The organism is Desulfovibrio oxyclinae DSM 11498 (genome assembly GCF_000375485.1).
In the GTDB taxonomy this organism is placed as follows: Bacteria; Desulfobacterota; Desulfovibrionia; order Desulfovibrionales; family Desulfovibrionaceae; genus Pseudodesulfovibrio; species Pseudodesulfovibrio oxyclinae.
On sequence record NZ_AQXE01000007.1, the window covers coordinates 114,633 to 171,965 of the forward strand.

Sequence of the window (57,333 nt, forward strand, 5' to 3'; positions counted from 1 at the left end):
CGGCGTAGGGGCGGCGCTGGCCATCGGCATCACGGCGCAGAACCTCTTTCAGGCTTTGGAGAAGTTCATTCCGGGCGAAACCAAGCGCATCGAGCCGCTTGCCAGAAATTTCAACTCGTCCGCTCTGGAGCACGTGCTGTTCTTCGTGCTTGAACACCACTTCATGTACATCCTGCGCGACAGGGCCTCGGGCGAAGGCGGCAAGGTCACGGTCCGCAGCGCGCGGGCAAAGCGCGTCGCCCAGAAAGACGTGGACGCGCTCGCGGAGCTGGGGCTGGGCAAGTTGCGTCGTTCCAAACTTTTCGGGCGCGACACCACCCGTGAGGGGATGCTGCTGTTCAAGCCACGCACGGCCTCACAGCTGATGGAGATAGTGAAACAGTTGCAGATTTCCGGCGAATTGCTGGAGAAAATCCGTGAGCTCTGGACCGGCGGCGGCCTGCGTATCGACATCATGGTGCTGGTCAACCTGCCGCAGGTTGCACGTACCACCACCAATCTCAAGAACCGCCTCGGCGAGATTCTCGCGCTCTACGGCGTGGGCGGCAGCGAAGAAAACGGCGCCGAGGCTGCCCCGGCGCCGTCCGAATAGTCGTTCGACTCTTTTCCGTTACCGTTTGAAGACGATTGTTTTGTTGCCGTGCACGATGACGCGGTCTTCAAGGTGCCAGCGCACGGCCCTTGCGAGGACGTGGCGTTCGATGTCCGCGCCGTGCCGCTTGAGGTCTTCCACGGTGTGGTTGTGGTTCACGCGGATTACGTCCTGTTCGATGATCGGGCCCTGATCCAGTTCTTCCGTAACATAGTGCGCGGTTGCGCCCACGAGCTTCACGCCGCGCTCAAAGGCCCTGCGGTAAGGGTCGGCCCCCACGAACGCGGGCAGGAACGAGTGATGGATGTTGATGATCCGGCCCGGATAGTGGCTGACGAATTCTGGCGTGAGAATCTGCATATAGCGCGCAAGCACCACCAGGTCGGCCTGTCCCTTCATGTGGTCGAGAATGATGTCCTCGGCCGCCACCTTGGCGCGCAGGCGCTTGCCCACCGGCACGTGGTGGAAGGGCACCCCGAAGCTCTCCACCGACTGGCGCAGGTCTTCGTGGTTGCTCACCACCATGGTTATGTCGGTCTCCAGTTCCCCGCGGCGGAAGCGCCAGAGCAGTTCCATGAGGGCATGGTCCAGCTTGGAAACAAGAATCGCCGTCTTGCGGCGCTTCCATGCCGGATGCATGTTCCAGGACATGCCGAACGGGTCCGCAACTTCGGCCTGAAACTCTTCCTTGACCCTTTCGAAAAGGCTTTCGTCCCGCGACGGGAGCAGGAATTCGTTGCGCATGAAAAATGCGCCGCCTTCGGGGTCGGTGGAGTGCTGGTCCGAATGGACGATGTTGAAGCCGCGCTGCTGGAGGAAGCCGCTCACGGCGGCCACGATGCCCGGGCGGTCGGCGCAGGATATGGTCAGTCTTACGGTTGCCGTACTGTTTTCGCTCATGATTGACTCCTGAAAATTTGCGTCCGGGTCACATACCGGAAATCCTTGCGCTTCGGAAGTCCTTTTCAGGAAGGTTGCCCGACCGGTATTGCGTGGCAGTGTTTTTTGCATTATCTCTTGGAACTCTTGAAAACCGAAGCCGACCCTTACGAGGTATAGATATGTCCGAATCCGCGCTAAAAAAGGTCATGGATCACGCCAAGTTGGGCCTTGAGGTCCGGGAGCAGTTCTTCCAGACCAAGGCCGAGCAGATGGTGGACGTGGCCCGCGCAATCGCAGTGAGCCTTGCCCGCGGGGGCAAGGTCATGTTCTGCGGTAATGGCGGCAGCGCCGCAGACAGCCAGCATCTGGCCGCAGAGTTCGTCAACCGTTTCAAGATGGAGCGGCCACCGCTTCCCGGATTGGCCCTGACTACCGACACATCCATCCTCACTGCCGTGGGGAACGATTATTCCTTTGACCTGGTCTTTGAAAAGCAGGTGCAGGCTCTTGCCCGTCCGGGCGACGTGCTGGTGGGGATGTCCACCTCCGGCACCAGCGCCAATGTTCTGCGCGCGCTGAGGGAAGCCAGAAACCGCGATGTCACCACCATCGGCATGACCGGCCAGAACGGGGGCGACATGATGGCGGCGAGCGACTATCTCATTCAGGTCCCCTGCGGAGATACCCCCGTCATTCAGGAAATCCACATTGCCGCGGGGCATGTGATCTGTCACCTGGTGGATCATTTCCTTTTCGAATCCGTGGCCGAACTGCAACCGTTTCTGCAAGGAGGCTGATCTCGACATGAGCAATACACTTCGAACACTGGTGGTGGAAGACACCATGGTCACACGTGAATTCCTGCGTATGGTCATGCAGCAGTGGGGCGAATGCGCCTGCGTGGAAACCGGAGAGGAAGCGGTTACCCTTTTCGAGCAGGCCCATAATGACGGAAAGCCGTTCGATCTGGTGGTGCTGGACATCATGCTCCCGGGCATGAACGGTCAGCAGACGCTGGAAACGCTGCGAGAAGTTGAGCGCAAGGCCGAGATTTCCGAAGAGGATCAGGTGCATGTCATCATTACCACCGCACTGGATGACGACGAGACGGCATCGCGGGCCTTCATTCACGGAAAGGCCGTTTCCTTCATCACCAAGCCGGTGCGTATGGAACGTCTGGAAGAAGAGGTTCAGTCGCTGGGACTGACCGGTTAGGAAAGGATCAGAAGTCCTCGCGGCGCACCCGGATTTCGAGCCCTTTTTTGCGAAGGTGTTCGGCAACCCGCTGTGCGCGCTCCTCGCTGGGCAGCGAGGTGATGACCAGTTGAGCCCTGGGCTGTTCGTCCCAGACCCAGATATATTCGGGCAGAACCACGCCCTTGGCCTGCAGCTCGTCGAGCAGACGCTCCCGAGCGGCTTCACGCTGTTCGAAGTCGTCGGGATCGAACGCTTCGCCGCAGGCCAGCACCCACCAGCCTAGTCTGTCGGCCTTGGGATCCTCTCCGAGGCTGCGCAGGGCTTCATGAGCTTCGTCGCGCCGGACAATGGCGGACATGCGGCCGATGGTTCGTTCTATGAGATGTATGGTATTGGGCATTGGCTTCTCCGGGGCGCCAATCTTACGCACAAGCAGTCGGAAGGCAAGCCGTTTGATGCATATCCTGCTTGCAAGTCCGCCACGACCTCGGGTAGATAACATCCATGTTCAAGCAAATGCTCGACCCTTCGCTTTCGTTCAGTATCCGGCTCAAGAAAGGCATCCAGCTTTTTCTGGCAGTGGGGCTGACGCTTTTGTTCCTGTGGCTGCTTTACAAGGTCCCGTACCAGATGATCCGCGAAGAGCGGGTCAGGCTGCTTGGCGAGACCAAGACCACAGGCGAGGTGCTGCTCAAGGAAAAAAGCAGCACCAGCACCTCCTTCGAAACGCCGTGGCACACGATTACCTTCAAGTACGTGGATAACGACGGCTACACCCGCACCGAAAAGGTGATCATGAAAGAGGCCTACTGGCAGCAGCTCAGGCCCGGCAGCGTGGTCACCGTCTGGTTCGCGCGGGCCAAGCCCGACCTTGTCCGCGTGGAGGGAATGGTCGAATCCGAAATGCAGACCAGGCTCAGGAACTGGCTGGAGGAGTGACACTCCTCTTTTCGGGCAGTGCCAGCGACAGGAAAAACGCGGTGGCCGCAACGGCAATGATCGCCGCGCCCGAGGTCAGGTCGAACCAGTAGGCGAGCGCCAGACCCGTCAGACAGAATACGGCCCCCAGCAGGGTGGCCGTGATCATCATGCTGCCAAGCGAGCGCGCCCGCCGTTCCGCGATGAAGGGCGGGATGGTCAGCATGGCGATGACCAGAATAAGCCCCACCACGCGAATCAGCGTCACCACGCACAGCGCCACCATGCCGATGAGCAGGTAGTACAGGAAGTCCACGGGCAGCCCTCTGGCCCGGGCGAAATCCTCGTCGAAGCTCATGGTGGCGAAGCCCCGGAACCACGTGAAGACCACCACCGGAACCAAGGCGGCCAGCAGGCCCATGAGCCAGATATCCGCGTGTGCCACGGCCATGATGCTGCCGAAAAGGTAGCTCATCAGATCCACGTTGTAGCCCGGCGCCACATCCAGAAGGATTACCCCAAAGGCCATTCCGGCCGCCCAGATGACGCCGATGACCGTGTCCGAGCGTTCCTTCACCTTGAGTGTGACCATGGCCATGATCATGGCCGCCAGCACCGCGAAGCAGGATGTGACAGGCAGTACGGGCAGCCCCAGCAGCACCGCGAGTCCCACGCCGCCGTATGCGGCATGGGCTACGCCTCCCGCCAGAAATACCAGTCTGTTCACCACCACCAGTGAGCCGATCACGCCGCACAGGACGCTTGCGAGCAAGCCCGCCGTCAGGGCGTTGCGGAAAAATTCGAATTGCAGGGCGTCGAGGAGTTCCATGTTCAATCCTGATCGTGCTTGAGAAGGACGCGGTGGGGGATGTCGCCGTGCGTCACCAGTTCCACGGGGCAACAGCTGTCTTCGCCGCCGTAGGACAGGTTCACCATGTCGCTGGTGATGGCCGGGGCGGGGTGGAAGTGCAGGGTCCGGTTGACGCAGGCGATGGATTTGACGCTGGTAGCCACGGCCGAGATGTCATGGCTGACCATCACCACGGTCATCTCTTTGTTCAGTTCGGCCAGCAGGTCGAAAAGATGCACGCGGTTTCGGGAATCCACGCTGGAGGTGGGTTCGTCCAGCAGCAGTATCTCGGGATCGGAGACGAGAGCCCGCGCAATGAACGTGCGTTGCTTCTGTCCACCGGAAAGATCGCTGACCCGTTTGCCCGCGTGCTGCTCCATGCCCACGCGCTCAAGGGCCTGCATGGCGCGCTTGGCCTCGTCGCCGTTTCTGTTCAGGCCGAACATGCCGCGTCCGGGGGAGACCAGTCCCATGCGGACGGCTTCAAGCACCGTGATGGGAAATGACGGGGAAACGTGTGTGTATTGCGGCAGATAGCCGATGCGCCCGCCAGCTTCGCCGGGGGGCAGATCCAGAATGCGCACCGTGCCGGAATCCGGCTCGATGAGTCCGAGCATGACCTTGAGCAGAGTGGATTTACCGCCTCCGTTGGGGCCGAGGACCGCAATATAGTCCCCGTGCTCCACTTCGAGACTCACGTTCTCCAGAATGGTAGAGCCGCCGAGGACCACGTTTACGTTTTTCAGTTCTATGTCGGACATGGCTGCTTCCCGAGTTGCGGTAATATATGGTTCGGGAAAGATAGCATTATTTTGGGATTATGCAACGCCGCGCTTTCTCAGCCTGCGGTGAAGGCCAGATACCAACAGAGCGCCGGAAGCGCGAAGGCCACCGTGCCGGGCAGCAGGTCATGCCCTTCGAAGCGTATGCCGCGCCTTCTGAGCCATCCGGCCAGAATGCCAAGAGGCAGCCCGCAGGCGAAGCCGAACAGGTGCGCGCCCAGATCGGTGCGCCCGTCAGCATTGCCCGAGCCGAGCATGGCCAGCAGTCCCAGTCCGGCCGCGAGGGGAACGAAGGCTTCGCGCAGTAGCCTACCGAAGCGCTCGGGAAACGGACTGTCCGGGTCGGCGCGTTCCGCGAAGGGGCGCGCGCCGGAGAGCATCCCGGCGGCGGCGAATACCGCGGTGGAGAACCCCACCGCGTCGTGCGGCGCGCCGAGCACATAAGCGTTGACGAAGTTGCCCGCCGTGCCGCCTAGCACCACGCCCAGCCACGCCGCGCCGGTGCCGATGCGGCGGCAGCAGAGCCAGCACAGGGTGCCGCCGATGAGCGCATTGGCAGTGACGTGCGCCCAGTCACCGTGCAGGGTCAGCGCGGTGACAGCCCGCCACCACTGGCCGCCCAGAATCCGGGCCGCGTCGGCGCTGCCCAGTCGCGTCCAGTCGCCCGCGTAGAGGTCGAAATCCGGAAACGCGCGCAGGGTGAGCGCATGGAACATCAGCAGGCAGAACATGACCGCCACTGTGGCCTGTGCGCCGGTCTTCGGCGGCAGGTCCGGGTCCACCAGCGAGCGGAACAGTCTCGGGCGATTCTCTTCGATGTAGCTTTCGATTTCGTCCACCGCCGTCTCCAGCAGGCCGGGACGGACCATGATGGTCCAGCCGCCGCCTTCATCAGGACGGAGTCGCTTGATGCGATGCGGCACCTCCCGTGAAAGCAGGACCAGTTCGAACCGGCGCGCCTCGGCTCGTGACAGGCTTCGGCGGCCCTGCGGCAGATGTGGCGGGACCTCCAGCCACTCGCCGTGCGGACCGGGCTTGAGGGGTTTGGAGTGGGATTCTTCTTCCATGCGCCCGACACTACGCGCAAAATACCGGCAAGAAAAGACCGTGAGCCTTGCGCTGGATGCGGTTTAATCCTATCACCTGATCATGCGATCACTTATTCTCATTCTTCTTATGCTTGTCCCTGTCCCGGCCTTTGGCGCATCTCTGGAAGTGATGGTCGGGCAGATGCTCATGACCGGATTCCGGGGCACGTCCGTTGACGCCGAAAGTCCGATCGTTCGCGACATCGAGAATCGGCACCTCGGTGGCGTGGTGCTGTTCGACTACGATGTCGAGCGAAAGGTCTTTGACCGCAACATCGAAAGTCCGGAACAGGTCAAGCGGCTCACGCATTCACTACAGTCCCGGGCCGATATTCCGCTCTTCATCGCGGTGGATCAGGAGGGCGGCAAGGTACAGCGTCTCAAGGAACGCTGGGGATTTCCGGAGACTCCCTCGGCGCAGAAGCTCGGCCTGAAGGGGCCCGCTGCCAGCGACACGGCCGGTCGCATCGTGGGACGGATGCTCTCGCAAAACGGCATCAACATGGATTTCGCTCCAGTGGTCGATGTGAACGTGAACCCGAAAAGCCCCGCCATCGGCGCGCTGGGACGCAGCTTTTCGGCCGATCCGCAGGCCGTCGCCGACAACGCCGCGGCCTTTGCCAAAGGCTTGCGCGGGCACGGCGTCATCCCTTGCCTCAAGCATTTTCCCGGTCACGGCAGCGCCATGGCCGACAGCCACAAGGGCCTGACGGACGTAACCGATACATGGTCCAGGCAGGAACTGGTTCCCTATCAAACCCTGATTGATGAAGGATACGTCGGCATGATCATGACCGCCCATGTCTTCAATGCCACGCTTGATCCGAAGTATCCGGCCACCCTGTCCGACAAGGTCATCGGCTCCATCCTGCGCCAGCGGCTTAGCTGGGACGGGGTGGTGATAACGGATGACATGGACATGCGCGCCATTCGCGACAGCTACGGTATGCGCACCGCGCTCAAGCTCGCCATCCGCGCCGGTGCGGATATCATGCTCTACGGCAACAACCTGCGGCACGATCCGCAGATCATGAAAAAAGCTTATGACACGATTCTGGATCTGGTACGCTCCGGAGAGATTCCGGAAGCACGCATCAGACAATCCTTTGAGCGTATAATGAAACTGAAAGAACGCATGAAGGAGGCATTATGACCATCCCGTGGCAGGAACTGGAGCAGGCGGCGCAACAGGTCGTGCTCAACGCCTATGTCCCGGCAAGCGGATTTTCCGTGGGGGCCGCGCTGCTTGACGAGAGCGGAACCGTTCACCGGGGCTGCAATGTGGAGAATGCTTCCTTCAGTTTGACTAGCTGTGCCGAGCGCAACGCGGTCTTTGCAGCGGTGGCTTCGGGGGTGCGGCCGGGGGGCGTTCGGGCGCTGGTGCTGTACACCCCGACTGAGAAAGCCGTCAGCCCTTGTGGTGCGTGCCGTCAGGTGCTTGCGGAGTTCATGCCCGCACAGGCTCCGGTCAGGGCACTTTGCAAGGGACCGGATCAGAAGGAGTGGACCGTGGAGCAGCTGCTGCCGGATGCGTTTGCAATGAAGGAAGGCGGCTGATGCTGCCGCAGGAGATCATCCGCAGAAAACGCGACGGGCTGCTCGTGGCCGAGAGCGACATCAGGGACTTCGTTCGCGGCATGGTGGATGGCGTGGTCAGCGAAGGGCAGGTGGCCGCGTTCGGCATGGCGGTTTTCTTCAGGGGGATGACCATGGACGAGTCCGTGGCCCTCACACGGGCCATGACGGAATCCGGCACGACGCTCGCGTGGGATGTGGACGGCCCCGTGCTGGACAAGCATTCCACGGGTGGCGTGGGTGATCTCGTGAGTCTCGCACTCGGCCCGCTGGTTGCGGCCTGCGGCGGGTATGTTCCCATGATATCGGGACGCGGCCTCGGGCATACGGGAGGCACGCTGGACAAGCTCGAATCCATCCCCGGCTACGTCGCGACCCCGGACGAAGCTCTGTTCCGCAAAGCCGTGGCCGAGGCGGGGTGCGCCATCATCGGTCAGACCAGTGATCTTGCCCCGGCGGACCGTATGTTCTACGCCGTGCGCGACGTGACGGCCACGGTGGAGTCCGTTCCTCTCATAACTGCTTCCATTCTTTCCAAAAAACTCGCGACCGGACTTGGCGGCCTGGTGATGGACGTCAAGACCGGATCGGGCGCCTTCATGCCGACGCGTGAGAAGTCGCGGGAGCTTGCGAAAAGCATTCGCGCGGTCGCTCATGGCGCGGGCTTGCCGTGCGAGGCGCTGATCACGGACATGAACCAGCCGCTCGCTCCGTGCGCAGGCAATGGTGTGGAGGTGACCGAGACGGTCCGCTTCCTGACCGGAAACCGTGACCCGAGGCTGGAAGCGGTGGTACTTGCGCTTGGGGTGCGGATGCTTCGGCTAGGCGGGTTGGCCGATTCGGATGACGGCGCTGAGGTCATGCTTGGGCAGGCACTGGACACCGGGCGCGCAGCGGAACGCTTCGGGCGTATGGTGGCTCTGCTGGGCGGACCGACCGATTTGATGGAAAACCCCGAAAGGTATTTGCCGCAGGCTCCTGTTCGGATGCCTGTTACCGCTGAACGTGCCGGAGTGGTGACCGAGATGGATGCACGGGCGCTCGGGCTGGCGGTCGTGGAGCTTGGCGGCGGGCGCACGCGTCCCAGCGACAAGGTGGACCATGCCGTGGGGCTGTCTGCCGTGGTTCGTATCGGGGACAGGGTTGAGGCGGGAGAACCGCTGTGCCTGATTCATGCGGCGGACAAAGCGCAGGCAGAATCAGCGAAAGCGGCGGTGCAGGGTGCGGTTCGGGTTGCCGAGGAGTGTGATGTTCCGCAGAGCGGTCCGGTCTTGGAACGGGTCTGAGTAATGATTGCGGGAAGGGATCACACCTTGCTGTTCAGCGTCCCGCCGCTGCCGAGGACCGCGTAGGCACCGAGTGCTTCCCCGTCGCCCATGGCTGCGGCCTGCCGGTTGTAAGCGGTGGAGGCCATCTCCTGCATGAAGTTCATGATGCCTTTGCCGGACGAGGTGTTCCCGGCATCCGGACGGCTTTTGCGTGCAAGGGATTGGTCCAGCATGAAGCCGGTACGGTCCGGCAGTCCGGCGGCCTGATCGCCTAATTCTTCATCCTCGTCGCTGGTGTCGCGGTCGAGGGCGTTCAGTCCCGAAGAAAGTTTGGTGTGAATCTCGACGCCGGTTATCTCCGACATCTCCTTTTCGATCTCGCGGATCCGCCGCTTCTGCGCTCCGGTTGGTTCGTCACCCATCTCCAGCAGGATGCCGTCAAGCATGTCCCGCAGCTGCTCAAGCCTGCGCTCTTCCTCGGGCGTGAGCGAGCGGACGTTGAACCCTGAAGAGCTTTTTTTCGCGTCGGCGGATTTGTCCTCCACCTCCACGCCTTCGGTGGAGAGAAAGGTTTTGGTCAGCGAAAACTCTTCCCGCTCCTTGCGCTTGTTGCGAAGGAGGTCCAAGGCATCCGCGGATCCCGCGCCGTATGAACTGCTGATCGTGCTCATTGCTTTCTCCCGGCAAGGTTTGCCTGCCGGTATGAAAAGCAAAAGTCATGCCCACGGAAAAAGCGTCCCTCGGGTCAGGAAATATAGCCTTTTTCTCGCTGCGAGTCGGGATCGGCAAAGTTCGCCATGGCGGTTTTCATGGGGCGGAATCCGTAGCGGAGGTAGAAAGGTTCCTTGCCCGGCACCGCCCACAGCACCACGTTGGGCGCGTCGCACCGCGAGAGCATCCGTTTGAGGATGCTTCCGCCGATGCCGCTGCCCTGAAGGTCTGGGTGCACGCACAGGTCGTACAGTACGGCCTGACAGGTGTGGTCCGAAAGCATCCGGGCCATGCCGACGAGCTTTCCATCCTGCATGGCGAAGCAGACGAGGTCGCTGTTTTCGAAGCAGCGGCGGATCATGTCCGGTTCGCGGTCTGCAAGGGGAGCCCGGCGCATGAGCTCTGCCGCGTCATGCCAGTCCACTCCGTGGCAGGAGTCGAGCAGCAGCAGGCTCATCGCGGTTCCCACCATGTCTTCATGCGGGCCGTTTCGCGCTGGTCCGATTGCCTGATGAGGGTGTGCAGCATGGTGCCATCCTCCTGCGGGGAGGCGAGGGAGCGCAACTCGTCCCCGGCAAAGCATTCCGCGCGGAACTGCACGTCGCCGCCCACGCAGATCCGCTCGCGCCGCCACGATTCCGGAACCGCCTCAAGGCAGTATTCCACGGAGCGCATACTGTTGACGTGGCCGTTGATGTCATGGTCGCCGTATCGGGCGCGCACCGTGGTGGCGTGCTCCCCGTCGCGAATCCGTTTGACCGCCCTTGATTCGAATTCTAGGGCGCGCGGTACCTGAGGGATGTCGCGGTCCGCGATGAGCGACTCGGGGGAGACCGCCTTGCGGTCTTCAATATCGATCACGGCCCATGCGCTGGTGCCGCGGCCGATGACGTCACCGTTCTTGAGCAGGAAATCGCGTGTGGCGACGGTCTTCTGGTTGCCGGAGGGCCAGGTTTCCACCTCGACGTCGGTACCGAAGCCCGGCAGCGCGTCCATGTGGATGAAGGCGCGGGAGAGGACCCATGCGCGTCCGAGGCGGTGAAGATCGCCGTAGCCGAATCCCAGTTCTGCCGCGTGCATGGATGCGGCGTCCTGAAGCATATTGCAGAGCGCTGTCAGAAAGGCTCTGTCTTCGAAGTCCACTTCGTAGGAGCGGAGACGGTAGGTGCTGGTGTGTATGAGATTCATACGGGTATCCTTGATTCTGGTTGCATCAGCAACTTGGTCTAAGATGGGAAAGGATGTCAATAGGGGGAAGTCCCATATCAGTCGTTGTCGTGAAGGAGCTTGTCGGCCATGGCTTCGCCCTGCGCGCCGCCGCCGGCCATGCGGATCAGTTCGCGACGAATGTCCTCGCCCCTGAGTTCGTCACAGCGGGTGAAGGTCTCGCCGTCCACCACTTCCTTGAGGATGGAGAAGTGCCGTTCGGCCCGGCCCGCAAGCTGGGGCCAGTGGGTGATGAGGATCATCTGCTGCCGGTCGGCCAGTTCGGCCAGCTTGCGCCCCACGCTGCCGAGCGTCAGGCCGCCGATCCCGGCGTCCACTTCGTCGAAGATGAGGGTGGGCAGATGGTCGCCTCCGGGGTTTCGCTTGAGGCTGGTCAGCGCCAGCAGCAGGCGGGAGAGCTCACCGCCCGAGGCGATTTTGTCCAGCGGCTGCGGCGGCTGGCCCGGGTTGGGCGTCCACATGAGCCGCGCTTTCTGGTCGGTGACGCCGTCGTGCAGCGGCACGTCACTGAATTCGAAGTCAATCTTGACGTGCTCGGAAAAGCCGAGGTCGGAAAGTTCGCCTTCAATGCGCAGCGCGAGTTCCTTGGCGGCCTTGCGTCGGGCCTTGCCGAGTCTGCCGAGCGTGTCGGAAAGCTTTTCCACAATCTCGGCCTCGCGGCGTTCCAGCGTCTTGCGATCCAGTGAGCAGGCATCATGGAAGGAGAGCTTCTCTTCCACTTCGGCGGCAAGGTTCACCAGATCGGCAATGTTGCGGCCCATCTTGCGCCGCAGCTGGGAAAGTTTGAAAAGACGCTTTTCGATGTCGTCGAGCGTCATGTCGTCGTCATCGTCGTGCACGTGTTCCGGGCCGCGGCGCAAACGGGAGTCGATTTCGTGCAGCCTGAGCCGGAACTCTTCAACCGCGTCGTGGTCCTGCTCCATGTCCGGGAAAAGGCGGGAAATGATGCCCATTTCCCGCGAGAGCAGAGTCAGGCCGTCGAGCAGGTTGCTGTCGCCGTGAATGGCGTCAAGGGCGTGTCGGAAACATTCGCCAGCCTGTTCGCGTTCCTTGAGGACCGTCTTGCGTTCTTCAAGCGCGTCCTCTTCGCCCGGCTGCGGATTGACCTCGGCGATCTCGCGTTTCTGGAACTCCAGAAAGTCCCGCTGACCGGCGATCTCCTCGCATTTGCGGTCAAGTTCCTCCATCTCCGCCAGAACGGATTTGAGCTCGGTCCAGAGGCTGTTACGCTCTTTTAGAATGCTCGGGTCGGGCAGGAAGGAGTCGAGCAGCTCCGACTGGAAGGCGGGGGAGAGCAGTTTCTGCTGTCCGTGCTGGCTGGTGTGGATGACCAGTTGCGGCTTGAGTTCGCGGACCGCGTCCTGCGAGCTGAGACGGTCGTTGATGAAAATGCGGCTGCGGCCGGTCTCCGCGCTGAGTTCGCGCCGGATGACGGTTTCGCCCTGAGGCAGTATGAACAGCGCCTCCACCTCGGCCTTGTCCGCTCCGGGACGCACGAGCTTGCGGTCCATCTTTTCGCCGGTGATGAAGTCCACGGCGCGCAGAATGAAGGATTTGCCAGCCCCGGTCTCACCAGTGAGGGTGTTCATTCCGGGACCGAATTCCAGTTCCGCGTCTTCGATGAGCGCGAGGTTTCGGATACGCAGCAGTTCGAGCATGTGATCTCGTCAGTAAGCGAGGTTTGAGCGGTCCCGCGCGAGTCTCTCGCGGGGGAGCCGGTGAAGGATTTCTTCGTAACCCGGATTCTTATACACGACGGAAGCCTTTCGTAAAACCCCCGCATAGGGCCATGGAGAAAAATCCCGGGAGTGTATGTGTTGGCATTGTTTCGGCTCGGCCATACAGGGCGCCACCCTGTCCAGCATCTTGCGAAGCGATTTTCCCTCAAACGATTCATGGTGCCAGAGCGAGCAGCAGGTTCCTTCCACGGCGGATGCGAGCGTGAAAAGTGCCTTGAGGTTGAAGAAGGAGTATTTGAGTGGCCTGGTCCGCTTGAGCTCCAGCGGTTGAGACCCGTCCGATTTGCTCTGGATGCTGATGAGTTCGTGTCCCCTTCGCGCCATGTTTCTCGCAATGTCCGGATGTCCGGCATACAGGGAGTAGACCGCCACCTGAGCCGCATGCCACGAGGCCCGGTTGTTCTGGCGCGCCATCTCGCGGTGGCCCTCGGGGCTGTATAGCAGCCATTGACCAAGGCGGCTGAACCAGTCCCGCAGGTTCATGTCGTGCGATCCCGGCCAGTGTGGAGAACCATTGAGCAGAAGCGCCGCGTCCACCACGCGTACGAGCACGTTGCCCACGATGATGCCGCCGCCGGAGTCCTTGTGCCCCGGCCGGAATTGTGCGTGGTGAAGATTCGGATTCATGGCGGTTTCGGGATTGAGAAACCACACCCTGAGGACCTCGGCGCATTTCTCGGCAAACCGCTCGTCCTGCGTGAACCAGTAGGCCAGCGCAAGGGTCTCCGCCATAAAGGCCATGCGCTGCATTCGCAGGGAGTCAAAGCGGGTGCCGTCGGCTTCGGGATTCCTTTTGCCGTCGCGTCGAACGTAGGGCAGTCCGTCCGGCGTGTCGGGGTTCGGCCACCAGTACGGGGAGAGGCTTAGATAGTCGTGCAGCGATATTCCGGCTGGCGTGTGTCCCTTGTCCGTGACGCTGGGACTGTCCTCGTGCAGAAGTTCCCGCGCTTCACGCAGCAGTTTGTCGTAGGCCTGCATGAGCCGCATGTCGCCCTGATGAATGCGCTCCCGTTTTTCATGCAGCACCTGAGGGTCAAAGACGATGGTGTGCGAACGTGCCGCAGCCGGTGCGAGAGTGCAGACAAGGAGAAGGAAGGCCAGCAGCTTATGCATTCGGGCCGACCCTTTTCGATTTTTCCAGGACAGTGCTGCCCGGAACGTCTTTGGAGAGAAATGCGTTGGAGACGGTCCAGCCGTGCTTGCGGTAGAATTCGCGGGCCGTGACGTTGATGTCGTAGACGAAAAGTGTGGCCGACTGGTAGCCGCGGGTCGCCACAAGCCATTCGGCGTGTTGCAACAGGCGGGAGCCGACGCCCTGTCTCATGTGTTCCGGGGCTACCCAGAGTTCGGCCAGGTGAGCCTCCTGAACCTGTACCACCCCGCCGGGGCGCCCTCCGATCTCCGCCACGGCAAATTCCGGCCATGCGCGGCGGGCGAGATCGCCCGCGAGGTCCTTTCGTTCCCAGTTCTCAATGAATTCAGGCGGCATGAACATGGCGTAGCTGGCCTCGAAGGATTCCTTGAGAATGCGTTCAATGTCCGGAATATCTCCGGACGAGGCGGGGCGGATAATGTATTCTTCCATCATTGTCGCAGCCTCGGGTCTAGAATGTCGCGCAGGGATTCTCCGAGCAGGTTGTATCCCAGCACGGTGAAAAGAATGGCCAGACCGGGGAAGACCGAAAGCCACCATGCAACGCCCAGTACCTCTTTGCCTTCGGTGAGCATGTTGCCCCAGCTGGGTTCCGGCGCCTGAACTCCCAGCCCGAGGAAGGACAGGGAGGATTCGACGAGAATCGCCCCCGCGACTCCCAATGTGGCGGAGACGAGGACGGGGGAAAGCGCGTTGGGCAGGATGTGCCGGAGAATGATCCGACCGGGACCGGCTCCAGCGGCGCGTGCAGCCCGGATGAAGTCGCGCTGCTTGAGACCCAGCGTTTCGGCCCGCACCAGCCGGGCCACACCCATCCATGAGGTCACGCCAATAACCGCCATGATGTTGAACAGGCTCGGTTCCAGAAAGGCAATGACCGCAAGGATAAGGAAAAATGACGGGAAGCAGAGCATCACGTCCACGCCGCGCATGATGATTTCGTCAACGAGCTTGCCGAAGTAGCCCGAGATGAGTCCCAGCGCCACGCCGATGGCCGTAGAAATGCCCACGGCCACGAATCCCACCCAAAGCGATACGCGCCCGCCGAACAGGATGCGCGAAAGCACGTCGCGTCCAAGTGCATCGGTGCCGAGGGGGTGTGCGGCGCTCGGCGGCAGCAGCATGGCGTTCACGTTGATGGCGTTGGGGTCGTAGGGTGCGATCCACGGAGCCAGAACCGCCCCGAGGGACATGACAGCCACCAGCGAGGCACCGATCATCAGCAGGGCGTTTCTTGAAAGAAAGGAAGGGCGGCGCAATGGTCCCTTGATCATGCGTCCCTCCCCGAAACACGAATGCGCGGATCAGCCAGTCCGTAGCCGATGTCCGCCAGCAGGTTGCCCGCCAGTGTCAGCACGGCGCCGAGGACCAGACTGCCCATGATGAGCGGGTAGTCGCGCGCCATGACGCCTTCATAGAAAAGCTGCCCAAGCCCAGGCAGGGCGAAGATGGATTCGATGATGACCGAACCGCCGATGAGCGTCGGCACCGAAAGGCCGAGGATGGTGATGACGGGCAGCAGGGCGTTTCTCAGGGCGTGGCGGTACAGCACCGAACGGCTGGAGAGCCCTTTGGCCCGGGCGGTCATGATGTAGTCCTGCCGCAGTACTTCGAGCATCCCCGAGCGCATGTAGCGGGACAGCCCGGCCCAGCTGCCGAAAGTATAAATGAATATGGGCATGGCCAGATGCCGAGCCAGATCCACGAGCTGTTCATGCCACGCCATCTGATCGAATCCCATGCTGGTGAGTCCCGAGATGGGCAGCACCGGCCAGTATATGCCCAGCCAGAGCATGAGCAGCAGCGCGAGCCAGAATCCGGGCATGGCAAAGCCCACGAACACAAGCACCGTCGATATCCTGTCGAACCAGCCGCCGCGTCGCCACGCCGCCGCAACCCCGATTGGAACTGCGATGATCAGCGTCAGCACGAGGCTCGCCACGTTCATGCCGAACGTCAGCGGCAGCCGCTCCTTGATCTTGTCCCAGACGGGCCGATGGTCGCCCGAGAGCGACTTGCCGAAGTCGAGCCGAACGAGCCTGCCGAGCCAGTCCGCGTATTGTACGTGTATGGGTTTGTCGAGTCCGTAGAGTTCCTCAAGCCGCTGACGGGCTTCAGTGTCGGCCTGCGGATTGAGCGTCGTCTGAAGGTCGGTGGGGGAGCCCGGAGCCAGATGGATCACCCAGAAACTGATCACCGTAATGCCCAGAAAGACCACGGCGGTCCATCCCAGCTTGACGAGTATGCGTTTGAGTACGGCGTTCATCGGTGTCTCCGTTGCGACCATTTCTGAACCTGCCGATTTACTTACGTCATTCCCGCCCTCGTTGCAATTGCGGTCGCACGCATCATGTCCCGGAAGGTATCGCAGCGTTGCCAAAAGGATATTTGCCGTTTCACCCGCCCCGGAATACGAAATGATTTACAGGAGGTAGAGACAATGCGGATACGATATTCCACGGAAAACGAATTTACGGCTGAGGAATTGGCGGCCCTGTTTGCGTCTGTGGGGTGGGCATCGGCCAAACGCCCCGGTGAACTGGTTCGCGCCATGCGCAATTCGCATCGGGTGGTGAGTGCACGGATCGACGGGAAGACCGTCGGACTGGCCAACAGCATCTCGGACGGCTGCATGGCGGCCTACGTGCCGTACGTGCTCGTGCATCGCGACTGGCAGGGGTGCGGCATAGGGCGTGAGCTGGTGAACCGGCTGCTGGCCGAATATGTGGATTTTCCGCGCGTAGCGCTCATTTCCTATGCCGATGCCGCCGGATTCTACGAGCGATGCGGGCTGCACCGGGGTGACGGCAAGCTGCCGATGTTCGCGGGGGAACTCCCGTCCTGATCAGGTCAGGAAGTTGCGAACGCCCGTGAAGACGATCTGGGCGGCCAGCGCGGAGAGCACGAGCCCGGTGATCTTGGTGAGCATGGCAAGCCCGGTGCGGCCGATGATCTTCTTGATGGCCGAGGCCGAGAAGAGCAGTGCGCCCACACAGCAGCAAGCCGCCACCAGTGCCACCGCGCCCACGAGCTTGTCCGTGGTGTTCTCCAGTTCCGCGCCGAGGATGAGCAGCGTCCCGATGGTGGCGGGGCCGACGGTAATAGGCATGGCCAGCGGCACCACGGCGATGTCGCCGTCGTCTTCGGGTTCGGGGCGCGCCCGCTTGCCGGACACGAGCGAAACCGCAGAAAGAAAGAGCAGACTTCCCGTGCCGATCCTGAATCCGTCGAGGGTGATGCCGAGTGTGGAGAAGATGGTGTTTCCACCGAAATAGAGCACGAGGCTGATGACCATGACGGAAAGAACGACCCGAAGCGCGAGCTTTCGCTGCGCAGGCACATCCATTTCCTCGGTCATGGAGAGAAAGACGCTGAGCACGAAGAAGGGCGTCAGCAGGAAGAAAAGCTTTATGGTCAGACTGATGAACAACTCTATCATGGGGCACCTCCCGTGGCTTGCGCGGGGACTATGGACGAGGCCGCAGTGAAAAGCAACGGCCATTTTGCATCGCTTTCCATCGATGAGAACCCAAAATTTGCTGTTGACAGCCCATCCCGATTTGGATAAATCCATTTCTCCCAACGCAGTGGGGCTGTAGCTCAGTTGGGAGAGCGCTTGAATGGCATTCAAGAGGTCGTGGGTTCAATTCCCTCCAGCTCCACCACAAGAAAGTTAAGGGTTTCAAGTAAATACTTGGAACCCTTTTTTCGTGCTTTGTGGCGGATTTCAGGAATATGTCCGCTATGTGTCCGCCGCTTCCGACGGGGTGCCGTCCGTGCCGGTCATGCCGTAGCGGGTGGCCAGACGGTCCTGGGGGCCGTCTTCCAGCACACCTTCAAGGTGGCTGTAGCGGTCCGTCATGCGCAGGGTCTTGTGGCCGATCATGACGTTGGTCTCCTTGAGCGTGCAGCCTGCCTTGAGCATGTTCGTGCAGTAGGTGTGGCGGTGGTCGTGGAAGTGCAGGTCGTTGAAGTCGTGGTCCTTGCACAGCCCTTTCCACGCTGTCTTGATGGATTTGAACGGGGTGCCGTCCATGTTGCCGACAACGTAATCCCCCTTGACCTTCACACCGCGTTTTTCCCGGTGCCGGGTTACATGCTCCAACCGGGCTACGAGAGCCTCACGGGTGCGGGGCATGATCCGATGGGTTCGGGTAATACCATTTTTGGTACGGTGGAACGTGATGTGGTTTTCCGAAAGGTCCATATCGGGCCACCGAAGGCTGAGGACTTCCTGGGTGCTGCACCCGTGCTCGACCGCCAGCAGGATCGCCAGGGGCAGGTAGTGCTTTGCCCTGCGCTGTCGGGCCGCCGCAAGCAGCTTCTCGATTTCGAGAGGCTGCTGGGCCTTCTTCCTTTCACTGGCCTTTTCCGACAGGTAGGGGATGTCCCGCGCAATGTCTTTTTCGATCAAGCCGTGCTTCACGGCCTGCGCGAAGACCTGCTTGATGACAAACAATCGGCGGTTCACAAGGACGTTGCAGTTCTTGCCGTCTTCGCACCTGGCCAACAGCTTCGCCTTGGTCTGTTCGGCGACACGGATGCGGTAATCCCGAATGGTGTCCTCGTCGAGATCATGGAGCAGGGTGTGCTTCCATTTTTTCAGGACCGGGGTCATAAGGTAGCCGTACCCGGCATGACTTGCTTCGCCGATCTTGCCTTCCCCCAGCTTTCGATCCCATTCGGCCTGACACAGCAGGGCAGCCTGCCCGAAAGTGGGCAGGGCCTGCTGCTTGGGCTGCCGGGTTTCCTTGGTCGGCAGCCTGCCGCTGTCAAGCAGGGTGCGAAGCCGATTGGCCTCTTCCTGAGCCAGGTCTTTCCGTCTGTACGTCTTGTGGTATTCCTTCCTGCCCGTATCCGGGTTGGTGAAGTTGATAACGTACGCTTTTCCTTTTTTGAGCGAACGGGTCGCGATAGTGACTGTAGCCATAAGCTATGCCCCCTTCGGACTGTTCGCCGCCAAGCTTCTTCGATTTTCAAGGAACGACAGCAGGTCTGTTTCCAGAACAAGCTTTCGTGATCCTATCGCGAGATGGGGCAAGGCGCCAGTCCCGATCAGGCGCGACACAGTCGCACGGTGGACCCGCAAAAGGCAGGCGACTTCCTTGATGGTCAAAAGCTTCGGTGCATCGGTCATTTTGTGATTCTCATAGGAACGGAACGTAAAGCCTCCTACCGCTTGCGCGTACCCGTTTCCAACTTCCCCTTCGGTTGAGGTTGCTATCAATACTCGGCCAACAGGCCAGTTTGACACCGCCAGAGAAGTGAAAGTCAAATGTCGGAGAGGGGGTCGGAGAAAAAAGATGAAAAAAAGTGAAGCCCCGCCGAAAATGGCGGGGCTTCTGCTAACGGGAACTGCCCAGATAGGCGTTCGATACGTCCCGACGGCCAGGCGAATGCCCTGCCGTCACTTCGATTTTGTCGCGTGCTTCGTCATCGAGCCGGGGCCAGTCGTCCCCGGCCGTTGCCTGGGCGGATTCGTGAAATGCCTGAACGCTTTCGTGCTGGTTCGGTGGCTCGAATCCGGTGTGGTCCACATACATCTGTCGGAACCGTTGGTGACGGAGACCATGCAGGGTGCCCCCGGCGTCCTTACCTGTCAGGCCGTGCTTTCTGGCTGCGTAGTCCAGCCGGTGTAACCATACATCGCCCATATTCTCGGGCATGAGATTGTTGATACCTTTCCGGTCGGAAGGCGACGCGTATTCTTCAGCCCGTTCAAGGGCGGCTTCCTGTTGTGGCGACAGGTCGAACAGGGTTCTTGGTCTGCCGCCTTTGGTGCCGTACTGAATGAGAAGGCTATGGTTTTCCCGATCCCAGTCGTTGGGCAGGTCCACCTTGGCCGCCTCTTCTCTCCGTAGTCCGAGTTCATACATCAGCTCGACTTGCGTGGCCGCCCGACCCGCATGCGGATACGACGTGTCGTTCCGCATACGGGTCAGGGTATCTTGAAAGGCTTCCGGGGTGACCGCACGGGACGTCGCGTTGGCGATGGACCCGCGCCTGACCCCGAAGGTCGCGTTTCTTTTACTGATGTGGTCGTTCCCGTAGGCGCGGCAGATGTGGCGCGCGGCGCTGAAGACTTCGGCAATCCTGCCGTCGCCCACACCGTCGGCACGCATGACATCCGCCACGCGCTGGAAATGTTTGTTGGTTACCTTGGTCCACTTTTGGGCTCCCATATTTGCCTGGCGCAAGACCTTGACGAAATGATGGGCCGTCTGGCGGATTCGGTGTTGTTTCGACTTTGGGCCGGACAGGACTGCCCGGTTGATCCCGTACTTGAGGCTGTCGGATTTTCCCATGGGAATTCTCCTTCCTTAAAGGTTCGGGGCAGCGCCCCGGGGCCAAGCAGATGGAACATCTTTCGTCAGCCGAAAGAAATCTGCCTGTGGCGGTAAACCCGCCACGCATCACCAGCTAAGGGAAGAATGAATGCCCGTTTCCCATTGGAAGAAGATTCCGGAAAACCCAGTCAATAAGGGGTGCTGCCCCGCAAGCGCATACGTCTTGCGGATTCAATGGCAGCCGTAGGGGAAGTGCGGCAATGACAAGCGTAGATACCTGCCATTCCACCATCGGCGGGTGCTGCGTTACAGCCTGAGTGTTTGGATTTGGAAATGGCCGTTTGTTTGGAAAACGGCGCGTGGATCGTTGAAGCACAAGGCTTCTTCATGCGTCATCAGTTCGGACTTCGTCACGAACTTATGACGCGCGTCAATGCGTTTTACCTCCTTCTGATTACGGAATTATCCGATGGATATGCTCAAGCATAGGACGCCGCAAAACCTTCGCGCAAGCTCCAGCGGCAGGATTTCTTCACCTCCCGCCGTTTTTGTTCGCGAGCGTGACGCAAGCAGCCGCCAGAGCAAGGCCGAGCCCTTCGGGCGTCCGTCTTCGCCGGACGGCCTTGCTCCGGCGACTTTATTTGCGTCGTAATCTACGCAGGCGACGGCGAGAGGGATGGCGGTTTCGACTCTGGCTCAAGGGATGTTCCTACATACTTTGGGGGATTCCCGCAGATTGTCCACCTTAAGAACCCCGTTCGGTCGTTCAATTAAGGTGAACTCAGGAGCCATTCAGGGAGATAGTCTATTTCATGTCGATTCGGATGTTGTGAGACGACAGTGGACGCAAACAGCGGAGAAGGGCTCGGAAGGAGTTTAGGCGCGCAAATGGGATAAAGCCTTGATAGCCCCTTCAACATCTAAAATGCCGACACTGCAAGCTGCATCGAGCAGGCCGTCATCAAGAAGATAGTCGAATTTTTCTTTGCCTTTCCCTTCCAGAGTATGGATCAGGGCCATCGGGTCTGGAAGCGAGCTTTTCAGGATATTGTTGATGGCTTCATTGAAGTCTGCTGGCGATACCTTATGGGCCGTGAACACCGGACCTACATAATCGACCGAAAGCCCCGACTTGAGCAGAATAAGAAAGATCGTGAAGCAGATTCGATCCCCTTTCCAGACAACAAAAGTCGTGTCGGTACCCTTGGGCAAAACTCCTTGATGCTCCAGGTCGGCTTCCGCGTATGCCTTTCGCGCTTGGGACAGCAATTCCTGACCTTGTTTGTCCAAAAATGAGGGGAGTGCTGTTGCCTTAAGACAATTCCGCATCTCTTCGCGCACCCTGTCATGCACGAACGATCCGCCGCCACCGTCGAATTTGGGGAGTTCGCCGCCTGTGGCGGGTGACACCAGCACCTGTTTTCTCTCTTCATCATACGATTTGATGATCCAGCGCCGTCCGGCAAATATCAAAAATGAATCGGGAACTATCGGATAGACCGTAGTCAAGGTCCCAAGCGTCTTTCCTTCAGAAACGATGCTCACTTCCTCCGGGGAAGTGAAGGCGGCGTAAAAGGTGTAATGCTCGACAATTCGTTCACCCTTTCTGCCTAGGAGTAAGGTTCCGTCGCCAGCTTGTAGAAGGACTTCCTTCCCGCCGAGCACACGCAAGATGTGTTTAAAGACCTCGGGGGCAATATGGTTGAAGGGGCCGGTCCCGCACAATGCGTTCCATGCGGCTGCGGGGTTCATCCCTCCATGTTGTGATATCGAAGACAGAAGTTGCTGGATGAATGTTGAGAGATGCAGCCGGTTGGGGAGTGGGGGTTCATTCCAGCCCTGAGCCAAAAGCTGTATCATGGCCACGGCCTGGACTGTCCTCAGGCGCAGCTTGTCGAAGAGCGACAATTCGGTATCCCATTCGGCTTCCCGGACGTAGGCGCGGAGTATCGCCGGGTCGCCTTCCTTCCTTCCAGAACGTCCGATGCGTTGGCAGAGGCTTGCGACCGAAGGGGGAGAGCCTATCTGGGCGATGCTTTTCACGCTTCCGATGTCTATGCCAAGCTCCAAGGTGTTCGTGCAAAGGACCGATGTGGGGAGGCGATGCTTTTTCAGACGTTCTTCGACTTCTTCCCGGATTTCCTTTGAGAGGCTGCCATGGTGCGGGAAAAATTCATTGGGTACCCGTGCCGCTTCACTGGTTCTGCGGAGCATGTCGGACAAGAGTTCAACGTTTTGCCGGCTATTGGCGAAAGCAAGGTTGTTGCTGCCCCTGAGCGTTGTGAACAGGTGACTGCCGATCGCCTGCCACACGCTTTCCTCATTATGATCCGGACCATCGGATTTGGTTTCAACATATCCTCGGACTTGAATCTTCAGTTCTCTTCCACCTGTTTTCGATTCGATGATGTCGCAAGGCAGGGAGCCGTCATGGCGCAGGAAATCCGAGGCGATGGATAAGTCGCCCAAGGTCGCGCTCAGCCCGATACGGGGGATCTTTCTCCCTGCCGTCATCTCTACTCGATGCATGAGGCTTTGCAACTGCATTCCCCGCTCGGTCCCTATGAACGCATGCAGTTCGTCCACCACGATTCTTCTCAGTGAGCGAAAGGCCTTCCGCAGTTCCGCATGACGTCTGACGAATAAAGCCTCAAGTGATTCGGGAGTAATGAGCAGGATACTTGACGGAGTGCTTAGGGCCTTACCTTTTCTGGATGTGGAAATGTCGCCGTGCCAGGCAAAGACCGGCACATCCGTATTGCGGGTGACGCCTTCCATCCGCTGGAACTGATCGTTGATCAGCGCCTTGAGGGGGATGATGCCGAGTATGCCGACAGCCTCGGGCTCAGCTCTCAAGACGTCGCTTATCGCGGGAAGAAACGCCGCTTCGGTTTTTCCTCCCGCAGTCGAGGCAGAAATGATGACATCCCGATTGCAATCGAGGATGGAGCCTATCGCCTGTTCCTGGATATCCCGAAGGCTGGTCCACCCCTGTTTCCATATCCATCGTTGGATGGACGGGTGAAGGAGTGTGAAGCCCCTAGATTCTGAACGTTGCGAGCTCATCGTCACCCGAGATGTCCTCGATCGATTCCGCACCGCCGTCATCCTTGGTAATGCAAACGGCCTGCAACAGTTCCTGCCAGGAAGCCCCGGGGTTTTGCTCAAGGATCGCCAGCAGGTCAAGAAAGGCCTTGATGGTGTTACGGGGAGTCCGAAAGTAGTCTTGACCGATGGTATTGTTGCAGTGCTCAAGGAATTTCGTCAGGGCGTCATCGGGTAAGGCGTAGGCGTCTTCATTGCCGCTTGCGAAAACATTACGCAACCGCTCCAGAAGCACATACATGTCCTCCGGGGTGAGGTTGGCCAGGTTGATGACCGGGCCGCTCATATCGACATAGTTGCCCGAGGCGAAGGTGTTCAGGGCGAGCCGTGATTGAAGGGCTTCATAACTGAACAGGCCGCGCCTTGTGTCCAGGAGGAAATCGGGTGTGCCTCCCATGAGGAAAGCAAGGCCTTCGCAATTGGCCTGGAGGCAATCGTTCAGTATCCGCAGCAGTTGTTCGTAGTTGTTCTTGCGGCTGACAGAGTTGCTGATCTTATAGAGATTGACCATTTCGTCGATGCAGACGAGCAACCCTCCGTATCCGGCAAGGCGCACGAATTGGGAAAGGATTTTCAAATGGTCGTACATGGATGCATCATCGACGAATGTCCTGACGCCGAGGGCGGCCCGGGCGTCGGTTTTTGTCGTGAACTCTCCGCGCAACCAACGGATCGCATTCTCCTTGGCCGCTTCATCGCCCGAGTCATGGCCTTCCCAGTATGCATTGATGACATCGGCAAAATCGTAGCCACCAACAAGTTCGGTCAGGCTTTGAAGGCGTGTGTGGATGACTTCAGTTGTCTGTACCCCGTTGGCTTTGGATTCCTGGATGGCAGTTGAAATGAACTTTTCAACGATGGAAGACAAGGCTCCGCCTTCAGCCTTAGCTCTTGTAGCCATATTCCTGACAAGTTCTCGGTAGAGAGACTGGGTTTGCCCTTTGGAAGAGTAGAGGCGGCGTTCAGGGGTCATGTCCGCGTGAAGTGTGACGAGCTTCTTTTCAAGCGCGACAGTGCGGACAAGATTCATGAAGAAGGTTTTCCCCGAACCATACTCGCCTATAACCATCCGGAAGGAAGAGCCTCCGTCAGCGACCGTGTTGATGTCTTGCAACAGGCTTTTGACCTCCAACGCTCTGCCGACCTGTACATGCTGAAGGCCAATTCTGGGAACAACTCCGGATCGAAGAGATTTGATTATTGCATCGCGCTCTTTGGTGCGCAGTTTTTTGGGGTTACTCATGCCAACATCTCCTCAAGGACCTCTCGGTTGACTTCTATGTTTTCTTCTTCAAACAGCACTTCATCATCGAAATTATCAAGCGCAGCATCATTCAGTGATTCCAAGACGCCAGACGGCATCAAGCCGAATTTTTCAGCCAAAGTGTTGAAACTGTCCTTGTCCCAGGCATCCTGTTCGCCGAGTGCGACAAGGATGTTTTTGTACGGAGCGTCAAGCCCATAAAAATCCGGGGCTTCTTCCGCTTCGGGCTCCGGCTCCGCGACATCCTCCGCGAAGACCTCTTCTAGGAGTTCGGCAACCTCCTTCGTCTGTTCGCGTTTGAGACGCAGACGGTCGGCATCAAGTTTGACATCGGCTTCGGGAGTTGCGTCCGGGGCAGACGGGATGGAGTAGCCGGTCTTGCCGGTGTCCGCATCTTTTACGGTGACAGGCTGGCTGTCGCCGTTGGCGAGGAAACGATGAATGTGGGTCTGGACGTCACTCGGTTCCATACCCATGGTTTTGTATATTTTTTCCAGTATTTTTATTTCCTTGGGATGAATGATTCCATCCGCTCCAGCCACACTGATCAGGAAATCGGCAACCTTTTCACGCTGTGCGGCACTGAGCCCTGACAGCTTTGCCTTCATACCGGCCATGCTCGGCGGACGGGCAATTATCCATTCGAAAAAAGCTGATAGGCGCAACGATTCTGACAGGTTCAAGCCTAAAGAAGAGGCTAGGTGAGAATTAAGGGTTGAACGTTCTTCTGGCGATACGTCGCCATCTGCGGCTGCTACCAACCCTGTCAAGTGAACAAGGGCGATAGCTTGGTGGTAGCCTGTGCCGGGAGCGTCGTCCTTACCGTCAGGTAACTTGAAGAGGACGATTTCGTCGCCGGCTGCGGGAGTCCGTCCACCATAGCGAGGGTCTGGCTCCATTCCCGTTCCAAGACTACCAAGAATGTTCGCGAGTTGGCTCACTTCTGCCTTGGTGAATTTTCCGGGTGTCTTTGTCGGCCACATATCAATCAAGTCGCTTACCAGGGCGGTTCCCACATCCCCATTCGCCAGTGCACTGCTGCATAGTTGGCGCAAAACGTCCAACTCAGTAGACTTGCGTTTCATGGCAATGGAGCTTGGCAGAAGAGAAATGCCGGAAATTCCTTTTGCCGCTTCCGGATCTTTGCCCATGAGGCGGCTATAGGAGTCCAGTTCAGACATGCTTTGATCCACAAGCTTCCACAGATTCCCCAGAGGGCGTTTAAGCTCGCTTGGGTCCGGAATGTCAACAGTCGAACTGAACCCTCGAAGTGATGAGCTTGCGGGATGATATTCGAGCCTGACCTTTTTCTTGTTTGGGGGGACAATCATGCCTTCCCCATATTTTTCCCGATAGAGAGTCTTGAAAAGGAATGCGAATTCATGCGGGCAACGCTTTGCCGGTACCCGCAATCTGGTTTCCGGGTCTCTGAGTACCCATTCCAGGGCCAAGTCCCAAGGTATCGGTTTTCCTTCGGCAACGTTTCTGCCAAGTTCTATTTTGAAGCTTGGCGGATATACTCCTCTGGCAATTTTGTTGGGGTTGATTTCCGATTTGTGGGTGTCTTCACCGATCAGGACACTGACAAGACCTAAGAAGTTCTCACAGTATTGCCTGAATGAGCGGTTGTCGCCGTAGATGGTCAGGAGGTCACTTAGCTCGTCACGTATGTGGTGCAATTCGTCCTGCGCCATCTTGCCATGCAATACACGTCTTTCCAGTCCGTAAAAAAATAGGAAGACATATCCTATATAAGCACCTTCGACCCGCCGCCCCTTGACAAGCCAGTCGATATAAGCGGCCCTGGCTTCGGGTGAGATCCGGCTGTATGAAGGCCAGTAGGACATCCCATGATTATCCGTGCACGACTTGTCGGAGCTTCTGGAAAGATCGGGGTTGATGAGGGCCGGGTCGGCACCGTACCCGCTCAGTGCGCCAAGCCCGGTACCAACGTAAAGCATCCCTCCTTTGATGGCGTGCCCGTGTATCTCGACAGACTGGCCCGGAGGAATCCAGCACTCCTCATCGGACTGTGTCGCTTTGAAACTGTAATCATCATAGTCGTCGTAATCGTCATGGGAATAGGTGACCCGGACCTCGATGCTGTTGGCCAAATTTTCGAGTTCTTGCTTGGCCTTCTTTTTGAAGGAGGCTTTTTTGATGAAATGAACAATGAGCCAGATAACCAAGACTGCAACGATGGCGTTTCCCATGATGAAATCCTTTTGAGATTGAAAAGATACGGTCTATGCTAAAGTGTCGTTACCACTTTTTCAATATAAGAGTCTCTTAGGATGAGTCTTTTTGAATAAGTCTTTCTAAGACACCTTCTGGTGTAGACAAATTGAAGTGCCTCAGGGCTGTAGGGAAATATCGCATTTGCGCCCACAGATTTTTGTCTCCGACGATGAAACAACGCTTCTTGGCACGGGTGATGGCCACGTTTAGCAGGTTGGGCTTGGACGCGACCCATTGAGCGGCCCCGATTTTGGAGTGGCTGTCTGCGCCGAGGATCATGATGACGCAATCTTCTTCCTTGCCCTGGAACGTATGAACCGTTCCTATGCGGTCTTTGCACCAGTCGTTAACTGTGCGTTTTGATGGCTTGGTTGTTGCGCCGTATATGGCCCAATCGCCTTTCATTTTTTTCTGAAGCTGCTTCTTAATGGCTTTGAAAGGAGAAATAACATAGATGGCAGGGAGTTCCCCGTATTGAACAAACGAGGTAATTATGAGTTTGACAACGAATTCGATCTGGCCGGGGACAACCTGTTGTCTGCTGGTTTCCCCAGGGATGTGCACCCAAGAGCTTTCCACGGGTACAGGTGGTATGTCGGGGACGGATTTGTGGGGAAGCCCATAAATCATCTTGCCTTCATATGCGATGTTGTTGGAGACGGAGAACATGGGCTCGATGCAGCGCCTATGCACTCTCAGCGGGCTACCTATCCATGTTTTGCTTTCCCCCTCAGAAGACGATGCGTACGTGCCATATTGGTTGCAGGCATCGGCCAGATTCTGAGCCGAAACCGAATCCGGAGCATAGTCCCCTTCACTCGTATGCGAAGAAAGTGATGCGATGGATCGAATCAGGTTGGCGGGAACAGTGAAGACCGGCTCGATCTGGAGCGGGTCACCAACCACAACAGCGTTTTGAGCTCGCCACAATGCGCCGACTGCCGCCTGCGGAACGGCTTGCCCGGCTTCGTCGATGAACAGCCAGCCAAGAGAGTTGGGGCCGACGTCTTTGAATTGCTTGGCAAAGGATGCGAACGTCGTCGAGACAACTGGCACGATCATGAAAAGACTTTGCCAGATCGTAAGCGCATCCTGTGCCTCCAGACGGGTATGCCCTTTAAGGTAGCTGCTGATTGCCATGATGTTGCCAGCAAATCCGGCGGTGCCCCCGTTGATTTTGCTTTTGCCGACATCGGCAAGCCAGGCTTCGTGCAATGACAAGGCCGCGCAAAGGAGTTCGGTACGGAGTGTCGAGAGCCTTCTGTCGTTCCAGAGACCTCGTAGTTGATATTCGTCAGTTTCAAGTATTTCAGGAGTCCGAGGGATGGCAATGTCGCTAAATCTTTTTTTGAATTCTACGAGTCTTTCCTGCTTCGATATCCATTCCTGACGTAGCTTTGCCAAACGCCCTGAGGCTTTCTGATATTGATCGTTTGCCCAAGTTTTCTGATCTTGGAGAGAGTCCAATCTGCTTTTTACCGCCGTAATATTCGCTTCCAGGCTCTTTTGTCTCGATTCAAGGACACGTGCGGCTGACAGGTAGTTTCTAGTTGACGGGAGTCGGAAGAGTCGGCTGAACCAGCCTGGTCTCTGTCGGTCAAGCACAAGCCGATCGTTTTCGGCCAGATGGATCGCACGCTGGATCTCAGCTACTTGTTCATTTGATTCAGAGATATCCTTTTTAATTCTGGTTAGCTCTTCCTTATATCTTTCAACATCTTGGAGTGCTGCACCGATATATGTCTCTTCTGTCTGGCCGGTTAGTTCTTCTACGAGGTCAGCGAACGCGGTTCGTATCTCAAACTCGTCATCAACAATCTTCTGTTTGGAGAGAAAGGTGTCCCGAGCCTCATCAAAGGTTGGTCCGCTGTATTTTTTAATCCAGTCGTAGATGTTGAACAGGCCCAACTTGTGTGCTGGGGCTTTGTTGTTTTTATCAGGATAAAACGCAAAGCCTTCGTTGAATTTTTTTCTGTTAATATAGTTGCCTAGGGCGCAGGCGATGAGTCCCCATTGTGATTCGTCGGGGGGAAGGGGGGTGAACTTATTATCCTTGTTTTTGGTCGCTATTTTTTGTGCCGTAGGCTGGATATAAGTTTGCTCACGCCAGCATTCTCCCAGAGACTTTGTTTTCGGGAGTTCCTTGGAGATGTTGTTGACGGCTGCATTGTTTGACGACGCGACGACCATTTCGAAGCCTGTAAGCTCAGGCCTGAGAGTGCGGGCCCATATTCCATTCTCCAAGGGCAATTGTTTCCTGCCGTCGAAAGCTGATGATGCAGTCCGGCAGGACGCCAGGACCTTCGCCCTTCGCACTATGTTTTCGGCTATTAAATCGCGCAATAAGGTCGTTTTGCCTGTCCCAGGAGGACCATTGACCGAGAATATGCCGGTTTTTTCGTTGGCCTCGAATGCCATGTTGATGGCAAATTGCTGCATGAGGCTCATCAGGTGTTCGGGGGTGTCGGGCCAATGCCCTTGATTGAACTTCCCGGGGTGCAGTTTCTGTTGGAGCACCCCCGGGCCTTCTTCGGAGTAGAGGTCGACCCGTTTAGAAGGGCTGTGCGGCGTGAGGTATTCATACAGCGAACGGGATATCCTGGCCGCTTGGACCTGCCGCATTGCTCGTTCGATATCCTGGATGAAAAAACTGTTGAGGATATCGACCTCCGGTTCGTTCTGGTCATCGCCATCCTGACCGTCGTCCTCGGTGTCTTCTTCATCGGTCTCATCGGTTTTTTCATATGACTCCTGCCACTGGATGACTGCGGGAGCAATGATGTTCTCGGGAGTGAATTGCGCCCAATCGTAGAGCAGGTCGCACAGGTCGAAAACGTCTTGGGCCGTAAGCGGAAGTGGGATGTCCGTGATTTCCCGTTGATTGGCCAGATTCTGTAATTTTTCGACTAACCGCCCTTGAGCCAAGGCAAAATCATTTGCGTTCAATCCTTCAAGCCCGGAGCGCTGAATCGTTCCCAATGCCCAGGGCAGCGTTGAGATTGATATCTCGTCATAAAGGGGTTCACCGAAATCATTGAGCTTGATTCTGGCGAAACAGGTGGGCCCTTCCAGGTCTCCGCGTTCCGTGTTTTCGTATATGTCGTTAGAAGGGGAATCCAATTCGAGTGCCTTGTCGCAAATTGGGGCAAGCTCGTTTTTGTCAAACACACCAAGGAATAATGAATATCTGGGAACCTTGCCGTCGGAACAGTTTGGGAAGTTGAAGATGTTCTCCCCTTGAAGAAGAGCATCCTCATGCAGCCAGTTCGCTTTTTTATACTGATGGGTATCTTGAATGACGCTGCGGTCAAGATCGAATGGAATGAAAAACTCTATTTTGTGCCACGAATTGAGAATGGCGAGAATTCGTTCCTTGTCCGACTCGGTGAGTGATGTCATGCCGTGGTGATCCATTTCAGACCTTGTTGATGAGAGTGGTTACTTGTCGTGGACGATTCTGTTGTAACGTTTTTTGAAGGCAATCTTACCGCCTTCCATTATACTGCATATTTTGTTGCGAATGGCCTTTTGGCCGAGGCCGCCCGAAGCTTGCAAGCGGATTTGGTCCCCTCCGAACCCCAGAGCGTGGACCAATTCGGCATCTCCGTTGACAACGATATTTGCGTTGTGCGTGACAAGAATAAGTTGCCGCTGCCTTTTTTTATCGACGATGTGTTGGACAATAAGGCTGTAGATAAGCTCACTGTCAAGATCATCCTCGGGTTGGTCGATAATGAGCGGAGTCGTCCCGTGGCTGAGGAGAAAGGCCAACATGGCGGCAGCCTTTTGGCCCGCCGAACCTTTCTCGAGTTCTTTGAAGTCATCCTTACGTTTTGGGTCGCCATGTCGTACCCGTAACAAATCCTCCGGCCACCATGTAAGCAGGTTGTCCATACATGATGGGTTTGCTTCGTGGGTGGCCGCAAGTTTCACAGGGAGTCTACCATCAACTATGTCGTGGCCAGGCGCTTTCTCTTTGGTCCGGAGCATATAGTCCGTGGCTTCTCTGAGTTCTTTCAATTTGGCTGGAATATTTTTCCCGGCCGCGTCCTCTGCCACCCAATTGGTCAACTCCCAAAGCAGCCCACATTGCTTTTCTTGATCAAGGAGTGACCCATCGTAACCAACCCTGATGTCGAACAGCTCCCGATATTTGGCTTCGACCTGTGAGGTGTCTCCATAGGGTACCAACTCCATTTGGACGTATTGGTTGTCCTTGAGGGTTTTCTCTATGAAGGTTTTTCGAGCGTTGTAAAGCTCCTCTCGGAGCTCAACGAGCTCTTGCTGGCAGGTTGTGATTTCCATTTCCAGCCTTTTGGCATTATTCCGGTGTTCCTCTATCTGGGCCAACTTTTTCTCACACTTTCCGCGTTGTTTGACCCACTCGTCATAGTCCTCAAGCTTGTTGTCCTTGCCTTCGTAAAGGGTTTGGATTTCCTGATATGCAGACTCAGCCTCTTGTACGGCTGCGTACCATTTACTTGCCTCCAGGCTTTCCTTCCTGGTTTTCGTGACTGTCTCAATTTTCTTTGCGATACCTTGAAGCTCGACGCCAATAGTATTGAGTTCCCCCAGCATGGTTGAATGGATTTCCCGGATCTCCGCCTCATGAGGGTCCCCATCCTTGAAAAGGTCACTGGGTATCGCCGTGACTTGGATGTCTTCAGCCAAGGACTTTACTTTGTCAGCAAGGCCGTCGAAATCATCCGTGAGCGGAAGCGCTTGTTTTTGACGCTTTCTGTATTGATATTCGGTCAGAGTCTCCCCATGCCCCGAATCCTCGTACGTCTTCATATCGTTCTTTAAGTCTGTAAGCCTTGCGTTCAGCGTTTTTTCGTCAACCGTTTGCGCCAGGAGCCTTCTTCGCCGTTCTCTCAATTCGCGGTATTCACTTACCTTTGCCGCCCAGCGGCTATGCCAGTCCTGTTTGTTGACTTGTGGGGAGCGGTCGATGATCGCGAGCAATCCTTGCGGGGCAGAGGCGAGGGTGTATATTTGTTTCTGGCTGAAAATGTCCATGGGGAAGCGGTCGAGAAGATCGCCTTCATTCTGGCTGGGTATCCATTCTCCTGCATCAAATTGCTCCAAGGAGTGACTGCCGTTCTGCCTCCATGTCAGTCTATAATCGATCCCCCGCCGTGCAACAGTGAGGACAAGCTCGGTGTCTGTCTTCATGACACCGTTTTGTTTGCTTAGGCGTGTGAATTCATCGAGGTCCTGAGCCAGCTTATCCATGCCGTCATTATGCAGCTGATCTTTCCGCCTGGCAGCAATACGGATAGATTCAAGAGCCGTGGATTTTCCGGTCCCCCTGCCTCCGATGAATGCATTGAAAAAAGGATTGAACTCGAAGGTAAGCGGCTTGCCGCCGGGCTTTGCCCCGCAATGGCTCATTTCCTTTATTGTCAGGGAGCGCAGAAAAATGTCCGGCGTCTTGTTTGGGTCTTCTTCGGTCTGATCCAATACGCAGACTTCATGGGCCAGGAGAGCCTGGCGCAACTCCTCCCAGCACGGGGTTTCCATCTTGACCCAGGTGAAGTGGCTGCCGGGGAATTTCTGTCCCGGTTCGCCAGTGGGGTGGTGTTGGTCGGAGCCTGTTACGCGAGCCCAGTTGAGCTTGTTTTCTTTGTATGATTGTGGAGGCTCCCAGCCGATGGCGCATTCCATGGCGATGATGTTGTCGTTTTCAAGGATTTTTTTCAGTGTCGGCCCTTGGAGTGCTCCGAAAATCCCTGTTTTCTCTCCGGCATGGGCCGGAATGGCAAGGCCGCCCTTTTTGGTGATTTTGTCGATGACATCGGCTGGGGATTGCTTGGTGCAGTCGTTGCTTGCCCCTTTTTCTCCATCGTATTCGCAATTGTCGACAACAGTGTTGATATCTTTCAATTCCGTTGTTTCAGGGAATATCCCCAAAATATGCACGTTACCCAAAGCTGTGATTTCAACTCCAGGCAGGATGGTCAGCTTCCGAAATCCCGCAGGCTTCCTCTCCGTCAAATCCTCATATGCGGCTTTGATGTCATCAATGGCGGCGCCCGTGTTGTGGTCCGTCACCGCCACGCAGTCTATCCCGGCCTTCATGTAGTCCAGCAGCCATTCCTTGAGGGGGTATTTCTTGAGGGCCTTTTCGTCCGGGTGATTTTTGCCGTAACAAACAGAGGCGGGAGTATGAGCGTGGAAGTCGACTTTCCACCATTTGCTGCCGGGAAATGTATTCATTTCAGGAGTCCTTGACTTGCTGGTTGTTTGACTGTGTATCCATGTAACCCCGCTGTGGGGAGTTTGTGAAGAGTGTTGAAGTTGTTTAAGAAATATGTTTTATCTAAATCGCAATGCGAATACAAGTTTGTCGTTTTTGAGGTCTGTATGAATCGATTGGATATGTGCATAGAAGTCTTGAAGACAACAAAGAAGAAAATGCACGTCAAAGAGATCGCCGAGATTATGGTAGTTCGCTACCCGGCCGAATTCGGCAATGAGAATGTTGAGGGGCTTGCTCGAAAAGTCGGAGCGTCAATCAGCAGTCATATCCGCAGCGCGAAACGGAATGCCATGATATCCAAAGTGCCGAATGGACGGGGCGGGCATCTATCGGGGATGTACAAGGTCCGGCAGAAACGGAAGAAGGCCGTGCCTGCCAAGCTGCCGAAAGTCACAACCGGCTATACCGGCAAGGCCGGTGAATATGGCCTGTTAAGTGAATTGCTCTTCAGAGGGTACAATGCTTCGATTATGACGGTCGATGAAGGTATCGACGTTGTCGCCTCCAAGAGAAACAAGTATTTTCACATCCAAGTTAAGACAGCCAACGTGAACCAGAGTGGGAAATATCAGTTCACCATTCCGGCAAGCAGCTACAAATCGCACGATGCCTCCACGACCTTTTACGTCCTTATTACGCGACGGATTATCAATAATTTCTGGAGAAGCGATTATATCATTTTGTCTAGCAGCGACATCGCCCGTTTTATTGCCACTGATGTGATCAATAATGGCAAGAAGTACTCGTTGCATATCCGATATGAAGGGAATAAGTGTATTCTGAATAAAGAAGAGGATGTTACGTATTTTTTGAATAATTTTGAGCCAATGAAATAGTCGTTGGGAATGCCTGTTGTCATGGTGTGAGCTTGTTTTCAGATGGCTTGACTTAATGTTTGGCAGCCTCTAAAAATTGTCTGTCGATAATGAATTCTCGTAAATGAAAATTTAACCGATTGAGGATCGATATGCAGAAAAAGAGTGATGAGCACATGGAGAAGTTTGGGTTTGCCGTTGTTTCCGACGAAGACGGCATGGAGAGCGTCGCCTACACGGCTTCTTGTTCCGGCAGCCGCTCCGATTGCTGCACCAGGACCTGTTCCGCGGATGCCAACTTCGCTGAAAACGCCGAAGCCTGGGAGCAGTACCTGGCCGTTAAAGGTGGACAGGTTCAATACTAGCAGGCAGACACAATGACACATTTATCGGAAGCCTCCGCCCCGGAACTTCGAGACGGGGTGGAGGTTTTTCTTTATCCTCCAAAGGAAGAAATCTGCTCGGTTCTCTTCCTTTTTTTGTCAAACAGGCGGAGGCTGCGCATTGAATGCAAGCCCGCCTTTACCCTCTTGCTCAAGGAACTATCTAAGCCGCAGCCGCTGGCGGATTCGTTGGAACGCGCCGGGCTGGTCTTGGATGATGAAACCGAGGCGTTTCTGTCCTTTCTTGAGACTGAGGGAATCGTCACCGTGTCCGATCCTCTCGAAACCGACCAGCTTTCGGCCGCGTATATGGAACAATACAAGCGTCAAGTGTATTTCTTGCTGGACATCCTAAAGTCTCCGGCAAAGGCCCATGAAGTCCAGAAACGGATTTTCGATGCGCACATAACGGTTTTCGGCCTGGGAGCCATTGGCAGCGGCATTCTGCAGCAACTCTGCATGATGGGATTCAGGCGGTTTACCCTCATCGATTACGCAGAGGTCGAGGAGAACGACATCGCTCGGACGCCTTACAGGATTGCTATGGATGTCGGCATGCCAAAGGCCGAGGCCGCCAAAGCGCTGGTTGAGGATTTCGCCTTTGATCCACAAGTCGAGATGCACAATGTCAGCCTCAGGACGGACACCGATCTCGGCGAGTTGGTCCAGGGAACGTCGCTTATCATCAACACCACCGATCAACCGTACGTCGGATACACCAACATCAAGCTTTCGCGTTACGCTTTGCAGCATAGCATTCCGGTGTTGGCTGCTGGTGGGTTCGACGCCCACCTTGCCTCTCTAGGGGAATTGCTGATTCCGCATTTAACACCGTGCGCGGATTGTTACGCCACGTTTTTTCACGAGAGCTTGAAGGATTGGAAGCCCATTCCCCATCCTGTAAAGGAGCGCGAAGGATGGTTCGGCGGCCTGGGCAGCCTGTCCACGTTCAGCGCCTCCACGGCCGCGCTGGATATCCTAGGCTACTTCATGAACCCGGAAGACCGAAAGGCGGCTCCCGGCGGTCGGGGCGAATTCCTTTTTCATGACTACAGCCTCGACACCTTTGTCGTCGAAAGGGACAAGGAGTGCCTGTCTTGCGGGGAGGGGCACAAATGAGCCGATATAGCGAGGAATGCTTTCGGCTCCGCCCGTCCGTCTCATTCGTGCCCATGCCGCAGGAGGGGACCTACCAATTCTTTGTTTCGGACATCAGGCAGAGCTTCAACCTTGCCTTTGCCGATGAGGATTACGTCAGGATTCTGTCCAACCTAGATGGGAGCCTGCCGTATGCCAAGCTGGCGGAAACCTACGCCCTTGATGATCGGCAACTTGTCGGGCTGGAGCGGCTTTTCGACGTCCTGATCGAGCGGTGCGCCGTGGAAGATGTGCAGGTTGTAGCGTCCCGCGAATCCGATCCGTTTCGGCGGGTGAAGACGTTCATCGGCTCCTATGTCCCATATTACGATGTCGAAGCCGCCTGGCAGCGGGTAGCGGATAGTCATGCTGTCGTGATCGGGGCCGGGGGCGTCGGAAGCTGGGTCGTCTCCCTGTTGGCGCAAATGGGGGTCAAGCATTTTACGGTGCTCGATGACGACGTGGTAAAGCCTCATAACCTGAACCGCTCCTTGTTCTCCAGAGATGATGTGGGAAGCCTCAAAACCCTAGCCTTGGAAAAGATGCTCAACTCGCGCCGGGATGAGTCTTATACGGTCAAGGCCGTCGAAGAGAAGCTGGAGAGCTCGGAGCGGCTGATCGCATTATTAAGGGGTGATTCGCAGTCGCAGACAGTCCTGATCAATTGCGCGGATTTTCCTTCGGTCGCCCACACGTCGGCGATCATCAACGAGGCGGCCTTTGCGCTCGACCTGCCCTACATAATTGCCGGTGGCTACAACATGCACCTCAGCCTGGTTGGGCCGACGATTATCCCCGGCAAGACGCCGTGCTTTCACTGTATCTCGCACGGTATGGACCAACTCAAAGTAGCCGAGATCGAAGGAGCGGAGCGTGTCGTCAAGGAACACCGCAATCTCGGGAATCTAGCCCCTTTGGCAGCGATTTCCGCATCTTTTGTCGCCAACGAATGCTTGAAGTTGTTGCTTGGGCTGCCGAATTTGAAACCGACCATGATCGGCAAGCGTGGCGAGTTCAATTTTTTCACGAAGAAACTGGTGTTGGAAGAGTATGGCGTGTGGGATGAATGTCCGTATTGTGCACGGAGGAAGTAAATGGGTGTTTTGTTTGATTTTTCAAAATGTTTTTCTCGTTCAATGTTTTTCATATTTGTCTTTGTTGTTGCATTAGCATTTGTCTTTTTCTTGTTGTTAACACTAAAGATAGTAGACTATTCTTTTGTTCCAAGCATAAAAACTATAACGCAAAGCACATCTGAGTCTATGGCAAGAGGGTTTGACCCGTTTCAGACATATCGAGATTTTGTTACTACGACAACTGGCCTACTTACTTTAATAATTGGTGCAATTGGAATAGGATCATTTATATCCTTTAGAAAATTTAAAGAAGAAGAAGCCAAGATTACTGATAGAAGAAATCAGCTTGATATGTTTTTGAAAATTGAAGAGGGACGTAATATCTCTGAATCAGAAGCAACCTACTCTACTGCAATCAAGCTTTATGATGAGGCGGAAAGGTTACATAGCAAATACCACATGCTATATACGTTAAGAGGCGAAGCATACTATTATAGGAATAGAACTGGTGATCTTCAGAATGCAATTAAAGATTTTGAAGTGGCTATAGAGTTAAAGAAGAATTCATCTAGAGCTTGGTTTGGGCTTGGACAAGCTCGTTTTAGGTTAGTAAGGAGAAAACATTGTAATATAAACAATCTTGAAAGGCATCTTGAGAACGAAGATGTTGCCGATTTGAAAATTGCTGACAATGAAGGGGTTATAGATAGAAAGAAAGAGACACGAGAAGCAATGGAAGACATAGAAAAGGCAATTAGTTTTCAATACGCTGAAGCTCCTGCACGTCTTGAGCTGGGTAAAATGTATAAATCTATTGGTGATAATAAAGGCGCTCTAAAACAATACAAGCTGGCATACGAGAGCAATAAAGCACATGCTGCCTGCGGTTTTACATACGCTTTACTATGGTTGTCAGAGAACGATGATTGTTTAGAGAAAGCAAAAGAAGAAGGCATTCTCGACATAATAAGGAAGGCCAGTGTATACGATGTATACAACAGCAAGGCTGCGTATGCATTGTTGTGGTATTTATATAGCAAAGTGCCTGAATTGGGGGGCGCAGAAAAAGCCAAATCGATGACAGATTCGTTGGTCATAAACGAACTATTTGAATTGAGGGAAACTGTTTAAAAATGATGTTTACCCTCCACGGCATAGAAACCAACAACCTCAATTCGGTTGACGTTTCCATCCCGCATGGACAGATAACCGCCGTTGTCGGCGGGAGCGGGGCGGGCAAAACCTCTTTAGCGTTCCATACACTCTACGCGCTCTGCAAGAACGAACTCGACATCATCTCCGGAGTCCCGGCCAGTCATCGTCCCAAGGTTCGAGATCATACCAATCTGCTCCCGGCCATCGCGTTGAAGCAGAAGAATGCCAACGTCAATCCACGGTCGAGCGTCTTCAGCTATCTCGGGCTCGACAAGTTGTTTCTGCCCCTGTTTGTGCAGGCCAACCCGGACATCAAGCGGAATATCCTAGCCCAGAACAATCCTGCCAACTATTGCCCGGCCTGCAAAGGGCTCGGCGTCGTCTTTCAGCCCGATCCGGCCCGGATTGTCGATCTACACAAGCCCCTTACGGACAAGCCGTTCATTTCCTGGAATAATTTCCTTTCCAATCATTACTATCCGTTACTTAAAGCCTTCTGCTCGAAGCGTGGTATCGACACAACCAAGTCCATTTCACAGTTGCCGTCCCGGCAGCAGGAGTTGCTGCTCCATGGGGCCGACGAAAAGCAGTTCCAGGTTAAGTACAAGCAAAAAAAACGCTACTGTCAGAAACAGTTTCCCTTTATCGGAGCCATCCGGGAGATTCAGGACTGCTGCGAAGATCTGCAGAAGCCGGGTAACCGGCAGAAAGCCAAGTCGTATATCGCCGAGCAGGTCTGTCCGGAGTGCCATGGAGCAAGGTTTTTTAAGGATCTCTCGAAGTACACGGTTAACGGCTGGACGATCCACGACATCCTCTTGTCGAGCTTTAATGCGTTGCTTTCTTTCATCCAATCAATCCCGACTCATGAGTTCGCAGTAAACAAATTGAAGGCCCTGGTTTCCAACGTCGTCAGGAACAACCTGGGCTACCTCGCCTCGATGCGCTCGATACCATCCCTTTCCGGGGGAGAGTTCCAACGGCTGCAACTGGCCTCGGTGCTCAACTCGGACTTCACGAATCTGCTCTACGTAATCGATGAGGTTTCTTCTTCATTGCACGTTGCGGAGTACCCGAACGTCATTTCTCAACTCCAGTCATTGAAAAAACGCAATTCCACCCTGGTCATGGTCGAACACGAACTGGAATTCATTGAGAAAGCCGACAACCTGATAGCCCTTGAGGATGGCAGGGTGATCGACTCAACGAATTGGCTTCAAAGACAGCGGGAGGTCTCCGTTGACCGTACCAACATCGAACCACGCGGCACTATGGATTTCACAGTCCACGGCGTCCACAATATCCGCCACCTTGATGTCTCCCTGCCCATGGGCTGTCTCATCGGCTGTTGCGGCGTGTCCGGTTCGGGCAAGTCCTCTTTTGCCAAGACCATCTCGGGCAAAACTGGCGTTGAGTACATCAGTCAGGGAACGATCCAGGGGAACAGCAACTCTACAGTGGCGACCTTTCTCAAGCTCATGCAGCCGATTGATACGTTTTTATGTAAAGCTCTGGATACTCCGCCGAAGACTTTCTTGTTCAACAACAGACCCAGCCAATGCCCCGCTTGCGAGGGCAAGGGGTATGTAGAACAGGAAGCCTCGTTTGGACATGCGTATCGTTCCGTATGCGAGGCCTGTGAGGGCAGACGTTACAATCCCGAAGTTCTTGCATACCGAATTAACTCGCTCACCGTTCATGACATCCTGACGATGACAGTTACCGAGTTGTCGGCAGCCGGGGTGTTCGTGGAAAACAGGAAGATTGCTGCCAAATTGGAGGACATGATCAGCATCGGTCTGGGGCACCTGACCCTTTTCAGGCCCACCAGCGAACTCTCTGGCGGGGAAGCGCAACGGATCAAGCTTCTGTCTCGGGTGAAGGCCAATCTCAAAAACACCTTCCTCATCATCGACGAGCCCGCCAACGGCCTGGAGCGAGACGATACAAAGCGTCTGATCGGATTTCTGGACAGGCTGCTCATCAAGGCAAAGGGGATCATGGTCATCGAGCACAACCTGTTCTTGCTGAAAAGCATGGACTACATCTTGGAGTTCGGCCCTCGCGGCGGCGACGAGGGCGGCAACATTGTTTTTCAGGGCCGCATTGAGGATATGGAAGACTCGGAGTCTATTCTCATGGATTATATTTAGGCATTCGCGCCGCGAGCCCGTTTAAATGCCAAGACCGCCCCAGTGAAGTCGTGTTCGTGTCCGCTATATGTCCGCTTTTCTCACGACGCCCAGCGAAATCAGCGACATTCCGCGCTTTCTGCACATCATGCTACAGTGTATTTCGAGTAAGCTTGGCGGCAAACAAGTCCATTGTTGTTGTGTGGTTAGATGGTCATATAAGTTGAACGTCCTCAAAAATGGCATTCAAGAGGTCGTCAGTTCGATTCTGTCCAGCTCCACCAATTTTCCAAGAGGTTATTCAGTTATCTGGATAACCTCTTTTTTTGTTTGGCCTTATTCAACAATTGCAAGATAACCAGATCTCGTATGATGATGTATCGTTTTCCATAGCTATAATGATCGTTTATTCAATGTAGTCTAATAAAAACTACTCATCAAAGAGGCATGGAAAATGGGTCGTGACATCGGCTGGTCCGGTTTCCTCGCCGCGCAGGTAGTTGTAGACGTTCATGTCGTGCACCACCTGTAGCCACAGGGGCGGGCCTTCGGCCTGTATGACTTCCGAGACATTGTAGATGGATGGGTGATCCACCCAGAAGACGGTGTTGGGCGACGCAGATGGTTCCAGCAGTGAAACAAAGGCGTTCGTCATGTCCCGAAAGTCGAAAAATCTCCCTTCCTTGTACTGGAGCCCGTTTGGGAAGTTGATATACAGCGTTTCCTGCCTTTCGAGGTTTTCTTCCTCTATCTGATTGCAGATGGTCTGCAACGTCCTGACGAAGTTGACGGAGAGGGCGTCATCATTGTCGAGGCGCGTGCTGAGGTACCACTTTGCTGCCGGTGCGGTCTCCTTCATCTTTTCAACGACAGTGGGGATCGTCGTTTCATAGGAATCGCAGTAAACGGGAACGAAATTCTTCTGCCGGGCGAATATGTTGATGAGCCGCCGATATCGTTCGGGCGTGCGTGTGTCGAAGAGCACCAGCCACGTGAAGTTGTCTTCGGTCTGAGCCGTCACGGTGGGGAAGCAGTATTTGCGAAACAGCTCGAACCGAAGCGCGAGCCACGTGTCTTCCAGTCTGGCCGGAAAGTCCATCGGATAGATGTTCACGTTGAACCGGGTGATGATGAAGTGGTGGAAGTCGAGCATTATCCTTCATAGCCAAAAGGCAAGCTCCAAGTAAAGATGCACGCCAAATGCGCTTGGATAATGGCCAACCTCGCGGAACCCTTTGACGTGGTTCGGCTATATCGGTAAGGCAGAATAGAATCGCCTTGCCCGGTGATGCCGATGTGCAAGCACAAGGAGGTCCGATGCACGTACATGCGCTTGTGGCGCTTTCCGTGGTTCTGCTCGTGGGGATCGTCTGCCAGCTGGTTGCCTGGCGTGTGAAGCTGCCGGCGATTCTCTTTCTGCTTCTCAGCGGCATCGTGCTCGGTCCGGGTGTAGGCTTCCTGAATCCCGATCAGCTGTTTGGCGACCTGCTGTTTCCGTTCATTTCGCTCGCGGTCGCAATCATCCTCTTTGAAGGTAGCCTGACTCTCAAATTTCACGAAATCCCCGGACTGGAAAAGGTCATACGCAACATGATCACGATTGGCGTCGTGGTGACGCTGCTTGTGACCGCGGTCGGCACACGGTATCTCATGGGCCTTTCCTGGGAGATATCGTTCCTGTTCGGCGCACTGATGGTGGTTACCGGCCCCACGGTCATCGTGCCCATGCTGCGGACCGTGCGGCCCAAGGAGAGCGTGTCGCACATCCTGCGCTGGGAAGGCATCCTCATCGATCCCATCGGCGCGACGCTTGCGGTGCTCGTGTTTCAATTCATCGTGGCAGGCAGCCTTCAGAGCGGCATCGCCGGAATGTTGGGTGTCTTTGGACGAATCCTCGTCATCGGCGGCGTGCTCGGGTCCATCGGCGGCTATCTATTCGGCGTGGTGCTGCGCAAGCACTGGATTCCGCACTACCTGCACAACTACGCGGCGTTGGCCCTCGTCTGCGCGATCTTTGCGCTGTCCGACATGCTTGAGGCCGAATCCGGCTTGCTGTCCGTGACGGTCATGGGGGTGTGGCTCGCCAACACCAAGGGCGTAGACCTCGACGAGATTCTCGACTTCAAGGAGCACCTGAGCGTGGTGCTTATCTCCATGCTGTTCATCATCCTTGCCGCCCGGATGGAGCTTGCGGAATTCACGGCGCTGGGCTGGCCCGCACTGGGCCTGTTCGCGGTGATTCAGTTCATCTCGCGGCCGCTGGCGGCGCAGGCCTCGGCCTACGGGTCGCGCCTGTCCATGGCGGAACGGCATTTTCTGGCATGGATCGCCCCGCGTGGCATCATTGCTGCCGCAATATCGGCCCTGTTTGCCATCAAGCTTGGAGAGATGGGGTATGCCGAGGCTTCCAAACTCGTACCGCTGACCTTCATGGTCATTGTGGGCACGGTGCTGTTGCAGAGCGCCACCGCCCGTCCCATTGCGAAGTGGCTCAAGGTCGCGGAACCGGAGCCCAAGGGATTCCTTATCGTGGGCGCTGACCTCGTGGCGCGGACCATCGCCACGGAACTCAGGGAGAATGGTTTCCGGGTGCAGCTCACGGATCAGAACTGGGACAACATCGTCACGGCCAGAATGGAGGGATTGCGTGCGTACTGGGGCAATCCGGCTTCGGAGCACGCTGAGCGGCACCTGAGTCTTATCGGGATAGGACGCCTGCTTGCGCTGAGTTCGGGCCGCGAGCTCAACGCGCTGGCGGCGCAGCATTACAAAATGGAATTCGGCGCGGGCAATGTCTTTGCCATCCGTCTGCCCAGCGAGGATGGGCCTGAAGATGACGCCAAGACCAACATCCGCTCCGGGGGCCGTCCGCTGTTCGAAGAGGGTGTCACCTATCAGAAGCTCCGGGAACTGTTGGAAAGCGGGGCCGAATTGAAGACGACCCCGCTGACGGAAAGATTCACGTTCAAGGATTACGTCGAGCAGTGTGAAGAGCAACGCATTCCGCTTTTCGCCATTGCCCCGGGAGGCAAGATACACCTGTTCACGGGGGAGAACGACTTTGAGCCCAAGCCGGAATGGCGCATCATCGGCACAGCGTCCTGCATGCCTATTTCGCGTTCCAACGGCAGGCGAAACGGAAAGCGCAACGGCAAGGGCTGAGGCGTTTCCGTCAGTTCCCGGCCAACTCCGAACATTCCTGCATGGTCAGCGGCCGCCCTGTGCGGCACGCATGATCACTTACCTGTTCCAGCAGGCTGTCGGCATCGGCAGAGGTTTTGTTTCCCAGAACCGTTTTCAGCAGTGAGCGCCCGCTCTTTGCGCTGAACCCCAAACGGCGTGCGCCGCGGACCGACTCCGGCGAGTACGGCTCGAAAAGGTTCGGATCGCGCGCCATGCCGTGCAGGTGGACACCGCTTTCGCAGGCAAAGATGTCGTTGCCCACCACCGCCTTGTTCCGTGGCACCGCCAGATCCGCCAGCCGGGCGATACGGGCGCAGAGCGGGGCGGCGCCTTCCATGCGGTAGTTCCCTGACATGTCGATCAATTCCAGATACCCCGTAAGCTCCTCGGTGGCGGCGAGCCCGGAGCGTTCGCCGATGCCGAGCAGGCTTCCGTCCGCCCAGTCCGCACCGGCATCCAGCGCGGCCATGGCGTTGGCGGTGCCCATGCCGAAGTCGTCGTGGCAGTGCACCGCGATGTCGATGACCAGCCGCTCCCGCAGTTCCGATACAGCCTTCATGACCTTGGTCGGGGTCCAGATGCCTACGGTGTCCGACAGGCGGACCCGGAACGCTCCTGCGTTCTCAGCTTTGAGGGCCAGCTTGCCCAGCCACTTGGCATCGGCGCGCGAAGCGTCTTCCAGTCCCACGGAGACTTCCATGCCGTAGCTGCGGGCCAGTGCGATAACGGTTTCCATGCGCGCGATCAGTGCCCGGCGGGTAATGTCAAGCCGCTTGCGCCGGTGCTCGTCCGAAGCCGGGACACCTATGTTGATGCGTCCGGCACCGATGCGCGCGGCTTCGATTATGTCTGACTCGCGGCAGCGGCTCCATACGGAAATGGCGGATTTGCCGAGTCTGCGTCCGGACCAGCGGCAAAATGCCTCCAGTTCTTCTAGGCCTGCCCAGCCGACTTCCATCTCTTCCACGCCCATGCAGGAGAGGCCCATGGCGACGGTCTGGCGCTCTTCAAGTCCCATGCGGACGCCGAACATCTGGGCCCCTTCACGGAGAGTGGTGTCTATAAGCATGTCGCCTCCTGTTTTTTGTGTTGCTTGCAAAGGCAGAGGCAACTTTGGTGCCACTGGAGTCCGGAATGGTAATGTCCCGAATTTCAGGGCCTTTGCCCTGGATCAGCCAGATGCCTTTGCGATCCACGGAAGTGTAGGAATCTACAATTTTGTGGGTTCACGAGTGTTGTCGCCTACAAAATCGGCGGGACTCTTCTGTGGTGACGACTTGTGATTATGTCCTTTTTTTACGGATGTTTATCCGTATTTTTTCGCGAATGGCACGGCGGTTGCCAATAGAGGGGCAAGCTTTCAACACGACAACCCTTTGAGACAGAGGAGACTCCTAATGAGAAAGGTAGCCATCTACGGAAAAGGCGGCATCGGAAAATCCACCACCACGCAGAACACGGTGGCAGGCCTTGCGGAAATGGGGCGTCAGGTAATGGTCGTCGGTTGCGACCCCAAGGCCGACTCCACCCGTCTGCTGCTCGGCGGACTGGCCCAGAAGTCCGTCCTGGACACCCTTCGCGAGGAAGGAGAGGACGTGGAACTGGCGGATATCCGCAAGAAGGGTTTCGGCGGTTCCTGGAGTGTTGAATCCGGCGGTCCCGAGCCGGGCGTCGGCTGTGCGGGCCGCGGCATCATCACTTCCATCAACATGCTTGAATCCCTCGGCGCCTACGAGGAAGACGAGAAGCTCGACTACGCTTTCTACGACGTCCTCGGTGACGTTGTCTGCGGCGGCTTCGCCATGCCCATTCGCGACGGCAAGGCCGAGGAGATCTACATCGTCTGTTCCGGCGAGATGATGGCCATGTATGCGGCCAACAACATCTGCAAGGGCATCATGAAATACGCTCAGTCCGGCGGCGTTCGTCTGGGCGGCCTGATCTGCAACTCCCGTAACGTGGACAACGAAAAAGAGATGATCGAGGAGCTGGCGCGCAGGCTTGGCACCCAGATGATCTACTTCGTCCCCCGCGACAACGACGTTCAGCGCGCGGAGATCAACCGCAAGACGGTCATCGAATGGAATCCCGAGGCGACTCAGGCTGACGTATATCGCGGACTGGCCAAGGCCATCGATGAAAACGAAATGTTCGTGGTTCCGACCCCGCTGGAAATCGAAGACCTTGAGCAGCTGCTGCTCGACTACGGCATTCTGGAAGCCTAGCAACACGAATTTCAAGGAGAAATACACATGTCCATGATCATGATCCGAGCCATCGTGCGTCCCGAAAAAGCCGATGACGTTTTGGCCGCCCTGATGGATGCCGGGTTCCCGGCCGTGACCAAGTATTCCGTTGCCGGTCGCGGCAAGCAGCGCGGCATCAAGATAGGTGAAGTCACCTACGACGAGATTCCCAAAACCATGCTCATGAGTGTGGTCCCGGAAGTGGATCGCGACTTCGTCCTCGACACCATAATGAAGGCCGCGCGTTCCGGCACCAAGGGCGCCTTCGGCGACGGTAAGATCTTCATCTCCGACGTGGAGGACGTGTTCACCATTTCCTCGGGCGTGAAGGAAACCGCCACGGCGGCCGAGGGGGTGCCCGCATGAAGGAGATCATCGCCGTCGTACGCATGAACATGATGAACCGGACCAAGACCGCCCTGACCGAGGCCGGGGTGGATGCCTTCTTCGCCAACGAGGCGCAGGGTCGCGGACAGGGCTTTGCCAACCTCATGCTCCTCGAAGGCGCCGAGCGCGGTTACGAGGAAGCGGTGGAGCACCTCGGCGGCAAGGGCAAGTTGTATCCCAAACGCATCCTTACCGTGGTGGTCCCGGAGGATGAGGTGGACGGCATCGTCGAAACCATCATCGAGACCAACAAGACCGGCAAGCCCGGTGACGGCAAGATCTGGGTCCTGCCCGTGAAGGACGCCGTCAGGGTCCGCACCGGCGAAAGCGGCATCAAATCCATAAGCTGATCATTCAGCAAAGGAGATATACATGGCGACCAAGAACAAGTCGGTGCAGTGGAATCCCGCCGAAATCAAGGAGGAGCTGCTCAGCAAGTACCCTCCGAAGGTGGCGAGGAAGCGCGCCAAGCAGATTCTCATAAACGAGGCCGAGGGCAGCGAGACGCCCGAGATTACGGCCAACGTGCGCACCGTGCCCGGCATCATCACCATGCGCGGCTGCACCTACGCGGGCTGCAAGGGCGTCATCATGGGCCCCACCCGCGATATCGTGAACATCACCCACGGCCCCATCGGCTGCGGCTTTTATTCCTGGCTCACCCGCCGGAACCAGACCGATGTGTCCGACCCGGATGCCGAAAACTACATGATGTATTCTTTCTCCACGGACATGCAGGACGAGGACATCATCTTCGGCGGGGAAAAGAAGCTGGAGGCGGCCATCCAGGAAGCCTACGACCTGTTTCATCCCAAGGGCATCTGCGTCTTCGCCACCTGTCCCGTGGGGCTGATCGGCGATGACATCCACGCCGTGTGCAAGAAGATGCGCGAGAAGCTCGGTGACTGCAACATCTTCGCCTTCTCCTGCGAGGGATACAAGGGCGTGAGCCAGTCCGCGGGCCACCACATCGCCAACAACCAGGTCTTCCGCTACCTCGTGGGCGAAAATGAGGAACCGGTCAAGGGCGATTACAAGATCAACCTGCTGGGCGAATACAACATCGGTGGCGACGGCTTCGAGATCGACCGCATCCTGAACAAGTGCGGCATCACCAACGTGGCCACTTTCTCGGGCAACTCCACCTACGAGCAGTTCGCCTCGGCCCAGCACGCGGACCTGTCCTGCGTCATGTGCCACCGCTCCATCAACTACGTGGCAGACATGCTGGAGACCAAATACGGCATCCCGTGGATCAAGGTGAACTTCATCGGTGCAGAGGCCACCGCCAAGTCGCTGCGCAAGATCGGCCAGTACTTTGAGGACAAGGAGCTCATGGAGCGCATCGAGAAGGTCATCGCCGAGGAAATGCCGGATGTTGACGCCATGCGCGACGAAGTGCTGCCGCACACCACCGGCAAGACCGCCATGCTCTTCGTGGGCGGCTCCCGTGCGCACCATTATCAGGAGCTCTTCAAGGAAATGGGCATGAAGACTCTCTCCGCCGGGTACGAGTTTGCACACCGCGACGACTACGAAGGCCGCGAAGTCCTGCCGAATCTCAAGGTGGACGCGGACTCCCGCAACATCGAGGAGATCGAGGTCGGGCCCGACGAGAAGCTCTACCAGCCGCGCAAGACCGACGAGCAGACCCGCAGGCTGGAAGAGGCCGGGTTCCGCTTCAAGGATTACGACGGAATGCTGCCCGACATGGATCACCGCACCATCGTGGTGGATGACCTGAACCAGTACGAGGCCGAAAAGCTCGTGGAAATCATGAAGCCGGACCTGTTCTGCGCGGGCATCAAAGAGAAGTACTCCATCCAGAAGCTGGGCGTGCCCATGAAGCAGCTGCACAGCTACGACTCGGGCGGCCCCTATGCCGGATTCCGTGGCGCGATCAATTTCTACAAAGAAATCGACCGCCTCGTCACCAGCCGGGTCTGGAGCTACATGAAGGCTCCCTGGCAGGAGAATCCCGAACTCTCGGCCACCTACGTGTGGGAATAAGGAGAACGCAATGACGTTGCTCAGACATACGCCGAAAGAGGTCGCGGAGCGCAAGGCGCTGACCGTCAACCCGGCCAAGACCTGCCAGCCCATAGGGGCCATGTACGCCGCACTGGGTATCCACGGCTGCCTGCCGCACTCCCACGGCTCGCAGGGCTGTTGCGCCTATCACCGTTCTGCGCTGACCAGGCACTACAAGGAGCCGATCCCGGCCGCCACCAGTTCCTTCACGGAAGGTGCCTCGGTCTTCGGCGGGCAGGCCAACCTGCTACAGGCCATCAACAACATCTTCAGCGTCTACGAGCCCGAGGTAATCGCGGTGCACACCACCTGCCTGTCGGAGACCATCGGCGACGACCTGAACCAGATTATCACCAAGGCCCGCAAGGACGGCAAGATTCCCGAGGGCAAGGACATGCTCGGCGCGTCCACTCCCAGCTATGTGGGATCGCACGTCACCGGCTTTTCCAACATGGTCAAGTCCATGGCTTCGACCTTTGCGAAAAACACCGGCGAGCGAAACGGCAAGGTGAACATCATCCCCGGCTGGGTCGAACCCGCGGACATGGAAGAGATCAAGCGTCTTGTGGCCCTGATGGGCGTTGACATCACCCTGTTCCCGGACACCTCGGGCGTGCTCAACGGTCCGCTCTCCGGCGAATACCACATGTTCCCCAAGGGCGGCGTGACCGTGGACGAACTCCGCGATGCGGGCAACGCCATGGGAACCATGGCACTGGGTGAGTGGTGTTCCGCGGACGCGGCCCGCTGGCTGGACGCCAACTGCAAGGTGCCGTGCACCGTGCTGGACATGCCCTTCGGCCTGAAAGCCACAGACCGCTTCATCGATACCCTGCGCATCATCGCGGGCACCAGCGTGGCGGATGCCGTGGCGCACGAACGCGGGCAACTCGTGGACATGATCTCCGACATGCACCAGTACACCTTCGGCAAAAAGGTGGCCCTCTGGGGCGACCCGGACCAGCTCATCAGCATGTGCGAGTTCCTGGTCTCCATGGACATGTGGCCCGTGCACGTGGTCACCGGCACGCCCGGCAAGCGCTTCGAGGCCCGCATCAAGGAAATCACGGCGGAGCTTCCGTTCGACATCAACGTCAAAGCCGGGGGCGACCTGTTCCTGCTGCACCAGTGGGTGAAGAACGAGCCCGTGGATCTGCTCATGGGTAACTCCTACGGCAAGTACATCGCCCGCGATGAGGACACCCCGCTGATTCGCTGGGGATTCCCGATCCTCGACCGCGTCGGGCACCAGTACTTCCCCACTGTTGGATACAAGGGCGGGCTGCGCCTGCTGGAAAAGATGCTCGGCGCGTTGCTGGACCGCAAGGACCGCGACGATCCCGAGGAAACCTTCGAACTCGTTCTGTAAGCTTCGGCAGTTTGTGAACGCCATCCGGCCAATAGTCCCGCGGAAGCGGGATTCCAAAGGGGCGATGCCCCTTTGGGCGCCGGAAGGCATAATCTGGAACCGGTCCGCCGAAGGCGGCATTCCTGAATGGGAATCAACCGAGAATTACGAGGATTCTTACATGGCTACTACCGAACGTACCATTCTTCTCTGCCAGAGCTTCCGTGCGGGCGGCGACCCGAAGGGCATCTGCCACAAACAGACCGACGGATTTCTCCAGTACATCGAGGAAGAGATCATTGATCGCGGCCTTGACTGTCTCGTAACCGCCACCGGTTGCCTCAAACAGTGTGAAAAAGGGCCCGTGATGGTCGTCATGCCTGAGAACTGGTGGTTCCGGGGCGTTGACAGCGAGGAAGCCATCGACGCGATTCTTGACGGCGTCGAGGACGGCGAACCGGCCGAGGACTATCTCATCGCCTAGGAGGCAGCCGTGAGCGTCCATGCAGAATTCACCATCAGACAGGCCCGCCCCGACGACGTAAGGGCCATGACCGGGCTGCTGTCGGAGCTTTTCTCAATCGAAACGGATTTTCGGCCGGACGGAGAAAGGCAGCAGACGGGGCTGTTCATGTTGATGGAAGAAGATCGCGGACGCGTCACGGTGGCCGAAAAGGACGGGGAAGTCGTGGGCATGTGCACCGGGCAGCTCGTTGTCTCCACCGCCGAGGGCGGCTGGTCCGCTTTGGTGGAGGATCTGGTGGTCCGCAAGGACTGCCGCAGAAACGGCATGGCCCGGGCGCTGCTCGCGGATATCGGAAGCTGGGCGTCCGGAAGCGGGGCATCCCGTCTCCAGCTGCTCGCGGACCGGGACAACGACCCCGCCTTGAAATTTTACGCAAGGATCGGATGGAGCCTTACGCGGCTGATCTGCATCCGCCGCAACATGAACCCGGGAGAGAACGCATGACCAATGACAGCACCATACTCGACGAACGGCGGGCGCAGGTCTTCCGCAGCGGAAGCGGGGATATCGACATCGCCTGCAACCGGCAGTCGTTGGCCGGAGCGGTCAGCCAGCGCGCCTGCGTCTTCTGCGGGTCCCGAGTGGTGCTCTATCCCATCGCCGATGCATTGCATCTGGTGCACGGTCCGGTGGGATGCGCCGCCTACACCTGGGATATCCGCGGCGCGCTTTCCAGCGGTCCGGAGCTGCATCGCCTGAGCTTCACCACCGACCTGCGGGAAAAGGACATCATCTTCGGCGGCGAACCCAAGCTGGAAGCCGCGCTGCTGGAGCTGATCGAACGCAATAAGCCCAAAGCCGCGTTCGTCTATTCCACCTGCATCGTCGGCCTGATCGGCGACGACATGGAGGCCGTCTGCCGGCGCGTGGAGGAAAAGACGGGCATCCCGGTGCTGCCGGTGCAGTCCGAGGGCTTCAAGGGCAGCAAGCGCGAAGGCTACCTTGCGGCCTGCAAGGCCATGTTCCGGCTGGTGGGAACCGCCGACATCTCGGATGTCCCCGAGCTGTCAGTCAATATTTTCGGCGACTTCAACATCGCCGGTGAAACGTGGATCATCAAGGACTATCTGGAGCGCATGGGCCTGACCGTGGTGGCAAGCGTCACCGGCGACGGCAGGGTGGACGACATCCGCCGCATCCACGGCGCATCGCTGAATATGGTCCAATGTTCGGGCGCGACCCTCGATCTGGCCAAGATGATCGAAGAGAAGTTCGGCAAGCCGCACTGTCGCGTCTCGTGGCTGGGCATCGAGGACATGGCCGAGTCGCTTTACAAGGTCGCGGAACATTTCGCGCACCTTGATCCCGGCATCATGGAACGCACCGCCGATCTGGTTCGCAGCGAACTGGGAAAGATCATGCCGGGGCTGGCGCGCTACCGCGCCGATCTGGAAGGCAAGAAGGCCGCGGTCTACGTGGGCGGCGCGTTCAAGGCTTTTTCGCTCATCAAGTCCTTCCGGCACCTCGGTATGGAGGTGGCCGTGGTCGGCTCCCAGACAGGCACCAAGGAAGATTACGCGGAACTGGCGGAGGTTACCGATCCCGGAACCATCATCGTGGACGACGCAAACCCGCTGGAACTGCAGGAATTCATCAAGGAAAAGGACGTGGACGTCTTCGTGGGCGGCGTCAAGGAACGCCCCATCGCCTTCAAGCTCGGCGTTGGATTCTGTGATCATAACCACGAACGGAAGATACCGCTTGAAGGCTTCGAAGGTATGTTGAACTTCGCCAGAGAAGTGCACGCCTCGGCCATGAGCCCGGTCTGGAATTTCGTCCCGCGCCGGGAAGCGCGGCACCGCGATGTCGGAAAGGAGTGCGGCCATGACGAATAATCCCGCTGCAAAGAACGCCGTTTCCACAACCAACGCGTGCAAGCTGTGTACGCCACTGGGTGCCAGCCTCGCCTTCAAGGGCGTGGAGGGGGCGGTGCCGTTCCTGCACGGATCGCAGGGCTGCGCCACCTACATGCGTCGCTACATCATATCCCACTTCCGCGAGCCTATCGACATCGCGTCCTCGGCGCTCGGTGAGAAGCAGGCGGTGTACGGCGGCGGCCCGAATCTGAAGAAGGGCATTCTCAACGTCATGAAGAAGTATTCGCCCAGCCTCGTGGGCGTGGCCTCCACCTGTCTCACCGAAACCATCGGCGACGACATGGGCCTGATTCTTCACGAATTCCGCGAAGAGTTCTCCGATCTGGACCTGCCCGAAGTGGTGCACGTGTCCACCCCGAGCTATCAGGGCACCCACTCCGATGGGTTCCACCGAGCCGTGCACGCCCTGACCGATCAGCTAGCCGACCCGGAAGCGGAGAAGAATGAGCGCATCGCCCTTTTCCCGGGCATGGTCTCGCCCGCGGAGATTCGGCTGCTCAAGGACATATTCCGAGAGTACGGGCTGACACCGACAGTACTGCCGGACATTTCCGACACCCTCGACGGCCCTGCGCTGGAGGACTACGAGCCAGTGGCTTCCGGCGGAACTCCGGTGGCCGACATCAAGGCTCTGCCCGGTGCGGCCGCGTCCGTGGAGTTCGGCAGCTGTCTGCCGAGGGAATCCGGGGGTACCTGTCTGGAAAAACGTTTCGGCGTCCTGAATACGCGCCTGCCTATCCCGCTGGGAGTTCGTGCCTGCGACGATTTCTACGATGCCCTTGCCGAGCTTTCCGGCAGTTGCATTCCACGCCGTTACGAGCAGGAGCGCGGACGACTGGTGGACGCCTACGTGGACGGCCACAAGTATGTCTTCGGCAAGCGGGCCGTCGTTTACGGCGAGGAAAACCTCGTGGTGGCGCTGACCGCGTTTCTGGCGGAGATCGGCGTGCAGCCCGTGCTGGTGGGTACCGGCGCCGAGGGCAAACGCCTCGCCGAAGCCGTGGAAAGCGCGTGCGGCGATCTGCTTCGGGAGCAGCCTCTGGTGCGCGAGGGCGTGGACTTTCACGACATCGCGGAAGAGGCCGAGGCCCTGACCCCTGAACTGGTGCTCGGCAACTCCAAGGGGCAGCGTTACGCAAGGGCATGGAACGCGCCGCTTATTCGCGCAGGGTTCCCCATTCACGACCGTTTCGGCGGCCAGCGTCTGAAGGGAATCGGTTACGAGGGAACGCAGGAACTTTTCGACCGCATCGTCAACGCCCTGATCGACAAAAAGCAGTCCGACAGCCCCATCGGCTGGGGATATATCTAGGAGATCCGCCATGAGTACGAAAAAGCACCCCTGTTTCGACAAGTCTTCCATCGGTGAATGCGGCAGAGTTCATCTTCCGGTGGCTCCCAAGTGCAACATCAAATGCAACTACTGCGATCGCAAGCACGACTGCGTGAACGAATCGCGCCCCGGCGTGACCTCGGCGGTGCTCAAGCCGCATCAGGCCCTTGAGTATCTGCACAAGGTCATGGAGGCCGCGCCGAGCACCACCGTGGTCGGCATCGCGGGGCCGGGCGATCCCATGGCCAATCCTGCGGAGACGCTGGAGACCATGCGGCTGGTAAAGAAGCATTATCCGGACATGCTGTTCTGTCTGTCCTCCAACGGATTGGGAATGCCGCCGTATCTGGACCGCCTCAAGGAGTTGGGGGTGACCCACGCCACCATCACCGTCAACGCGGTGGACCCGGACATTGCCGAGCGCATCTACGCTTGGGCCCGCGACGGCAAGGTCATCTACCGCAAGAAGGACGCCGCAAGGATTCTCATCGAACGCCAGCTCGAATCCGTCAAGGGGCTGGTGGAGCGCGGCATCACCGTGAAGGTCAACACCATCGTTATTCCCGGATACAACGATCATCATGTGGAAGAAGTGGCCAAGGTTGTCGGCGCACTCGGTGCGACCCTGCAGAACTGCATCCCGGTGTATCCCAACAGGGAAACGCCGTTTGCGGACGTGGAGGAGCCGTCGCACGCCATGGTCAGTGAGCTTCGAAGGACGGCAGGCGAGCATGTGGAGCAGATGACGCACTGCAAGCGTTGCCGCGCCGATGCCGTGGGGCTGCTTGAAGCGGATCGGTCCGGGGAATTCGCGGATACGCTGGGAGCCTGCTCGCGGCTGCTTCCCAGCAATGAAGATGAGGACCGTCCCTACGTCGCCATCGCCAGCCGTGAAGGGATGCTGGTGAACATGCATCTCGGCGAGGCGCGTTCGTTTCAGATTTGGGGTCGCGCCTCCGATGACGCCGGATTCGTCAAGATAGAGGATCGTCCCGCGCCGCCCATGGGCGGCGGACCCAAGCGCTGGGAAGCACTGGCCGGAACGCTGAAGGACTGTCGCGCAGTGCTCGCGGCGGCCATGGGCGATACGCCCAGGATGCTTCTGGAGGAAAACGGCCTTCCCGCGCATGCGGTAACCGGGTTCATTGCCGACAACCTCGCCGCCCTCTACCGGACCGGCGACCTGAGTGCCTTTGCCGCCCGTCGGGGTGGCGGATGCGGCACGGGCTGCTCAGGCGGAGGCGGCGGGTGCGGATAGACGTGACACCCCGACATGTTGCCCATAGTGGGCGCACCTCCCCCAAAGGCCCCGGTCAATGCGTTCAGACCGGGGCCGTTTTATTTGGGGTGAGGGTGGAGTCGGGTGAGGAAATTATTTGTGACGCCGCAGTTCGGCGCGGCCTTCGGCGATCATGGACTCCAGACCGTACTTGTGCACGCGGTATCCCATCTGCCGGGGCGTGATGCCGAGTTCTTCGGCCGCACGATACTGTATCCAGTCCGCACGCCTGAGCGCCGCGATGACTTCGTTGCGCTCCATATCCGCAAGGGAGCCCATGCCGCCGCAATGCTCGGCATGGACGGGTGATGCGTGGAGGTCCGGTTCTGGAACCGGCACAGGTTCCGGGGCGTGCGTCGCGGGCGTGAGAAAGCTTCGGATGAAGTCGTGATCCAGCCGTTCCTGATCGGCCATGATGACGAGCCGTTCGATGAGGTTTTCCATCTCCCGCACGTTTCCGGGCCAGTCGTATTCCGTGAGCAGGTTCAGGGCTCGAGGTGTGAGCGACAGAGTGCGCCCGTAGTCTTCTTCTGCCTTCTTGATGAAGTGGGAGAGCAGGCCGGGAACGTCTTCCTTGCGTTCACGCAGGGGCGGCACCGTCATGGGGAACACGCTCAGGCGGTAGAACAGGTCGGGCCGGAAGTTGCCCTGAGCCGCAAGCTGTTCAAGGTCGCGGTTGGTGGCGGTGACGATGCGCACGTCCACGGAGCGCGTCCGGCTGGAGCCGAGGCGCTCGAACTCCTTTTCCTGCAACACGCGCAGCAGTTTCGCCTGCACGGGCATGGCCAGCTCGCCGATCTCGTCCAGAAATATGGTGCCGCCGCATGCTTCCTCAAAGCGGCCGGGGCGCGTGTTGGCCGCGCCGGTGAAGGCCCCTTTTTCGTAGCCGAACAGTTCGCTCTCCAGCAGGTTTTCCGGGATGGAAGCGCAGTTGACCTTGATGAACGGATATGATTTGCGGTCGGAAAGCTCGTGGATGATCCGTGCGATCAGTGTTTTGCCCACCCCGGATTCCCCCAGTAAAAGCACGGTGGCGCGGGTCGGAGCCACGCGTTCCAGCTGGCGCTGGACTTCCTGCATGGCGTGGGAACGGCCGACAATGTACGGTCCCTTGTTCTCGCGTGAGAGCTGACTGCGAAGCTGCACGTTTTCGGCCCGCAGCACTTCCTCGCGCTTCTTCACCTTCTCGTTGAGGCTGATGAACTGGGCGATGAGCGTTGCCACCACCGAAAGAAATTCCATGTCCTCACCGAAATCCACGTCATCCGTGAACAGCCGGTCCACGTTCAGCACGCCGATGGGCGACCCGCCGAGGAGGATGGGAACCCCGAGAAAGGAAAGGGTGTTCTTCTGCACGGCGCGCGTTCCGGTCTTGTCCAGAAAAAGCGGCTCGCGGCTGACGTCCGGCACATAGTAGGGTTGCGCCGTCTGGAAGATCCGTCCGGTGACGCCTTCGTCCAGACGATAGACGCCGCGCCGTTCTTCTTCCGGACGCAGGCCGTATGACGCGCTGATGTTCAGCAGGCCGGTATGCTGGTCGAGCAGCGTCACCGTGGCGCGTTGCATGGCGAGCTTTTCGGAAAGAATGCGCAGGATGTCACCCAGGGTCCGTTCCAGATCAAGGGCGCGATCGATCACTTGACAGATAGCCAGAAGAGCGGAGAGTTTCAGTTTTCGGATGGGGGTATGCATACCCCTGTACGAGCAGGATAGATGCCAAAGCAACTATTTAAAAAGTGTTTTATTGCAGTTTCTTGCGAGGTATGGGCTTTGGTTGGGTTTAACGTATTTGTGAATTTTCGAGAGTGGTTGAACAAAATGGTGAGTTCTTAGGGGGCTCTGTATCCCGGAGTCGGGGGCGACTCCGGGATACAGAGCGTCTAGGTGATCTCTTCCGCAGGGCAGACGGGACGTGGATAAACGCGGCCCGGTGCCATGCGGTTCACGGCAAGTGCCACCAGCAGCATCAGCAGGGCGCCGGTGCCTACGGGGAAAAGGGCATAGAGGTATCCGAGCTTATGGATCTGCGGACCGCCGATAACCGCGATGAGCGCGGTGGCGCCGCCGGGCGGGTGGAGCGTGTCCGTGAATTGCATCAGGGCAATGGCCGTTGCCACGGCTGCTGGGGCCGCTATCCACATCTGGCCGCCGAAAAGCTGCATGGCGGCGACGCCAACCACTGCGGAAAGGATGTGTCCGCCGATGAGGTTGCGCGGCTGGGCCAGCGGGCTGTCCACAGCACCATAGATGAGCACGGCCGAGGCCCCGAAGGATCCGATGATGAGCGTCAGCCCCGTGCCTTTGAGCAGGAAGCCGGTGATGAATGAAACCGAGGCGATGCCTGCGAATGCGCCGATCCATGACCAGATAATCTGTGTTTTGCAGGTGGCGTTTCTGCCCTTGATGAGCGAGCGTGAGATCATACGGTGCGTGCCTCCTTGAGAAAACAGCTGTCTTTCATGAAGAGAAACAATACCCCATGAGCCGGACTGTTTCTTTGATACAGGTCAACTGTCCGGCATTTCATGCGGTTGCCGTTTCGGGCAGACGGTGCTGGCGCTGGAGGGGTGCTACAGGCGGCAGCAGGGTTGCTCGCGGCAGGCGTCCTCGCGGGTCATGACCACCTGCCAGAGCTGCATATCGCGGGCGCGGAAAGCGCCTGCGCATGATTGCAGATAGTACTCCCACATGCGCTTGAACCGTTCACTGTACTCGTCGGCGAGCTCCGGCCAGTTCTGCTGGAAGTTTTCATTCCAGTTCATGAGCGTCGTGTCGTAGTGCGGGCCGAAGTTGTGCCAGTCCTCGATGACGAACAGGCCCTCGGCGCTGCGGCCGATCTGCGCCGCGCTCGGAAGCATGCCGTTTGGGAATATGTAGCGGGAAATCCACGGATCGCAATCAGTGCAGGATTCGTTGCCGCCGATGGTGTGCAGCAGAAATATGCCCTGCGGCTTGAGACAGCTGTGAGCCGCGCGCATGAAACTGCGGTAGTTGCGATATCCCACGTGCTCGAACATGCCCACGGAAACGATCTTGTCGTATTCGCCCTCAATGTCGCGGTAATCCATTTCGGCAAAATGAACGGGGAGGTCCTTGCAGAAGTCGGCAGCAAAGGCCAGCTGCTCGCGCGAAATGTTGACGGCCGTGACCTCGCAGTCGTGGTTTTCCGCAAGGTACCGCGCGAGACCGCCCCAGCCGCACCCGATGTCGAGTACGGAGTCGCCCGGTTTGATGTTCAGCTTGCCCGCAATTATGGCGAGCTTGTTTCGCTGGGCCTCGTTCAGGTC

Annotated in this window: 52 protein-coding genes and 1 tRNA gene (2 of these 53 running past the window's edge); 26 read left to right on the forward strand and 27 right to left on the reverse strand. The window is 57.6% G+C overall.

From position 1 onward, the window contains the following. Positions 1-592, forward strand: the final stretch of a protein-coding gene (locus B149_RS0109090) for a hypothetical protein (protein WP_018124875.1). It extends 986 nt beyond the left edge of the window; the window shows 592 of its 1,578 coding nt (coding positions 987-1,578); its start codon lies beyond the left edge, outside the window; its stop codon occupies positions 590-592. 18 nt (positions 593-610) lie between these two features. On the opposite strand, the gene purU is transcribed toward B149_RS0109090, so the two are convergent. Beyond that, the gene (gene purU, locus B149_RS0109095; protein ID WP_018124876.1) at positions 611-1,492 is read right to left on the reverse strand and encodes a formyltetrahydrofolate deformylase; all 882 of its coding nucleotides are present in this window, start codon (positions 1,490-1,492) and stop codon (positions 611-613) included. A 161-nt stretch (positions 1,493-1,653) separates the two neighbouring features. Between purU and B149_RS0109100 the strand changes: the two genes are divergently transcribed. Together B149_RS0109100 and B149_RS0109105 are read left to right on the forward strand one after the other, a co-directional pair. Further along, positions 1,654-2,271: a D-sedoheptulose 7-phosphate isomerase gene (locus B149_RS0109100; RefSeq protein ID WP_018124877.1), complete on the forward strand. Its 618-nt coding sequence runs from the start codon at positions 1,654-1,656 to the stop codon at positions 2,269-2,271. Between the two features lie 7 nt (positions 2,272-2,278). After that, entirely contained in the window at positions 2,279-2,689 is a 411-nt protein-coding gene (locus B149_RS0109105) for a response regulator (RefSeq protein WP_018124878.1), read from the forward strand. A 7-nt stretch (positions 2,690-2,696) separates the two neighbouring features. On the opposite strand, the gene B149_RS16830 is transcribed toward B149_RS0109105, so the two are convergent. After that, on the reverse strand, positions 2,697-3,071 hold the full coding sequence (locus B149_RS16830) for a hypothetical protein (protein ID WP_018124879.1): 375 nt from the start codon (positions 3,069-3,071) through the stop codon (positions 2,697-2,699). Positions 3,072-3,175: 104 nt separating this feature from the next. Between B149_RS16830 and B149_RS0109115 the strand changes: the two genes are divergently transcribed. After that, entirely contained in the window at positions 3,176-3,610 is a 435-nt protein-coding gene (locus B149_RS0109115; protein WP_018124880.1) for a DUF3592 domain-containing protein, read from the forward strand. On the opposite strand, the gene B149_RS0109120 is transcribed toward B149_RS0109115, so the two are convergent. From B149_RS0109120 to B149_RS16835, 3 genes are all read right to left on the reverse strand, one after another. Further along, complete coding sequence (locus B149_RS0109120; RefSeq protein ID WP_018124881.1) at positions 3,588-4,418, reverse strand: metal ABC transporter permease; 831 nt, start codon at positions 4,416-4,418, stop codon at positions 3,588-3,590. The two genes, B149_RS0109115 and B149_RS0109120, sit on opposite strands and share 23 nt — an antisense overlap. 2 nt (positions 4,419-4,420) lie before the next feature. Next, positions 4,421-5,200, reverse strand: coding sequence for a metal ABC transporter ATP-binding protein (locus B149_RS0109125; RefSeq protein ID WP_018124882.1), 780 nt, complete (start codon positions 5,198-5,200; stop codon positions 4,421-4,423). Positions 5,201-5,277: 77 nt separating this feature from the next. Next, positions 5,278-6,288, reverse strand: a complete 1,011-nt coding sequence (locus B149_RS16835; RefSeq protein ID WP_018124883.1) for a rhomboid family intramembrane serine protease — start codon at positions 6,286-6,288, stop codon at positions 5,278-5,280. Positions 6,289-6,370: 82 nt separating this feature from the next. On the opposite strand from B149_RS16835, the gene B149_RS0109135 reads away from it, so the two are divergent. Genes B149_RS0109135 through deoA form a run of 3 tightly spaced genes read left to right on the forward strand, consistent with a single transcriptional unit; the run spans position 6,371 to position 9,170 of the window. Next, positions 6,371-7,462, forward strand: coding sequence for a glycoside hydrolase family 3 protein (locus B149_RS0109135; RefSeq protein ID WP_026167543.1), 1,092 nt, complete (start codon positions 6,371-6,373; stop codon positions 7,460-7,462). Further along, a complete protein-coding gene (locus B149_RS0109140; RefSeq protein WP_018124885.1) occupies positions 7,459-7,866 on the forward strand; it encodes a cytidine deaminase in 408 nt (135 codons plus the stop codon). Before B149_RS0109135 ends, B149_RS0109140 begins: the two co-directional genes overlap by 4 nt. Further along, complete coding sequence (gene deoA / locus B149_RS0109145) at positions 7,866-9,170, forward strand: thymidine phosphorylase (protein WP_018124886.1); 1,305 nt, start codon at positions 7,866-7,868, stop codon at positions 9,168-9,170. The genes B149_RS0109140 and deoA overlap by 1 nt, the downstream gene beginning before the upstream one ends. Before the next feature lie 20 nt (positions 9,171-9,190). Here deoA and B149_RS0109150 read toward each other — a convergent pair whose 3' ends face one another. From B149_RS0109150 to B149_RS0109185, 8 genes are all read right to left on the reverse strand, one after another. Continuing rightward, positions 9,191-9,823 (reverse strand): hypothetical protein, encoded by a 633-nt coding sequence (locus B149_RS0109150; RefSeq protein ID WP_018124887.1) that lies wholly within the window; start codon positions 9,821-9,823, stop codon positions 9,191-9,193. A 74-nt stretch (positions 9,824-9,897) separates the two neighbouring features. After that, positions 9,898-10,320 carry a GNAT family N-acetyltransferase gene (locus B149_RS0109155; RefSeq protein ID WP_018124888.1) on the reverse strand — a complete coding sequence of 141 codons (423 nt, stop codon included), beginning with the start codon at positions 10,318-10,320 and terminating at the stop codon, positions 9,898-9,900. Further along, positions 10,317-11,051 (reverse strand): acyl-[acyl-carrier-protein] thioesterase, encoded by a 735-nt coding sequence (locus B149_RS0109160; RefSeq protein WP_018124889.1) that lies wholly within the window; start codon positions 11,049-11,051, stop codon positions 10,317-10,319. The genes B149_RS0109155 and B149_RS0109160 overlap by 4 nt, the downstream gene beginning before the upstream one ends. 77 nt (positions 11,052-11,128) lie before the next feature. Then, positions 11,129-12,748, reverse strand: coding sequence for a DNA repair protein RecN (locus B149_RS0109165; protein WP_018124890.1), 1,620 nt, complete (start codon positions 12,746-12,748; stop codon positions 11,129-11,131). Between the two features lie 9 nt (positions 12,749-12,757). Continuing rightward, a complete protein-coding gene (locus B149_RS16840; protein ID WP_018124891.1) occupies positions 12,758-13,942 on the reverse strand; it encodes an alginate lyase family protein in 1,185 nt (394 codons plus the stop codon). Beyond that, entirely contained in the window at positions 13,935-14,417 is a 483-nt protein-coding gene (locus B149_RS17915) for a GNAT family N-acetyltransferase (RefSeq protein WP_018124892.1), read from the reverse strand. The genes B149_RS16840 and B149_RS17915 overlap by 8 nt, the downstream gene beginning before the upstream one ends. Next, positions 14,414-15,256, reverse strand: a complete 843-nt coding sequence (locus tag B149_RS0109180; protein ID WP_018124893.1) for an ABC transporter permease — start codon at positions 15,254-15,256, stop codon at positions 14,414-14,416. The genes B149_RS17915 and B149_RS0109180 overlap by 4 nt, the downstream gene beginning before the upstream one ends. Further along, complete coding sequence (locus B149_RS0109185; protein ID WP_018124894.1) at positions 15,253-16,248, reverse strand: ABC transporter permease; 996 nt, start codon at positions 16,246-16,248, stop codon at positions 15,253-15,255. Before B149_RS0109185 ends, B149_RS0109180 begins: the two co-directional genes overlap by 4 nt. Positions 16,249-16,422: 174 nt before the next feature. On the opposite strand from B149_RS0109185, the gene B149_RS0109190 reads away from it, so the two are divergent. Next, on the forward strand, positions 16,423-16,827 hold the full coding sequence (locus B149_RS0109190) for a GNAT family N-acetyltransferase (protein ID WP_018124895.1): 405 nt from the start codon (positions 16,423-16,425) through the stop codon (positions 16,825-16,827). Here the strand turns inward: B149_RS0109190 and B149_RS0109195 are convergent, their stop codons facing one another. Further along, positions 16,828-17,421 (reverse strand): MarC family protein, encoded by a 594-nt coding sequence (locus B149_RS0109195; protein WP_018124896.1) that lies wholly within the window; start codon positions 17,419-17,421, stop codon positions 16,828-16,830. 150 nt (positions 17,422-17,571) lie between these two features. On the opposite strand from B149_RS0109195, the gene B149_RS0109200 reads away from it, so the two are divergent. After that, positions 17,572-17,647 (forward strand) — tRNA-Ala (locus B149_RS0109200). Positions 17,648-17,724: 77 nt separating this feature from the next. Here the strand turns inward: B149_RS0109200 and B149_RS0109205 are convergent. From B149_RS0109205 to B149_RS0109245, 8 genes are all read right to left on the reverse strand, one after another. After that, positions 17,725-18,912, reverse strand: coding sequence for an integrase (locus B149_RS0109205; protein WP_018124897.1), 1,188 nt, complete (start codon positions 18,910-18,912; stop codon positions 17,725-17,727). 3 nt (positions 18,913-18,915) lie between these two features. Continuing rightward, positions 18,916-19,119, reverse strand: a complete 204-nt coding sequence (locus B149_RS18980; RefSeq protein ID WP_018124898.1) for a helix-turn-helix domain-containing protein — start codon at positions 19,117-19,119, stop codon at positions 18,916-18,918. A gap of 208 nt (positions 19,120-19,327) precedes the next feature. Beyond that, positions 19,328-20,287 (reverse strand): integrase domain-containing protein, encoded by a 960-nt coding sequence (locus B149_RS0109215; RefSeq protein ID WP_018124899.1) that lies wholly within the window; start codon positions 20,285-20,287, stop codon positions 19,328-19,330. Positions 20,288-21,145: 858 nt separating this feature from the next. Next, complete coding sequence (locus B149_RS0109225; protein ID WP_018124901.1) at positions 21,146-23,335, reverse strand: DEAD/DEAH box helicase; 2,190 nt, start codon at positions 23,333-23,335, stop codon at positions 21,146-21,148. After that, complete coding sequence (locus B149_RS0109230) at positions 23,310-24,617, reverse strand: ATP-binding protein (RefSeq protein ID WP_018124902.1); 1,308 nt, start codon at positions 24,615-24,617, stop codon at positions 23,310-23,312. Before B149_RS0109230 ends, B149_RS0109225 begins: the two co-directional genes overlap by 26 nt. Next, entirely contained in the window at positions 24,614-26,851 is a 2,238-nt protein-coding gene (locus B149_RS0109235) for a tellurite resistance TerB family protein (protein ID WP_018124903.1), read from the reverse strand. Before B149_RS0109235 ends, B149_RS0109230 begins: the two co-directional genes overlap by 4 nt. A gap of 76 nt (positions 26,852-26,927) precedes the next feature. Continuing rightward, positions 26,928-30,275, reverse strand: coding sequence for a DEAD/DEAH box helicase (locus tag B149_RS0109240; RefSeq protein WP_018124904.1), 3,348 nt, complete (start codon positions 30,273-30,275; stop codon positions 26,928-26,930). Positions 30,276-30,314: 39 nt separating this feature from the next. After that, positions 30,315-33,095 (reverse strand): TrlF family AAA-like ATPase, encoded by a 2,781-nt coding sequence (locus B149_RS0109245; protein WP_018124905.1) that lies wholly within the window; start codon positions 33,093-33,095, stop codon positions 30,315-30,317. 147 nt (positions 33,096-33,242) lie between these two features. Between B149_RS0109245 and B149_RS16855 the strand changes: the two genes are divergently transcribed. The 6 genes from B149_RS16855 (at position 33,243) to B149_RS0109275 (ending at position 39,857) form a co-directional block, all read left to right on the forward strand. Then, positions 33,243-33,974: a hypothetical protein gene (locus tag B149_RS16855; RefSeq protein WP_156816788.1), complete on the forward strand. Its 732-nt coding sequence runs from the start codon at positions 33,243-33,245 to the stop codon at positions 33,972-33,974. 131 nt (positions 33,975-34,105) lie between these two features. Further along, on the forward strand, positions 34,106-34,318 hold the full coding sequence (locus tag B149_RS0109255; protein WP_018124907.1) for a hypothetical protein: 213 nt from the start codon (positions 34,106-34,108) through the stop codon (positions 34,316-34,318). 207 nt (positions 34,319-34,525) lie between these two features. After that, the gene (locus B149_RS0109260; RefSeq protein ID WP_169332913.1) at positions 34,526-35,455 is read left to right on the forward strand and encodes a HesA/MoeB/ThiF family protein; all 930 of its coding nucleotides are present in this window, start codon (positions 34,526-34,528) and stop codon (positions 35,453-35,455) included. Next, positions 35,452-36,567, forward strand: coding sequence for a HesA/MoeB/ThiF family protein (locus tag B149_RS0109265; RefSeq protein ID WP_018124909.1), 1,116 nt, complete (start codon positions 35,452-35,454; stop codon positions 36,565-36,567). The genes B149_RS0109260 and B149_RS0109265 overlap by 4 nt, the downstream gene beginning before the upstream one ends. Next, complete coding sequence (locus tag B149_RS0109270) at positions 36,568-37,680, forward strand: tetratricopeptide repeat protein (RefSeq protein ID WP_018124910.1); 1,113 nt, start codon at positions 36,568-36,570, stop codon at positions 37,678-37,680. Between the two features lie 2 nt (positions 37,681-37,682). Continuing rightward, positions 37,683-39,857 (forward strand): ATP-binding cassette domain-containing protein, encoded by a 2,175-nt coding sequence (locus B149_RS0109275; RefSeq protein WP_018124911.1) that lies wholly within the window; start codon positions 37,683-37,685, stop codon positions 39,855-39,857. A gap of 409 nt (positions 39,858-40,266) precedes the next feature. Here the strand turns inward: B149_RS0109275 and B149_RS0109280 are convergent, their stop codons facing one another. Beyond that, positions 40,267-40,989, reverse strand: a complete 723-nt coding sequence (locus tag B149_RS0109280) for a glycosyltransferase (RefSeq protein WP_018124912.1) — start codon at positions 40,987-40,989, stop codon at positions 40,267-40,269. 164 nt (positions 40,990-41,153) lie between these two features. Here B149_RS0109280 and B149_RS0109285 point away from each other — a divergent pair, with 164 nt between their 5' ends. Continuing rightward, positions 41,154-42,998 (forward strand): cation:proton antiporter, encoded by a 1,845-nt coding sequence (locus tag B149_RS0109285; protein WP_018124913.1) that lies wholly within the window; start codon positions 41,154-41,156, stop codon positions 42,996-42,998. Between the two features lie 10 nt (positions 42,999-43,008). On the opposite strand, the gene B149_RS16860 is transcribed toward B149_RS0109285, so the two are convergent. Then, positions 43,009-44,088 carry a LeuA family protein gene (locus B149_RS16860; RefSeq protein WP_018124914.1) on the reverse strand — a complete coding sequence of 360 codons (1,080 nt, stop codon included), beginning with the start codon at positions 44,086-44,088 and terminating at the stop codon, positions 43,009-43,011. A gap of 328 nt (positions 44,089-44,416) precedes the next feature. Between B149_RS16860 and nifH the strand changes: the two genes are divergently transcribed. The 10 genes from nifH to B149_RS0109340 all read left to right on the forward strand — a co-directional run bounded on the left by nifH (position 44,417) and on the right by B149_RS0109340 (position 54,025). Continuing rightward, positions 44,417-45,244, forward strand: a complete 828-nt coding sequence (gene nifH / locus B149_RS0109295) for a nitrogenase iron protein (RefSeq protein ID WP_018124915.1) — start codon at positions 44,417-44,419, stop codon at positions 45,242-45,244. Positions 45,245-45,271: 27 nt separating this feature from the next. Beyond that, the gene (locus B149_RS0109300; RefSeq protein WP_018124916.1) at positions 45,272-45,631 is read left to right on the forward strand and encodes a P-II family nitrogen regulator; all 360 of its coding nucleotides are present in this window, start codon (positions 45,272-45,274) and stop codon (positions 45,629-45,631) included. Then, entirely contained in the window at positions 45,628-46,002 is a 375-nt protein-coding gene (locus B149_RS0109305; protein WP_018124917.1) for a P-II family nitrogen regulator, read from the forward strand. The genes B149_RS0109300 and B149_RS0109305 overlap by 4 nt, the downstream gene beginning before the upstream one ends. 22 nt (positions 46,003-46,024) lie before the next feature. Continuing rightward, the gene (nifD, locus tag B149_RS0109310) at positions 46,025-47,662 is read left to right on the forward strand and encodes a nitrogenase molybdenum-iron protein alpha chain (RefSeq protein ID WP_018124918.1); all 1,638 of its coding nucleotides are present in this window, start codon (positions 46,025-46,027) and stop codon (positions 47,660-47,662) included. A 10-nt stretch (positions 47,663-47,672) separates the two neighbouring features. After that, a complete protein-coding gene (nifK, locus tag B149_RS0109315) occupies positions 47,673-49,052 on the forward strand; it encodes a nitrogenase molybdenum-iron protein subunit beta (protein ID WP_018124919.1) in 1,380 nt (459 codons plus the stop codon). A gap of 160 nt (positions 49,053-49,212) precedes the next feature. Next, positions 49,213-49,515, forward strand: coding sequence for a (2Fe-2S) ferredoxin domain-containing protein (locus B149_RS0109320; RefSeq protein ID WP_026167547.1), 303 nt, complete (start codon positions 49,213-49,215; stop codon positions 49,513-49,515). A gap of 9 nt (positions 49,516-49,524) precedes the next feature. After that, the gene (locus tag B149_RS0109325; protein WP_018124921.1) at positions 49,525-50,001 is read left to right on the forward strand and encodes a GNAT family N-acetyltransferase; all 477 of its coding nucleotides are present in this window, start codon (positions 49,525-49,527) and stop codon (positions 49,999-50,001) included. Further along, positions 49,998-51,392, forward strand: a complete 1,395-nt coding sequence (gene nifE / locus B149_RS0109330; protein ID WP_018124922.1) for a nitrogenase iron-molybdenum cofactor biosynthesis protein NifE — start codon at positions 49,998-50,000, stop codon at positions 51,390-51,392. The genes B149_RS0109325 and nifE overlap by 4 nt, the downstream gene beginning before the upstream one ends. Then, a complete protein-coding gene (locus tag B149_RS0109335; RefSeq protein ID WP_018124923.1) occupies positions 51,382-52,746 on the forward strand; it encodes a nitrogenase component 1 in 1,365 nt (454 codons plus the stop codon). Before nifE ends, B149_RS0109335 begins: the two co-directional genes overlap by 11 nt. Positions 52,747-52,756: 10 nt before the next feature. Beyond that, positions 52,757-54,025, forward strand: coding sequence for a radical SAM protein (locus B149_RS0109340; protein ID WP_018124924.1), 1,269 nt, complete (start codon positions 52,757-52,759; stop codon positions 54,023-54,025). A 114-nt stretch (positions 54,026-54,139) separates the two neighbouring features. On the opposite strand, the gene B149_RS0109345 is transcribed toward B149_RS0109340, so the two are convergent. The 3 genes from B149_RS0109345 to cfa form a co-directional block, all read right to left on the reverse strand. Further along, a complete protein-coding gene (locus B149_RS0109345; protein WP_018124925.1) occupies positions 54,140-55,738 on the reverse strand; it encodes a sigma-54-dependent Fis family transcriptional regulator in 1,599 nt (532 codons plus the stop codon). Between the two features lie 188 nt (positions 55,739-55,926). Beyond that, positions 55,927-56,469 carry an HPP family protein gene (locus B149_RS0109350; protein WP_018124926.1) on the reverse strand — a complete coding sequence of 181 codons (543 nt, stop codon included), beginning with the start codon at positions 56,467-56,469 and terminating at the stop codon, positions 55,927-55,929. 147 nt (positions 56,470-56,616) lie between these two features. Further along, on the reverse strand, positions 56,617-57,333 hold the 3' portion of the coding sequence (cfa, locus tag B149_RS0109355) for a cyclopropane fatty acyl phospholipid synthase (RefSeq protein WP_018124927.1). The gene runs 396 nt beyond the window's last position; 717 of the gene's 1,113 nt are visible here — the last part of the coding sequence; its start codon lies beyond the right edge, outside the window; it ends in the stop codon at positions 56,617-56,619.

Coding starts and splice junctions, on each gene's coding strand:
- purU (WP_018124876.1), bottom strand. CDS start 1,492: ATGAGCGAAAACAGTACGGCAACCGTAAGACTGACCATATCCTGCGCC.
- B149_RS0109100 (WP_018124877.1), top strand. CDS start 1,654: ATGTCCGAATCCGCGCTAAAAAAGGTCATGGATCACGCCAAGTTGGGC.
- B149_RS0109105 (WP_018124878.1), top strand. CDS start 2,279: ATGAGCAATACACTTCGAACACTGGTGGTGGAAGACACCATGGTCACA.
- B149_RS16830 (WP_018124879.1), bottom strand. CDS start 3,071: ATGCCCAATACCATACATCTCATAGAACGAACCATCGGCCGCATGTCC.
- B149_RS0109115 (WP_018124880.1), top strand. CDS start 3,176: ATGTTCAAGCAAATGCTCGACCCTTCGCTTTCGTTCAGTATCCGGCTC.
- B149_RS0109120 (WP_018124881.1), bottom strand. CDS start 4,418: ATGGAACTCCTCGACGCCCTGCAATTCGAATTTTTCCGCAACGCCCTG.
- B149_RS0109125 (WP_018124882.1), bottom strand. CDS start 5,200: ATGTCCGACATAGAACTGAAAAACGTAAACGTGGTCCTCGGCGGCTCT.
- B149_RS16835 (WP_018124883.1), bottom strand. CDS start 6,288: ATGGAAGAAGAATCCCACTCCAAACCCCTCAAGCCCGGTCCGCACGGC.
- B149_RS0109135 (WP_026167543.1), top strand. CDS start 6,371: ATGCGATCACTTATTCTCATTCTTCTTATGCTTGTCCCTGTCCCGGCC.
- B149_RS0109140 (WP_018124885.1), top strand. CDS start 7,459: ATGACCATCCCGTGGCAGGAACTGGAGCAGGCGGCGCAACAGGTCGTG.
- deoA (WP_018124886.1), top strand. CDS start 7,866: ATGCTGCCGCAGGAGATCATCCGCAGAAAACGCGACGGGCTGCTCGTG.
- B149_RS0109150 (WP_018124887.1), bottom strand. CDS start 9,823: ATGAGCACGATCAGCAGTTCATACGGCGCGGGATCCGCGGATGCCTTG.
- B149_RS0109155 (WP_018124888.1), bottom strand. CDS start 10,320: ATGAGCCTGCTGCTGCTCGACTCCTGCCACGGAGTGGACTGGCATGAC.
- B149_RS0109160 (WP_018124889.1), bottom strand. CDS start 11,051: ATGAATCTCATACACACCAGCACCTACCGTCTCCGCTCCTACGAAGTG.
- B149_RS0109165 (WP_018124890.1), bottom strand. CDS start 12,748: ATGCTCGAACTGCTGCGTATCCGAAACCTCGCGCTCATCGAAGACGCG.
- B149_RS16840 (WP_018124891.1), bottom strand. CDS start 13,942: ATGCATAAGCTGCTGGCCTTCCTTCTCCTTGTCTGCACTCTCGCACCG.
- B149_RS17915 (WP_018124892.1), bottom strand. CDS start 14,417: ATGATGGAAGAATACATTATCCGCCCCGCCTCGTCCGGAGATATTCCG.
- B149_RS0109180 (WP_018124893.1), bottom strand. CDS start 15,256: ATGATCAAGGGACCATTGCGCCGCCCTTCCTTTCTTTCAAGAAACGCC.
- B149_RS0109185 (WP_018124894.1), bottom strand. CDS start 16,248: ATGAACGCCGTACTCAAACGCATACTCGTCAAGCTGGGATGGACCGCC.
- B149_RS0109190 (WP_018124895.1), top strand. CDS start 16,423: ATGCGGATACGATATTCCACGGAAAACGAATTTACGGCTGAGGAATTG.
- B149_RS0109195 (WP_018124896.1), bottom strand. CDS start 17,421: ATGATAGAGTTGTTCATCAGTCTGACCATAAAGCTTTTCTTCCTGCTG.
- B149_RS0109205 (WP_018124897.1), bottom strand. CDS start 18,912: ATGGCTACAGTCACTATCGCGACCCGTTCGCTCAAAAAAGGAAAAGCG.
- B149_RS18980 (WP_018124898.1), bottom strand. CDS start 19,119: ATGACCGATGCACCGAAGCTTTTGACCATCAAGGAAGTCGCCTGCCTT.
- B149_RS0109215 (WP_018124899.1), bottom strand. CDS start 20,287: ATGGGAAAATCCGACAGCCTCAAGTACGGGATCAACCGGGCAGTCCTG.
- B149_RS0109225 (WP_018124901.1), bottom strand. CDS start 23,335: ATGAGCTCGCAACGTTCAGAATCTAGGGGCTTCACACTCCTTCACCCG.
- B149_RS0109230 (WP_018124902.1), bottom strand. CDS start 24,617: ATGAGTAACCCCAAAAAACTGCGCACCAAAGAGCGCGATGCAATAATC.
- B149_RS0109235 (WP_018124903.1), bottom strand. CDS start 26,851: ATGGGAAACGCCATCGTTGCAGTCTTGGTTATCTGGCTCATTGTTCAT.
- B149_RS0109240 (WP_018124904.1), bottom strand. CDS start 30,275: ATGACATCACTCACCGAGTCGGACAAGGAACGAATTCTCGCCATTCTC.
- B149_RS0109245 (WP_018124905.1), bottom strand. CDS start 33,095: ATGAATACATTTCCCGGCAGCAAATGGTGGAAAGTCGACTTCCACGCT.
- B149_RS16855 (WP_156816788.1), top strand. CDS start 33,243: ATGAATCGATTGGATATGTGCATAGAAGTCTTGAAGACAACAAAGAAG.
- B149_RS0109255 (WP_018124907.1), top strand. CDS start 34,106: ATGCAGAAAAAGAGTGATGAGCACATGGAGAAGTTTGGGTTTGCCGTT.
- B149_RS0109265 (WP_018124909.1), top strand. CDS start 35,452: ATGAGCCGATATAGCGAGGAATGCTTTCGGCTCCGCCCGTCCGTCTCA.
- B149_RS0109270 (WP_018124910.1), top strand. CDS start 36,568: ATGGGTGTTTTGTTTGATTTTTCAAAATGTTTTTCTCGTTCAATGTTT.
- B149_RS0109275 (WP_018124911.1), top strand. CDS start 37,683: ATGATGTTTACCCTCCACGGCATAGAAACCAACAACCTCAATTCGGTT.
- B149_RS0109280 (WP_018124912.1), bottom strand. CDS start 40,989: ATGCTCGACTTCCACCACTTCATCATCACCCGGTTCAACGTGAACATC.
- B149_RS0109285 (WP_018124913.1), top strand. CDS start 41,154: ATGCACGTACATGCGCTTGTGGCGCTTTCCGTGGTTCTGCTCGTGGGG.
- B149_RS16860 (WP_018124914.1), bottom strand. CDS start 44,088: ATGCTTATAGACACCACTCTCCGTGAAGGGGCCCAGATGTTCGGCGTC.
- nifH (WP_018124915.1), top strand. CDS start 44,417: ATGAGAAAGGTAGCCATCTACGGAAAAGGCGGCATCGGAAAATCCACC.
- B149_RS0109300 (WP_018124916.1), top strand. CDS start 45,272: ATGTCCATGATCATGATCCGAGCCATCGTGCGTCCCGAAAAAGCCGAT.
- B149_RS0109305 (WP_018124917.1), top strand. CDS start 45,628: ATGAAGGAGATCATCGCCGTCGTACGCATGAACATGATGAACCGGACC.
- nifD (WP_018124918.1), top strand. CDS start 46,025: ATGGCGACCAAGAACAAGTCGGTGCAGTGGAATCCCGCCGAAATCAAG.
- nifK (WP_018124919.1), top strand. CDS start 47,673: ATGACGTTGCTCAGACATACGCCGAAAGAGGTCGCGGAGCGCAAGGCG.
- B149_RS0109320 (WP_026167547.1), top strand. CDS start 49,213: ATGGCTACTACCGAACGTACCATTCTTCTCTGCCAGAGCTTCCGTGCG.
- nifE (WP_018124922.1), top strand. CDS start 49,998: ATGACCAATGACAGCACCATACTCGACGAACGGCGGGCGCAGGTCTTC.
- B149_RS0109335 (WP_018124923.1), top strand. CDS start 51,382: ATGACGAATAATCCCGCTGCAAAGAACGCCGTTTCCACAACCAACGCG.
- B149_RS0109340 (WP_018124924.1), top strand. CDS start 52,757: ATGAGTACGAAAAAGCACCCCTGTTTCGACAAGTCTTCCATCGGTGAA.
- B149_RS0109345 (WP_018124925.1), bottom strand. CDS start 55,738: ATGCATACCCCCATCCGAAAACTGAAACTCTCCGCTCTTCTGGCTATC.
- B149_RS0109350 (WP_018124926.1), bottom strand. CDS start 56,469: ATGATCTCACGCTCGCTCATCAAGGGCAGAAACGCCACCTGCAAAACA.